This is a genomic window from Janthinobacterium sp. Mn2066 (genome assembly GCF_049319705.1).
Classification (GTDB): Bacteria; Pseudomonadota; Gammaproteobacteria; order Burkholderiales; family Burkholderiaceae_D; genus Janthinobacterium.
Window position 1 is genome coordinate 1 of record NZ_JBMOUF010000013.1, and the last position, 56,274, is coordinate 56,274.

Here is a 56,274-nt window from a genome sequence, read left to right on the forward strand (position 1 = left end):
TCTTCATGCAGAACTTTCAAAAATCTGAATTTGGAAAATTCTACTTTTAAACGCGATCATTTGGCGGGGGGATTACCAGGCTAAGGCTCTCAGTAGTAAATTTCTCGGACAAATAGCGTCACAGAAGATGGTACGCAACGCCGAACGAGAAGTTCTGATGGAGCGGGCATTCATCCAATTAATGCAAAAGGGTGAGTTACCCACTCGTCATCGTGTCGCGGCAGAAATGGAAAAATCAGGCCAGCTGTTCCGGCCCGAGGACAAAGCTTATTATCAAATACTTAGGGCTCAAATCTACAAATGAACGCTTTGTCTTGACAACCGAATTCCCTTAACAAAGGTTGGAAGCATAAGTTGTCGTTCGTGCAGATTCGGAAGCATGAGTTGTCGTTTGCGACAACTCATGCTTCCGAACCACACGCAAAACCCCCGCGCCCGTACCGGACGCGGATTCGAGTCCCGGCTATCGGCAGCGCTGGATAAAAAATAAAGGCCCCGTCGCTTGCGCTCGGGGGCCTTTATTTTTTATCCAGTGGTGGAGACGGCGGGAATCGAACCCGCGTCCGCAAGCACTCTACAGACAGTTCTACATACTTAGCACTATCATTTAATTTAACCGGTATGGCACGGATGTGCACGTTACATACAAGCGAGTCACCTATTATTTAGTCGAATGCTAAGTAACCCAGCATTAGACGAGTCCCTGTAAATGACTCCAGAGCTTTTGACGGCCCACCCCAGGGACGAGGTGTTCTAGAGCTAACAGCGATTAAGCTGCCAGTGCGTACGAGTTATCGTTTGCAGTTAAGTTTTTTCTGGGTGTATTTACGAGGTAACCAGCCCTCGGTATGCCCTGCGCTGCTTTGCAACCCACGTCGAAACCAGGTCGTCCCCACAGAACCTTCATTGTAGCGCAATCTTCACACTCTTGCATGATGCATTCGAGGTAAGCGGCGAAGGCAAGCGCATGCGCCTGCAAAAAAACGGCGATCAAGCCGCCAGCTGCCGCGCCCGCTCCGCCTTGACCACGTTCTGTACCAGTTCCAGCAACGCCAGTGGCGTATCGAGCAAATGATCCGCTTTCCAGTGTAGTGGTTCGACCGGGCCGCAATAGCCCCAGGCGCAGGCGATGGTGCGCATGCCGGCTGCGCGGCCGGCCTGGATGTCGCGCAGGTCGTCGCCCACGTACCAGCAGGCTTCCGGCGCCAGGTCCAGGCGGCGGGCCGCTTCCAGCAGGGGGGCGGGGTGGGGTTTCGGGTGGGGCATGGTGTCGCCGGAGATCACGCAGCCGGCTGCGCCCAGGCCGATCTGGCCGACCAGTTTATCCGTGAAGCGGGCGGCCTTGTTGGTGACGACGCCCCAGGCCAGGCCCAGGGCGCTCAAACCTTCCAAGAGGGCGGGGATGCCGTCGAATAAACGGCTTTCCACGGCCAGGGCCGCTTCGTAGTTGGAAAGAAAAGCGTCTTTCAGGGCTTCGTAGCCGCTTTCGCCGGGTGCTATGCCATACGACGCGCCGATCATGCCGCGCGCGCCGGCCGAGGCGGTGGGGCGCAGGATGTCGTAGGGGGTGGGCGCCAGCCCGTCGCGCGCGCGCAGGCGGTTGATGGCCGCTGCCAGGTCGGGCGCGGTGTCGGCCAGGGTGCCGTCGAGGTCGAACAGGATGGCGCGCGGCGCTGGCAGAAGGTTTGTGGTCATGGCGGTAGCTGGATCAGGATGAAAAATGGCGGCCGTAGCCGCCAGGGTGTGGTCTTGCCGCTCAGGCGGGGCGGGTGCAGGCCACCAGATAATTGACGCTGGTGTCGTTATTAAGTGAGTAAATCTTGGTTAATGGATTGTAGCCCATGCCACGCATGCTGTTGACATCCAGGCCGGCGCTGCGGGCAAATTGCGACAGTTCGGCCGGGGTGATGAATTTGTCGTAGTCGTGCGTGCCTTTCGGCAGCAAACGCAGCACGTATTCGGCGCCCAGGATGGCGAACAGATAGGCCTTGGCGTTGCGGTTCAGGGTCGACAGGAAGATGTGGCCACCTGGTTTCACCAGCGTCGCGCAGGCTTTGACGATGGCGGCCGGGTCAGGCACGTGTTCCAGCATTTCCATGCAGGTGACGACGTCGTACTGGCCTGCTTCGGCGTCGGCCATGGCTTCGGCGGCGATCAGCTTGTAGCGTACCTTGGCGCCCGATTCCAGGCTGTGCAGGTCGGCCACTTTCAAGGCTTTTTCGGACAGGTCGATGCCCGTCACGTCGGCGCCTTTGCGGGCCATCGATTCGGCCAGGATGCCGCCGCCGCAGCCGATGTCGATCACGCGCTTGCCGGCCAGCGGCACTTTTGCGTTGATCCATTCCAGGCGCAGGGGGTTAATTTCGTGCAGGGGACGAAACTCGGAAGTGGGGTCCCACCAGCGGTGGGCCAGCTCACTGAATTTTTGGATTTCAAGAGGGTCGGCGTTCATAGTGGAATGATAGCGGCAATTTCACGATCGGGCAGCCACGGACGAAAAAAAAACCCGCCGGGGCGGGGTTTTATCTGCTGCGCTTGACTTGATGCGGGTGTCAGGCGCTGGCGGTGAGGCGATTACTTGTTGCGGGTACCAACAACTTCGATTTCCACGCGACGGTTTTTCGCACGGCCTTCGGCAGTTTTGTTATCAGCAACAGGTTGTTTCTTGCCTTTGCCTTCGGTGTACACGCGGTTGCTTTCAACGCCTTTGGAGATCAGGTAGGCTTTGACAGCATCAGCACGACGTACCGACAGTTTTTGGTTGTAGGCATCGGTGCCGACGGAGTCGGTGTGACCCACAGCGATGATGACTTCCAGGTTGATGCCGCCCAGTTGAGCCGTCAGCTCGTCCAGTTTGGCCTTGCCTTCTGGTTTCAGCGTGGCTTTGTCGAAATCGAAGAATGCATCAGCAGCGAAGCTGACTTTTTCCGAGGTAGGAGCAACTGGTACTGGCACAACGACTGGCGCTGGTGCTGGAGCAGGAGCTGGTGCTACTGGCGGTGGTGGAGGAGCCACGCACTTGCCGTTTTGCAGGGTTTCTGGTTCTACGCACAGTGGAACGTCGCAGCCTGGCACCGCATCAGCTGGTGTCCAGTAGCCGGTACGCCAGCACAGACCGAATGGATCACGCACGATTACGCCGCGAGCATCTTGCACATAAGCGCTTTTTGGGCTTGGTGCTTTCAGATCGGTGGTCACTGGCGCGAACGGTGGCGAGGTTGGGGTTTGAGCCGAAGCCGAGCCGGCGATCACTGCGGTTGCAGCGAAAAACAGCGTTACAAATTTATTCATTCTTCTTTCCTTTCGGGGGGTAATATCCGCAGCACAACACTGCGCTACTGGTGCTACGTGCCGAGATTTTATCATGTAGACCACATGCGCTCGTTTCAGATTGTGAAACTAGCAATTAACTTCCCAGTTATTTTGCCACACGCACCGGGGGTGCACGACCGTGGTTAAATCAAAGCTTCCCGGATTTTAGACCGCCCGTTGTTTCTGCGCAACGAAAATGCCCAATTATGAAGCGCTTGTAACATTTGATTACTTTTTGTGCCTGTTTTATGGGCAGGGGGCTTGAAACCGTGTTGCTATTGTGCATTAGTGTGTCCTCTTGATAAGCACGGCTTCCCATGCCGGGCAAACAAGGCATGCACGGTCCTGGTGCAAACTGTTAATTTTTGCCGACCTGGCAATTTGTACTGATCGCAGGGCGCGCATGCTAAAATCGTGCGCTTGACTGTCACGGATGGGCACCAAGACCACGCCAGCAGCGCGCGGCACGGGGTCCACGACCACAGCCGCCTAGGATATGCAGTATTGCTCATACATTGCGTAACAGATAAGTTAACCACAGCCTGAGATCAGTCGAACCGCCAATGGATCAATTCGCAAAAGAAACAATTCCTATTTCCCTCGAAGAAGAGATGCGCAAGAGCTACCTCGATTACGCCATGAGCGTGATCGTCGGCCGGGCCTTGCCGGATGCACGTGACGGCTTGAAGCCGGTGCACCGCCGCGTCCTGTTCTCGATGCACGAGTCGAACTACGTGTGGAACCGTCCTTACGTCAAGTGCGCCCGCGTGGTCGGCGATACCATGGGTAAATATCACCCGCACGGCGACGCGTCGATCTACGACACCCTGGTGCGCATGGCACAGGACTTCTCGCTGCGCTACACGCTGGTCGATGGCCAGGGTAACTTCGGCTCCGTCGACGGCGACGCCGCCGCCGCGATGCGTTACACCGAGTGCCGCCTGGACAAGATCGCCAGCGAATTGCTGGCCGATATCGATAAAGACACGGTCGACTTCGCGCCCAACTACGACGGCAAGGAAAAAGAACCGACGGTGCTGCCGACGCGTATTCCCAACCTGCTGATCAACGGTTCCTCCGGTATCGCGGTCGGCATGGCGACGAACATTCCGCCGCACAACATTACCGAAGTCATCAACGGCGCGCTGCACGTGCTGCGCAACCCGGAATGCACGATCGACGAATTGATCGAGATGATCCCGGCGCCGGACTTCCCGACCGGCGGCATCATTTACGGCGTCTCGGGCGTGCGCGATGGCTATCGCACCGGCCGCGGCCGCGTGGTGATGCGCGCCAAGACGCACTTTGAAGAGTACGGCAAGGATGGCGGCCGCATCGCCATCATCGTCGACGAACTGCCGTTCCAGGTCAACAAGAAGTCCCTGCTGGAACGCATCGCCGAAAACGTGCGCGACAAAAAACTGGACGGCATTTCCGACATCCGCGACGAGTCCGACAAGTCGGGCATGCGCGTGGTGATCGAGCTGAAACGCGGCGAAGTGCCGGAAGTGGTGCTGAACAATCTGTACAAGCAGACCCAGTTGCAAGACACCTTCGGCATGAATATGGTGGCCCTGGTCGATGGCCAGCCGCGTTTGCTGAACCTGAAGCAGATGCTGCAATGCTTCCTGTCGCACCGCCGCGAAGTGGTCACGCGCCGCACCGTGTTCGAACTGCGCAAGGCGCGCGAACGCGGCCACGTGCTCGAAGGCCTGGCCGTTGCGCTGGCCAATATCGATGACTTCATCGCCATCATCAAGGCAGCGCCGACGCCGCCGATCGCCAAGGGCGAACTGATGTCGCGCGCCTGGGATTCGTCCGTGGTGCGCGAGATGCTGGCGCGTACCGGCGACGGCAATACGCCAGGCGGCATCGACGCCTACCGTCCGGAAAGCCTGCCGAAGCACTACGGCATGCAGCCTGACGGCCTGTACAAGCTGTCGGACGACCAGGCGCAAGAGATCCTGCAGATGCGCCTGCAACGCCTGACCGGCCTGGAACAGGACAAGATCGTCAACGAGTACAAGGAAGTGATGGAACATATCGCCGACTTGCTCGACATCCTGGCCAAGCCAGAGCGCGTGACCGTCATCATCACCGATGAAATGACCCTGGCGATGAACGAATACGGCGCTGGCAAGAAGGACGTGCGCCGCTCGCAGATCGAACTGAATGCCACCGACCTCGAGACGGAAGATTTGATCACGCCGCAAGACATGGTGGTGACCCTGTCGCACACCGGCTACATGAAGGCGCAGCCGATTTCCGAGTACCGCGCGCAAAAACGCGGCGGCCGCGGCAAGCAGGCGATGGCGACCAAAGAGGAAGACTGGATCGACCAGCTGTTCATCGCCAATACGCACGACTACATCCTGTGCTTCTCGGATCGTGGCCGCATGTACTGGCTGAAGGTGTGGGAAGTGCCGCAAGGCTCGCGCAATTCGCGCGGCAAGCCGATCGTCAACATGTTCCCGCTGCAGGACAATGAAAAGATCACCGTGATCCTGCCGCTGTCGGGCGAGAACCGCAGCTTCCCGGAAGACCATTACGTGTTCATGTCGACCAGCCTCGGCACCGTGAAAAAGACGCCGCTGAAGGACTTCAGCAATCCACGCAAGGCCGGCATCATCGCGGTCGACCTGGACGAAGGCGACTTCCTGATCGGCGCGGCGCTGACCGATGGCAAGCACGACGTGATGCTGTTCTCCGATTCGGGCAAGGCAGTGCGCTTCGATGAAAACGATGTGCGTCCGATGGGCCGCACGGCGCGCGGCGTGCGCGGCATGAACCTGGAAGAAGGCCAGCACGTGATCGCGCTGCTGGTGGCCGAGAACGAGCAGCAGTCGGTGCTGACGGCCACCGAAAACGGTTACGGCAAGCGTACGCCGATCACCGAGTACACGCGCCATGGCCGTGGCACCAAGGGCATGATCGCCATCCAGACCAGCGAGCGCAACGGTAAAGTGGTTGCCGCGACCCTGGTCAATACCAGCGATGAAATCATGCTGATCACCACCGGTGGCGTATTGATCCGCACCCGCGTGTCGGAAATCCGCGAAATGGGCCGTGCCACGCAGGGCGTGACCCTGATCGCGGTGGAAGACGGCACCAAGCTGTCGGGCCTGCAGCGTGTGGTGGAGACCGATATCGACGAAGTCGAACTGACGACGGAGGCGGCCAGTGTCGTGGCGGCCGACCCAGCGCCGGCCGATCCTGTCGATCCTGCCGAACCGGCCCAGCCGGAGTAAGATGATTGGGGCTCTTTCGGGAGCCCCAATTGTTTATGGTTTGCCTTTTTTGAAAAATATGAAGAAGATTCTTTCGGCGCTGCTGGCATCGTTGATGCTTTTCACCGCCAGCGCTAGCCACGCGCAAGACGCCGCGCCCGCGAAGCAGGATCCTGCCGCCGTGCGCGCCGTGCAGGATTTGATGGAAGCGCAGAAAATGCGCGTCACCTTGCAGGCGATGTTTGCGCAAATGGCGCAAAAGATGGATGAGGCCATGTATGCGACGGCAAGGCAGGCGGCCCAGGACAAGTCGCGTTTGACGGATAGTCAGCGCCAGCAATTGCAGGCGGCGATGGCGCCGATGCTGCAGCAGTTTTCCGCGACGATGAAGTCCACCTTCACCGATCCTGCGCTGGTCGACGAATACATCGTCGCCTCGGTGCCCGTGTACCTGAACCATTTCAGCGTGGCCGAGATCGAGCAGATGACGGCCTTCTACCGCTCGCCCGTGGGCGTGAAATTTGTTGCAGCGACACCGAAGCTGATGCAGGAAATGGTGCCGGCCAGCGAGCGCATCATCATGCCCCGCATGCTCGAGATGCAGCAGCAATTCGGGCAGCAGCTTGAACAAATAAAAAAAGACATATTGCAGCAGAAACCACAGCAGAAATAGCCTGAGACCGATTCAATTGCCAAGGACTGTATCGTGACGCATATCTATAATTTTTCCGCCGGCCCGGCCGTGCTGCCCAGGGAAGTACTGGCGCAAGCGGCTGCCGAAATGCAGGACTGGCATGGCAGCGGCATGTCGGTGATGGAGATGAGCCACCGTGGCCCCGAATTCGTGTCCATCTACCGCCAGGCGGTGGCCGACCTGCGCGAGCTGCTGGCCGTGCCCGACAATTACAGGATCCTGTTCCTGCAGGGGGGCGGCCTGGGCGAGAACGCCATCATCCCGATGAACCTGGTGGGGCTGGCTGCTACCCAGCCGGCCACGGTCGATTTCGTCCACACCGGGACCTGGTCGGGCAAGTCGCTCAAGGAAGCGGCCAAGTATGCCAATGTCAACGTGGCCGCTTCGTCGCAGGCCAGCGGCTTTGCCGGCGTGCCGCCAGTGTCCGACTGGAAGCTGACGCCAGGCGCCGCCTACCTGCATCTGTGCACCAATGAAACCATCGATGGCGTGGAATACCAGCATCCGCCGCAGGTGCCTGCCGGGACCACCATCGTGGCCGACATGTCGTCGCACATCCTGTCGCGCGTGATTGATGTGTCGCAATACGGCGTCATTTTCGGCGGCGCGCAAAAAAATATCGGCCCGGCCGGTTTGACCCTGGTCATCGTGCGCGAAGACTTGCTGGGCAAATCCTTGCCGATTTGTCCTTCGGCGTTTGACTGGACCATCGTCGCCGAACATGAGTCGATGTACAACACCCCGCCCACCTATGCCATCTATATCGCCGGCCTGGTTTTCCAGTGGCTGAAACGGCAGGGTGGCGTTGCTGCAATGGAAGAGCGTAATATTGAGAAAGCGGCGCTGCTGTATGCGGCGCTCGATGCGGACGATTTTTACCAGACCCGGGTCGCCCCCGCATACCGCTCGCGCATGACGATCCCGTTCTATCTGCGCGACGAGAGCTTGAACGATGCATTCCTGGCCGGCGCCAAAGCGCGCGGCTTGCTGCAGCTGAAGGGCCACAAGTCCGTCGGCGGCATGCGTGCAGCGATTTATAACGCGATGCCGATAGAAGGCGTGCAAGCATTAGTGAATTATCTGAACGAGTTTGCCGGACGCTGAGTCGCCATAGACGACCACGCCGGCCCACTGCCGGCGCAGGCCGTGCACTTATGATTGAAATACAGCTGAGCCAACAAACCCACCATGACTGACAAATTAAAACCGCTGCGCGAACAGATCGATGCGATCGACGCGCAAATCCTGGAACTGCTCAACCGCCGCGCCCTGGTCGCGCAAGAAGTGGGGCACGTGAAAGCCGAAACCCAGGCGCCCGTGTTCCGCCCCGAACGCGAAGCGCAAGTGCTGCGCGGCGTGGCCGAGCGCAATCCTGGTCCGATGGGCGACCGCGAAGTACAAACCATCTTCCGCGAAATCATGTCCTCCTGCCGCGCGCTGGAAAAGCGCGTCACCGTCGCCTACCTGGGCCCGGCCGGTACCTTCAGCGAACAAGCCGTCTATCAGCAGTTCGGCAGCGCCGTCGATGGCTTGCCCTGCGCCTCGATCGATGAAGTGTTCCGCTCCACCGAGGCGGGTACGGCGGACTTCGGCGTGGTGCCGATCGAGAATTCCTCGGAAGGCGCCGTCAACCGCACGCTGGACATGATGCTGCAGACAAGCCTCATCATCAGCGGCGAAGTGTCGATTGCCGTGCACCACAGCCTGATGACGAAGAGCGGCAAGATGGATGGCGTGAGCGTCATCTGCGCCCATTCGCAGGCGCTGGCCCAGTGCCAGGCCTGGCTGAACCAGCATTACCCGCATATCGAACGGCGCGCCGTGGCCTCGAACGCCGAAGCGGCCCGCATGGCCGGCGGCGATGCGACGGTGGCGGCGATTGCCAGCGAACTGGCCGGTACGCAGTACCAGCTGGGCGTGGTGCAAGGCCATATCCAGGACGACCCGCACAACCGCACGCGCTTTGCCGTGGTAGGCACCCTGCAGACGGCGCCGTCGGGCAAGGACCAGACCTCGCTGGTATTGGCCGTGCCGAACAAGGCGGGCGCCGTGTACCAGTTGCTGGCGCCGCTGGCGAAACATGGCGTGTCGATGACGCGCTTCGAGTCGCGCCCCGCGCGCATGGGCAGCTGGGAGTATTATTTCTATGTCGATGTGGAAGGCCATGGCCAGGACGGCGCCGTGGCGCAAGCCCTGGCCGAGCTGCAAAACAATGCCGCCTTCTTCAAGGTGCTGGGGTCGTACCCGGTCAGCCTTTGATCCCGTCGAAAGCCGGAAATTCTGGGGTCAGACCCGACGGGACTAGGCGTCCCCGTCCGACCCCGATCTCAACTTTTAAAGAGTACACCATGTCTAAAAATATCGGTCCAGAACACGTCCGCGCCATCGCTCCTTACCAGAGCGGCAAACCGATCGCGGAAGTGGCGCGTGAATTCGGCCTCGACGAGGCTGCCATCGTCAAGCTGGCCTCGAATGAAAACCCGTACGGCATGCCGGAATCGGCGAAACAGGCGATGATCGCCGCGATCGATGACCTGGGCCGCTACCCGGACGCCAACGGTTTTGACCTGAAAGCCGTGCTGTCGCAACGTTATGACGTGCCGGCCGACTGGATCACCTTGGGCAATGGCAGCAACGACATCCTGGAAATCGCCGCGCACGCGTTTGTACAGCACGGCCAGTCCGTGGTGTATTCGCAGTATTCGTTCGCCGTGTACGCGCTGGCTACGCAAGGCCTGGGTGCGCGTCACCTGGTGGTGCCGGCGCAAGCCTATGGCCATGACCTGGACGCCATGGCCGCCGCGATTACGGATGACACGCGCCTGGTGTTTATCGCCAATCCGAACAACCCGACCGGCACCTTCCTGACGGCAGCGCAGCTGGAAGCGTTCCTGCACAAAGTGCCGCAGCACGTGGTGGTGGTGCTCGATGAGGCGTACAACGAATTCCTCTCGGCCGAAGAGCAATATGAATCGACCGCCTGGGTGCGTCAATTCCCGAACCTGGTGGTCTCGCGCACGCTGTCGAAGGCCTATGGCCTGGCTGGCCTGCGCATCGGCTTTGCCATCGCCCAGCCGGTGCTGACCGACCTGATGAACCGCATCCGCCAGCCATTCAACGTCAACACCCTGGCGCAGGCTGCCGCCATCGCCGCCTTGAACGACAAGGAATTCCTGGAGAAAAGCGCGCGCAACAACGCGGCCGGCTATCAGCAATTTATAGAGGCATTCACGGCCCTGGGACTGGAATACGTGCCGTCGCACGGCAATTTCGTGCTGGTGAAAGTGGGTGACGATGATGGCGCCGGTGCGCGCGTCAACCTGTCGCTGCTGCAGCAGGGCGTGATCGTGCGCCCCGTGGGCAGCTATGGCTTGCCGCAATGGCTGCGCATCTCCATCGGCCTGCCGCAGGAAAACGCCATCCTGATCGCTGCGCTGACGAAAGCGCTGGCCTGATCGTATGGCTTCCCCTGTCTTCAACAAGATTGTCATTTTCGGCGTCGGCCTGATCGGCGGCTCGTTCGCGCGCGCGCTCAAGCATATGGGCGCCGTTGGCACGGTGGTCGGCATGGGCCGTTCGCCAGCCTCGATGGCGCGCGCGCTGGAGCTGGGCATCATCGACGCCATCGGCAGCGACATGATGGATGCCATCCACGGCGCCGACCTGGTGCTGGTGGCCGCGCCGGTAGCGCAGACGGGCGCCATCCTGGCGTCGATTGCACCGCACCTGCAGCCGGGCACCGTGGTGAGCGACGCGGGCAGCACCAAGTCCGACGTGGTGGCCGCCGCGCGCGCCGCGCTGGGGGACAAGATCGCCCAGTTCGTGCCGGGCCACCCGATCGCCGGGCGCGAGACGAATGGCCCCGATGCGGCCATCATCGACCTGTATCGCGGTAAAAAAGTGGTGCTGACGCCGCTGGCGGAAAATGCCGCCGCCGATGTCGAGCGCGTAGCGGCCGCCTGGCGCACCTGCGGCGCCATCATTCACGTCCTGGCGCCGGCAGAGCACGACAAGGTGTTTGCCGCCGTCAGCCATTTGCCGCATCTGCTGGCGTTTGCGCTGGTCGACGACATCGCCCGGAAACCGCATGCGGACTTGCTGTTCCAGTATGCTGCCAGCGGTTTTCGCGACTTTACGCGCATCGCCGGCTCGTCGCCGGAAATGTGGCGCGACATCAGCCTGGCCAACCAGCCGGCCCTGCTGCAGGAACTGGACGCCTACCTGGCGCAGCTGACGGCCTTGCGTACCCATCTGGCCGCCGGTGACGGTGCCGCCATCGAGCAGGTGTACGCCAACGCCCAGCAGGCGCGGCAGCAATGGATAGGCGCGATCGAAGCGGCTGAAGCGCCTGCGCCAGCCACGTCCGCACAATAATTATCAAGGAATCAGCATGACCCAAACTAAACAATACCCCCACCATGTGGACCTGGCGCCGGTGATGCATGTCGAAGGCACGGTGCGTCTGCCCGGCTCGAAAAGCATTTCCAACCGCGTGCTGCTGCTGGCCGCGCTGGCCAAGGGCACGACCAGGATCGTCGATTTGCTCGCTTCCGACGACACCTTCGTCATGCTGACCGCGTTGACCTCGCTGGGCGTGCACTGGAAGCAGGATGAACTGATCGGCGATCCGGCCACTGCGCACCAGGTACACCATGTGGAAGGCTGCGGCGGCGTATTCCCGCAGCACGCAGCGGACCTGTTCATGGGTAACGCCGGCACGGCCATCCGCCCATTGACGGCGGCGCTGGCCGTGATCGGCGGCGACTACACCTTGCATGGCGTGTCGCGCATGCACGAGCGCCCGATCGGCGACCTGGTCGACGCCTTGAACGCTGTCGGCACGCAGATCGAATACACGGGCGAGCAGGGTTTCCCGCCGCTGCGCATCCGCCGCGGCCACATCCACGCGCAGCGCATCGCCGTGCGCGGCAATGTGTCGAGCCAGTTTTTGACGGCCTTGCTGATGGTGGCGCCGCTGATGGCGCGCGACCATGCCGTCACCATCGACGTGACGGGCGAGCTGATCTCGAAACCGTATATCGAAATCACCCTGAACCTGATGCGCCGCTTTGGCGTGACGGTCGAGCACGACGGCTGGCAGTCGTTTACCGTGCAGCCTGGCCAGCAGTACCAGAGCCCGGGCACCATCCACGTCGAAGGCGATGCGTCGTCGGCGTCGTACTTCCTGGCAGCCGGCGCGATCGGCGGCGGCCCGGTGCGGGTGGAAGGCGTAGGGCGCGACAGCATCCAGGGCGATGTGCGTTTCGTCGAAGCCTTGCAGCAGATGGGGGCGACCATCACCATGGGCGAAAACTGGATCGAGGCCCGTTCGAATGGCGTCTTGAAAGCCATCGACATGGACTTCAACCACATTCCCGACGCCGCCATGACCATCGCCGTGGCCGCCCTGTACGCGGACGGCACCAGCACCCTGCGCAATATCGCCAGCTGGCGGGTGAAGGAAACCGACCGCCTGGCGGCCATGGCGACGGAATTGCGCAAGCTGGGCGCCGAGGTGGAAGAGGGCGCGGACTACCTGCGCGTGACGCCGCCGGCCGAAATTAAGCCTGCCACCATCGATACCTACGACGATCACCGCATGGCGATGTGTTTCTCGCTGGCATCGTTGGATGGCGTGGCCCGCCGTGGCAACGCCATGCGCATCAACGATCCGAAATGCGTGGCCAAGACCTTCCCCGAGTATTTCGCCGCATTTGCGGGGATTGCTAAAGATACTTTGATTTAACTGATTGACAATATTATTATGCCGAACTCCCACATCCCAGTGATCGCCATCGATGGCCCCACCGCGTCCGGCAAGGGCACGGTGGCGCACCGCGTGGCTGACAAGCTCGGCTTTCACTACCTCGATTCGGGCGCGCTGTACCGGTTGACGGCCCTGATGGCGATCCGCCGTGGCACGGACTTGCGCGACGAACACGCACTGGCCAAGCTGGCCGAACACCTGCCGTGCCACTTTGCGGGCGGTGAGATCCTGCTGGCCAATGAAAACGTGACCGAGCAGATCCGTGCCGAAGTGGTCGGCAACACGGCTTCGCAGATTGCTGTATTGCCAACAGTACGCCAGGCCTTATTTGCCTTGCAACTATCTTTTCGCAAGGCGCCGGGCCTGGTGGCCGACGGGCGCGACATGGGCACGGTGATCTTTCCGCATGCGCCGCTGAAGGTGTTCCTGACGGCCAGCGTGGAAGCGCGCGCGGGCCGGCGCTACAAGCAATTGATAGACAAGGGAATTTCTGCTACTATGGAAGACCTTCTGATGGATTTGCAGGCGCGGGACGAACGTGATACTCACCGTGCGATTGCGCCGCTGGTCCCCGCGGAAGGGGCGCATGTCCTCGATACGTCGGCCATGACGGCAGATGTTGCCGTCGAAACCGTGTTGAAATGGTATGCCGCTGTAACGAAATAGCTGCTTTTTGCTATGTGGTGCCCGTGACGGCTCCTGGCCTGTCCGGGTGTGTCAAAAACCTAACCCAGTTTAAGTCGCATCGTGCGATCTCTGCTGGATAACCTGTGTGAACCCTATGTCTACTGTTACAACTAACGAATCTACCGGTATGGAAAGTTTTGCTGCGCTCTTCGAGGAATCGTTGTCGCGTCAAGATATGCGCTCCGGCGAAGTTATTTCCGCTGAAGTCGTGCGCCTCGACCACAATTTCGTGATCGTGAACGCTGGCCTCAAATCCGAAGCATTCATCCCTGTCGAAGAATTCAAAAACGACCACGGCGAACTGGAAGTCAAAGTTGGTGACTTCGTTTCCGTGGCGATCGAATCGCTGGAAAATGGTTTCGGCGATACCATCCTGTCGCGCGATAAAGCCAAGCGTCTGGCTTCGTGGCTGGCTCTGGAAAAAGCGATGGAATCGGGCGAAATCGTCGTCGGTACCGTCAATGGTAAAGTCAAAGGCGGTCTGACCGTATTGACCAACGGCATCCGTGCATTCCTGCCGGGCTCGCTGGTTGACACCCGTCCTGTCAAAGACACCACCCCATTCGAAGGCAAAACCCTCGAATTCAAAGTGATCAAACTGGATCGCAAGCGTAACAACGTGGTTCTGTCCCGCCGCGCCGTCATCGAAGCTTCGATGGGCGAAGAGCGTCAGAAACTGATGGAAACGCTGAAAGAAGGCACGGTCGTGACCGGCGTCGTCAAAAATATCACCGACTACGGCGCGTTCGTGGATCTGGGCGGTATCGATGGCCTGCTGCACATCACCGACCTGGCATGGCGCCGTGTACGTCACCCGTCGGAAGTACTGACGGTTGGCCAGGAAATCACCGCCAAAGTCCTGAAATACGATCAAGAGAAAAACCGTGTTTCGCTGGGCGTGAAACAACTGGGCGACGATCCTTGGACCGGTCTGTCCCGTCGTTACCCACAAAGCACCCGTCTGTTCGGTAAAGTCACCAACCTGACCGACTACGGCGCGTTCGTTGAAGTGGAACAAGGTATCGAAGGTCTGGTACACGTTTCCGAAATGGACTGGACGAACAAAAACGTTGCTCCAAACAAAGTTGTCCAACTGGGCGACGAAGTAGAAGTAATGGTTCTGGAAATCGACGAAGAGCGTCGTCGTATCTCGCTGGGTATGAAACAGTGCAAAGCCAACCCATGGGATGACTTTGGCGTTACCCACAAGAAGGGCGATAAAGTCCGCGGCGCGATCAAGTCGATCACCGACTTCGGCGTGTTCATCGGCCTGGCCGGCAACATCGACGGCCTGGTGCACCTGTCCGACCTGTCCTGGACCGAAACCGGCGAAGAAGCCGTGCGTCGCTTCAAGAAAGGTGACGAACTGGAAGCCATCGTTCTGGCCATCGACGTTGAGCGCGAGCGCGTTTCCCTGGGCGTCAAGCAACTGGAAGGTGACCCATTCAACAACTTCGCAGCCATGAACGACAAAGGTTCGCTGGTTACCGGTACCGTGAAATCGGTAGAGCCTAAAGGCGCCGTGATCCAACTGTCCGAAGAAGTTGAAGGCTACCTGCGCGCTTCCGAAATCTCGCGCGACCGCGTTGAAGATGCTGGTACGCACCTGAAAGTCGGCGACACCGTTGAAGCGCTGGTACTGAACATCGACCGCAAAGCCCGTGGTATCCAACTGTCGATCAAAGCGAAAGACAACGTTGAAACCCAGGAAGCAATGCAAAAAATGGCAGCTACCGACAACAACGCAGCTTCGGGCACCACCAGCCTGGGCGCCTTGTTGAAAGCTAAGTTCGATAACAAGAACTAAGACCACGCGGATACCGGCAGATGACAAAGTCCGAGCTGATCAACCGCCTCGCTGAGCGTTATTCTCAGCTGGTGGCGAAAGATGCGGAGTATGCCGTCAAGACCATTCTCGATGCGATGACCACGGCCCTGTCGACCGGCCAGCGCATCGAGATCCGCGGTTTTGGCAGTTTTGCCCTGAACAGCAGGCCCCCGCGTATCGGCCGCAACCCGAAATCCGGCGACAAGGTGATGGTGCCCGAAAAACGGGTGCCCCATTTCAAGCCGGGCAAACAGTTGCGCGAGCGCGTGGACGCGATGGTCGGACAACCGATCATCGAGGATTAATCGTCTGCTGGAAGGCGACATAAAGAGCGGCGTCCTTGGATGCCGCTTTTTTTTGCTAATATGCTGGGAATACCTGACATAAGCTACTGCGCGTCGCGCTTTGCGGCCTGCGATGCTCACCGTGCTCCAGCACGGCTACGCTTCTCGGCCACAAATCACTGACGCTCGCTACGCTTCTGTCACGCATTCCAAGGTTGTGCCATACGGGCATTTTTTGTACTTTCTGGGCGTATCGATGAAAATTATTACCACCATCGTTGGCTGTGTTCTTTTCGTCCTGTTCTTCAGTTTTGCGCTGAAGAATGCGCAGGTTGTCGACCTGCATGTTTTCCTCAATTATGAAATTCGCGGCCCCCTGGTCTTGATGCTGCTGGGCTTTTTTGTCGCCGGCGCCAGCCTGGGCGTACTGGCCCTGACGCCGACCGTATTCCGTCACCGCCGCGAAGCAAACAAGCAAAAAACCACCATTGCCGCACTGCAAACCGTCGGCGCTCCCAGCCCTGTCCAGCCACAGCCGGACGGCGTGAGCGCACAGGCGTGATCGCAGGCACATTTTTACTCTTACTCGAACAAACGCATGGAATATGAACTCTGGTGGCTCCTGGGCATCCCCGTGTTTTTTGCACTGGGATGGATCGCCGCGCGCGTTGACATCCATCAACTGGTGTCGGAATCGCGCAGCCTGCCCCGCAATTACTTCAAGGGCTTGAGTTTCCTGCTCAATGAACAGCACGACAAGGCGATCGACGCCTTTATCGAAGTGGTCAAGCTCGATCCTGAATCGGTCGATATGCACTTTGCCCTGGGTAATCTGTTCCGCCGCCGCGGCGAGACGGAACGGGCCATCCGCGTCCACCAGAACTTGCTGGCGCGCCCCGACCTTCCCGTGGAGCAGCAGGGCCACGCCGCCTATGAGCTGGGCATGGATTACCTGAAGGCAGGCTTGCTGGACCGTGCCGAAGAAACCTTCAATAGCCTGGTCGAGACGCAATATGCGGTGCAGGCGCGCCGCGCGTTGCTGGAAATTTACCAGCGCGAAAAGGAATGGCCGCGCGCCATCAAGGCGGCGCAGGGCTTGCAGGAATCGGGTGCAGGCGCCCGCCAGAAAGAAATCGCCCAGTTCTATTGCGAACTGGCACATGATGCGCTGGTGCACCTGAAGCCGGACGACGCCATGCCGCTGCTGGAAAAAGCGCTGGAAACGGACCGCAAGAGCGTGCGCGCCACCATCCTCACCGGTGACGTGCTGCTGGCGCGCGGCGACGTGGAAGGCGCCTTGATGACCTGGCGCCGGGTGGAGCAGCAAAGCGTGCCGCACGTGGCCCTGGTGGCGCAGCGCCTGATGGATGGTTACACCAAGCTGGGCCGTCCGCAGGAAGGCGTGAACCTGTTGCGTTCCTACCTGGAAGAAGCGTCCTCGATCGATCTGATCGAAGTGGTGTTCAAGGCGGTGATCGAGCTCGATGGCGTGGATGCGGCCAAGCAGTTGGTCAGCGCCGAACTGCGCCGCACGCCGACTTTGCTGGGCCTCGATAAATTGCTGGAAGCGCGCATGATGGATGCTCCGGCCGCCATCTGGTCGGAGCTGTCGATGGTGAAAAACCTGGTGCACGGCTACACGCAGAAACTGGCCCGCTACCAGTGCAGCCATTGCGGCTTCAAGGCGCGCCAGTTTTACTGGCACTGCCCGGGCTGCAACAAGTGGGAGACCTACCCGCCTCGCCGCACAGAAGAACTCAATGTCATGAACTAAGCCTACCCGCCCCATGCCCCTGGCATCGGGGCGGGTACTTACTTGTATGTAACACAGAATATTATTAACACGGCAATCCAATGAAAATCACCATTATCGGCACCGGCTATGTGGGCCTCGTCACCGGCGCTTGCCTGGCAGAACTGGGCAATGACGTCTTTTGCCTCGACCTCGACGAAAAAAAGGTCGCCTTGCTCAACAGCGGCGGCATCCCCATCCATGAACCTGGCCTGGAAGAAGTCGTGGCGCGCAACCGCGCCGCCGGCCGTCTGCACTTTTCCACCAACGTGGAAGCGGCTGCCGCGCATGGCGTGCTGCAATTTATCGCCGTCGGCACGCCGCCCGACGAAGACGGCTCGGCCGACCTGCAATACGTGGTCGCCGCCGCCCGTGGCATCGGCAAGTACATGACCGACTACAAGGTCATCGTCGATAAATCGACGGTGCCGGTCGGCACGGCAGAAAAAGTGCGCGCCGCCATCCAGGGCGAGCTGGACGCGCGCGGCGTCGTCACCACCTTCTCGGTGGCGTCGAACCCGGAATTCCTCAAGGAAGGCGCGGCCGTCGAAGACTTCATGCGCCCGGACCGCATCGTCATCGGCGTCGACTCCACGCCGGCAGGCGAGCGCGCCCGCGATTTGCTGAAAACCCTGTACGCGCCGTTCAACCGCAACCATGAACGTACCTACTGGATGGATGTGCGCTCGGCCGAATTCACGAAATATGCGGCCAACGCCATGCTGGCCACGCGCATCTCGTTCATGAATGAACTGGCGAATCTGGCCGACAAGGTGGGCGTCGATATCGAAGCGGTGCGCCACGGCATCGGTTCCGACCCGCGCATCGGTCACAGCTTCCTGTACGCCGGCTGCGGCTACGGCGGTTCCTGCTTCCCGAAAGACGTGCAGGCGCTCGAACGCACGGCACGCGGCTACGGCCAGGAATTGCTGATCCTGCGCGCGGTCGAAGCGGTCAATGACAAGCAAAAGCAGGTGCTGGGCGAGAAAGTGGTCAAGCGCTTCGGCGCGGACCTGACGGGCCGGCATTTTGCCGTGTGGGGCCTGGCGTTCAAGCCGAACACGGACGATATGCGCGAAGCGTCGGCCCGCGTCCTGCTGGCAGACTTGCTGGGCCGTGGCGCCACGGTGGCGGTCTACGATCCGGTCGCCATGACGGAAGCCAAGCGCGTGCTGGAGCTGGACCTGACGCCGGAGCAACTGGCCAGGGTGCGTTTCGCCGCCAGCCCGCTCGATGCGTTGACGGACGCCGATGCGCTGACCATCGTGACCGAGTGGAAAGCTTTCCGCAGCCCCGATTTCGAGCAGATCAAGACGCGTTTGAAGCAGGCGGTGATCTTTGACGGCCGCAACCTGTTCGAGCCGGCCGTGATGGTCGAGGCTGGTATCGAATACCACGGGATCGGTCGCTCGATCCTGACACGCGCATGAGCGCCCGCGACATGACCGCGCCAGCGGCGCTGGCCGACGTGCGGCTGCTGGTGGTGGGCGACGTGATGCTGGACCGTTACTGGTTTGGCGATGTCAGCCGCATTTCGCCGGAAGCGCCGGTGCCCATCGTGCGCATCGAAAAGCGCGAAGAGCGCCTGGGCGGCGCCGCCAACGTGGCGCGCAATGCGGCCGCGCTGGGCGCGCAGACCAGTTTGCTGGGCGTGGTGGGCGACGATGAGGCCGGCAGCCAGGTCGAGCGGCTGCTGGTCAGCGATGGCATCCACAGCTACTTGCAGCGCGACGCCGCCATTTCCACCATCATCAAGCTGCGCGTAATCGGCCGCCAGCAGCAAATGCTGCGCATCGATTTCGAGGAAGCGCCCAGCGATACGGTGCTGCGCGACAAGCTGGCGCAATTCAATGCCTTGCTGCCCAACTACGACGTGGTGATTTTGTCCGACTACGCCAAGGGCAGCCTGGTGAACGTGGCCGAGATGATCAAGGTGGCCCGCGCGGCGGGCAAGATTGTCATGGTCGATCCGAAAGGCGACGATTTCTCGCGTTATGCGGGCGCGTCAGTGCTCACTCCGAACAAGTCCGAATTGCGCCGCATTATCGGACACTGGAGCACGGAAGAGCAGCTCACGCAACGCGCGCAGCAGGTGCGCGCCGACCTGGGCCTGGACGCCTTGCTGCTGACCCGTTCGGAAGAAGGCATGAGTTTGTACACGGCCGACGAAGTGGTGCACATGCCCACCGATGCGCGCGAAGTGTTCGACGTCTCCGGCGCCGGCGACACGGTGATCGCCACCATGGCCGCCATGCTGGGCGCCGGCATGGGCCTGGGCGATGCGGTGCGTACGGCCAACCGCGCCGGCGGCATCGTCGTCGGCAAGCTGGGCACGGCTACCGTGACCCGCGACGAGTTGTTCCCGCAGTAAATCTTCCTCACACTCTGCGCCGGATCGTTTGATCTGGCGCAGGGCCCGCTTTTCTGCACCTCCCGAATCTTGTCAACCAACTCACGCTGTGGCCGTTAAAGCCATAAGGCGCTGTCCTCCCTTGCGTTCGAGTGAGCTTGAAATAACGTTGTTAACTATGTTTGTCACCACTTCATGGAGAGATCATATGTTCAAGAAATTATTGCTGGCGGTCGTCACCCTGATCGCGACGATGGGCTTTGCGTTTGCCCAGGTCGACGTCAACAAGGCGGATCAGGCGGCGCTCGACAGCGTCAAGGGCATCGGCCCTGTGACCTCGAAGGCCATCGTCGATGAACGCGCGAAGGGCGGTCCTTTCAAGGATTGGGCCGATTTTGAAAGCCGCGTGAAGGGCGTGGGACCAAAAAGTTCGGTGAAGCTGTCGCAAGCGGGCTTGCAGGTGAATGGCCAGGCCAAGTCCGGTGCGCCGGCTGCCCCGGCCGCCGCGAAGCCGGCCGCAGCGGCCAAGGCGGCGCCGAAAGCGGCCACGGCTGCTCCTGCCGCAGCGGCTCCGGCGGCGGCCGATACCGCTGCCGCACCAGCCAAGACAGCGGCTGAAACCAAGAAAGAAGCGGCGGCTGCCAAGAAAGAGGCCAAGAAAGAAGCCAAGGCTGCCAAGGCCGCCGCTGCTGCAGCCAAGAAAGATGGCAAGGTGGCTGCATCCGATGCAAGCACGCCCGCCACGGATAAAAAGTAAGTTGTTGCTGTAAAGCCTGCTGCGTGGTGGTGCCGCGCAGCAGGCAGGAAACCCGCATGGTACCGGCCGTGCGGGTTTTTTTATGGGCGATCCGCTTGCAAGCCTGGCGGCACATGGCTGCGCAAGGTATCGATCACCAGGCGCAGGCGCGCCGTCATGGCGCGCGATGCGGGCCACGCCGCGTACAGGGGCATGCCAGGTGTCGCATGTTGTTCCAATACGATTTGCAGGCGGCCGCTGGCCAGTTCCGTTTCCACCAGCCATACAGGGAGTTGCGCCAGGCCATGGCCGGCCAGCGCCGCCTGCTTGACGGCTTCCAGGTGGCCCAGCCGCAGCCGCGAGGCAATCGCGACATCGCGCGGCTTGCCCTGCTGGTCCTGGAATTTCCACGCTTCCAGGCGGCCATCGCGCAGCATGCCGATGCAAGCGTGCCGCTCGAGTTCCTCGGGCGTGGCAGGCGCGCCGTGCTGGGCCAGGTAGGCGGGCGCCGCGCACACGGCCAGGCGCTGCACGCCGAGCTGGCGCGCGGCCAGGTTGGCGCTGTCCTGCAACAAGCCGATGCGCACGGCCAGGTCGCAGCCTTCCTCGGCGAAGTCGACGGGGCGGTTGGAAAACTGCGCCTCGATCGCCAGCGCCGGATATTGCGCCGCCAGTTGCAGCAGCAGCGGCATGACCCAGTCGCGCCCCAGCAGCACCGGCACGGTGATGCGCAGCCGCCCCGCCGGCTGGCTGCGCCGCTCGGCCAGGCCCGCTTCCGCCTGTTCCAGCTCGCGCAGGGCGCGCAGGCAGCTGTCGTGAAAAGCCAGTCCTTCATCCGTCAGCGACAGGCTGCGCGTGGTGCGGTGAAACAGGCGCGCGTCCAGCCGTTGCTCCAGGCGGGCCACGGCCTTGCCCACGCTGGACGGAGACATGCCCAGCTGCTGCGCGGCGCGGCTGAAGCTGCCCGCTTCGACTGCCTGCACGAAGGCGCGGATGCCGGCAAAACGTTCATTCGAGATCATGGCTGGCCCTGTTGATAATTGATTCGATCATTCTAGTATCAAATGTTGGGAAGGAGTGGCTTGACTGACGCTTTCCAGTCGCAGATAGAATCAAATGTCTGATCATTGAGAAATTCGGAGTAGCCATGAACGACCATATTGACAGCCGCCGCCGCTGGCTGGCCCTGGCCGGCATTGCCATCGCCAGCTTTCTGGGCTGTATCGACTTTACTATCGTCAACACTGCCATCCCGGCCATCCAGGCGGATCTGGCTGCCAGCGTAGAGCAGGTGCAATGGGTGGTCACCGTCTTCGTGATGGCCTTGTCCGCCTGCATGGTGGCGGCCGGCCGCCTGGCCGATTTGCTGGGGCGGCGCCGTTTGCTGTACCTGGGCATGCTGGTGTTTGGCCTGGCCTCCCTGGGCGCGGGCCTGGCGCCGTCGATTGCCATCCTCGTCGCCTGGCGCCTGGTGCAGGGCGTGGCGTGCGCGGCCTTGTACACCACTTCGGCGGCCATCGTCGCCCATGCGTTCCCGGAAAGTGAACGGGGCCGGGCATTGGGCATGCTGTTTGCCGCCAATGGCCTGGGCCTGGCCATCGGCCCGGTGGCGGGCGGCTTGCTGGTGGCCAGCCTGGGCTGGCGCTCCGTGTTCCTGCTCAACGTGCCCCTGATCGTCATCGCCTTCATGCTGTGCCTGGGCCGGGTGCTGGAGTCGCGCGGCGAAGAGGAGCGGCAGCGCTTCGACGTGGCCGGTTTTATCTTGCTGGCCCTGGCCTTGCCCTGCCTGCTGCTGGCCATCGGCCAGGGCCAGTCATGGGGCTGGACCTCGGCCGCCACCGTGGGTGCGGCCGGCATGGGGCTGGCCCTGCTGCTGGCCTTTGTGCAGGTGGAGCGCACGGTGGCCGCGCCCTTGCTGCAAATGGCATTATTCGTCAATGGCCGCTTTTTGCTGGCCAGCCTGGCAAACTTTTCACTGGCCTTCTTTTATTGCGCCGCCTTCTTCTTGCTGCCCCTGTATCTGGGCGAGGTGCGCGGACAGGGCAGCAGCCAGATCGGCTGGCTGCTGTTGCCGATCACGGCCGTGATGGCGCTGGTGTCGCCGCAGGCGGGCCGCGCCGCCGACCGGTTTGGCGCGGCGCCGCTGCTGGCGACAGGTTTCGTGTTCCTGGCGTTGTCGGCTGCCATGCAAACCGTTTTTGTGCAGGATAGCAGCTGGACCTGGGTGATGGTGGCGCTGGCCTGCCTGGGCATCGGCTGGGGTTGCATCCTGGGGCCGGCCACGGTGGCGGCGCTGGCGTCCGTGCCGCCGCAGCTGGCGGGCGTGGCCATGGGCGCCGCCTGGACCTTGCACAATGTGGGGGCGGCGTTGGGATTGACGATCGCTACCGTCGTATTCCAGGCGGCAGGCGGCAAGACCGCCTTTTTATCGGGTTTTCAAGCCGCCTTCTGGCTGCTGCTGGTGCTCAGTCTGCTGACCCTGGCTTGTTTGCTGCTGGGGCTGTGGCAGGCGCGGGGCGCCAGGGCGCCAGCAACTGGCCAGCCAGGCTGACGGGCATGGGCGCTTCGATACCGCAGGCGCTGGGCCACTCGCGCGGCAAATGGTGGGTGCCGAACACGCGGTCCAGCACCGGCAGGGTCGACGCATAGTTGCGGTTGATATGGTCGTACTTGCTGTGATGCCAGTGATGGAAGGCGGGCGTGGCCACCAGCCATTCCAGCGGGCCGAAACGCCAGCGCAGGTTGGCGTGGATAAAGAAGCCCCACACTGTGCCGACCAGCAACAGCAGCACGGGCGCCGCGCTGCCGGTGGCGCCAGGGCCGGCCAGGCCCAGCAGATATAAAGGCGTCAAACCGAACAGGCGCGTGACCACCATGTCCACCGGATGGGTGCGGGTATTGGCCAGGAAATACATGTGTTCGGTGCTGTGATGCACGGCGTGGTAGCGCCACAGCCACGGGATTTCATGGCTGAGCCTATGGCCCCAGTAAGTGCCGACTTCGCCGATCAGCAAGCCTAGCAGCAGTTTGGCCCACAGCGGCAGGTCGCCCAGGGTGGCGGGGATGGCCTCGGGCAGCAGCCGTTGCCCGGCCACCGCCACCAGCGCCAGGGGCGCGGCCAGCAGGACGGCCGGCAGCAGGCTGCTGAGGAAATAAAAGCCCAGGTCGCTGAGCAGTTCTGTTTTCGAGCGGCCAGCATGGCGCTGGCCGAAAAAGCGTTCCAGCGGCACAAATAACAAGGTCAGCGCCACCAGCCACAGGCCCAGGCGCAGCACTTCCACGGCCAGGCCGGGCAGGTGTTGTTGTATCGATTGCAGCAAGCTCATGGCAGGGGCAGGGACGGTAAATGTAAAAAATCCGGACGGGCTAAGCCGGTCCGGATCCGATGGGTGTCACAGGTTGATCAGGCTGCGTTATGACGGCGACGGCGCGCCATGAAGCCCAGCAAGCCCAGGCCGCCGAGCAGCATGCCCCAGGTCGATGGTTCCGGCACGGCCGATACCAGCGACACGCCGTCGAGCAGCATGAATGGTGGCGCGCCCGTCGGGCCGCCCTTGGCCATGAACGACAGCACTTCGCTGCTGCTGTTGGCCGTGAAGGTCATGCTGGCCTGGTTCCAACCCGTGAAGCCCTTGCTGGCGTTGCTCAGGACGCTGGTTTGCTGCGATTGATTGCCCAGCGAGACATCCCAGTAATTGATCGGGTTTGCGCCTGTGAAGCCTACTTGCTGGGCTGCTGCGTACGAGAAGCTCAGGGTATAGGATTGACCGGCGACCAGGCCATTGATTTGCTGCGTGATAGGCGCAGGAAAGTAATCCCAGTCGGCAGCAACGAAATTGCCGCCCGTCGGGCTATTGGTCAAGCCGTTTTTCGGGCCATTGCCGTTGTAGGAATTCGGACCCCACAAGGTCAGGCCGTTCGAGCCCGTGGTGTCGGCCGTGTTGGGGCCAAACACGAAGTTGTAGCCCTGGGTCGACCAGTCGGTCAGTTGCGTGCGGTCGGTGCGCGTGTCGCCGTTTTGCGACAATTGCTTCGAGGTGCCGTTGGTGGTTTGTTCGAAATCGCCGTTCTTGACGAGGTTGACGCTGTCGGCTTGAGCAGCCGAAGCGCTGAAAAGTGCCGTTGCGGCCAATGCCAGCAGAATAGATTTACGCATGAAAAGCTCCAGTATGGACAGGTTGGGTAACAGACTGTCGGCGAGCTTTTTGGCCAACGGCATGATTCGGCACTGTATGCGGTGAGCGAATCGGATTCTGTTTGTTTGGTGTTTTTATGATAACTGTTATGTCTTCTTGGTCAGATTATAGCAGCGTTTGATAAAAGAATATGTGAAATATCTTGGAAACAACAGAAATTTAATATTGATAAGATTTTCAAGTTTACGCTTTTACTATTCGATTCCCGTTATTCGTTGCTTCATAGCATCAAAAAGGCGTATTCGGACTGCATCGATCACGCGCTGCTTGCTGAAAGTGCGAGAATGTCCCGCTAATAACAATCAGGAGAACATTGCATGTTACGTATGTTGACAGGAATCACGGCGGCCTTGTTGTCGGCCGGTGTGGCGGCGGCGCCAGCGGCGGACACGCTGCAGCCGGAAATCGCGCAGATCGTGGCCGGTATTTCGCCGCAGCGCATCGAAGCGCATGTGCGCAAGCTGGTCGGTTTCCAGACGCGCCACACCATGTCCGATACCGAGTCCGATACGCGCGGCATCGGCGCTGCGCGGCGCTGGATCAAGGCTGAACTCGAGCGCTGCGGCGCGCAGGCAGGCGGCCGCCTGCAGGTCGCCTTCGACATCCATATCGCGCCGGTCTCGAAGCGTATTTCCCGGCCCACGGAAATCGTCAACGTGGTGGCGACCTTGCCGGGCAGCCAGCCGCAATCGGCCGAACGCATCTATGTAGTGAGTGGCCACTATGACTCGCGCGCCACCGACGTGATGGACGCCAGCAGCGATGCGCCGGGCGCCAATGACGACGCCTCGGGCACGGCTGCCGTGATCGAAATGGCCTGCGTGATGGCGCAGCACAAATTCGACGCCACCCTGGTCTTCATGACGGTGGCCGCTGAAGAGCAGGGCTTGCTCGGTTCCGGCCACTGGGCGGAACAGGCGAAGCTGAAAAAACTCAATATCGCCGGCATGCTCAACAATGACATCATCGGCAGTTCGCGCGCCGACGACGGCACGGTCGATGGCGGCCAGGTGCGGCTGTTTGCCGAAGGCATTCCTGCAGTAAAAGAAATGAGCGATGGCGTGCGCGGCCTGGTGGCGACGGGCGGCGAAAACGATTCCATCTCGCGCCAGCTGGCGCGCCACGTGAAGCAGGTGGGCGAGCGTTATGTGCCCGGTTTCCAGGTCAATGTGATCCAGCGCGCCGACCGCTACCTGCGCGGCGGCGACCATATGCCGTTCCTGGCGCAGGGGTATGCGGCGCTGCGTTTCACGGAACCGCACGAGGATTTTTCGCACCAGCACCAGAACGTGCGCGTGGAAAATGGCAAGCAGTATGGCGATTTGCCGCAATTCGTCGATTATGACTACGTCGCCAAGGTGGCGCGCGTGAATGCGGCGGCGCTGGCCTCGCTGGCCCTGGCGCCAGCGGCCCCGAGCGGCGTGCAAGTGCGCACGGCCCAGCTGGAAAACGACACTTCATTGGTCTGGCAGCCGAACACGGAGCCGGACCTGGCCGGCTACCGCGTCGTCTGGCGCGCCACCACGGCCGACCAGTGGCAAGGCGCGCAAGACGTGGGCAATGTCACGCAAGCGAAGATCAAGCTATCGAAAGATAACTATTTCTTTGGCGTCCAGGCGATCGACAAGGATGGCAACGTCAGCGTCGCCACCTATCCCACGCCCTTGCGTTAAGCGCTCAGGCGGTACCGGCAGGGAGCTTGGCCAGGAAGCCGTGGATCTGGGACACCACGGCTGCTCCCTCGCCCACGGCGGCGGCCACGCGCTTGGTCGAACCGGCGCGCACGTCGCCAATCGCGAAGACGCCCGGCACGCTCGTTTCCAGCGCGGCCCGTTCCGGCAAGTTGTCGTCGCGGGTGTCGCCGGCGCGGATGCGGGCGCGGCATTCTTCACGCGTCACGTCAAAGCCCGTGCGGATAAAGCCCTGTTCATCGACGGCCACGGCGCAGCCGTGCAGCCAGTCCGTGTTCGGATCGGCGCCGACGAACAGGAACACGCGGCGCACGGCGTAATCGTCTTCCTGGCCCGTCTGGTTGTTGCGCCAGCGCACGCTCGTCAAGCCGTCGTCATCGCCTTCGAGCGCAATGATTTCCGTGTGTGCGTGCACGCTGATGTTGGCCGTGGCGGCGATGCGCTCGATCAGGTAGCTCGACATGCTCGACGCCAGGCTGGGACCGCGGATCACCACATGCACCTTGCTGGCGTGGCCGGACAGAAATACGGCCGCCTGGCCGGCCGAGTTGCCACCGCCCACCAAGACGATTTCTTCCTGCTTGCACAGCTTGGCCTCGATCGGCGACGCCCAGTAATACACGCCCCGTCCTTCATAGGTTTTCAGGTTGGCCAGCGAAGGGCGGCGGTAGCGCGCGCCGCACGACAGCACTACCGTGCGGGCGCGCACCGTGGTGCCATCGGTCAGGGTCAGGCGCAATGGCCAGCTGTCGCATTGCAGCTTGGCGGCGCTGGCCGGGGTGGCGATCTCGACGCCGAATTTCTGCGCCTGCACAAAGGCGCGGCCCGCCAGGGCGCGGCCGGAAATACCGGTCGGAAAGCCCAGGTAATTTTCGATGCGGGCACTGGCGCCGGCCTGGCCGCCATACGCCCGCTGTTCCAGCGCCAGCACGGACAAGCCTTCCGACGCTGCATACACGGCCGTGGCCAGGCCCGATGGTCCGGCGCCCACCACCAGCACGTCGAAGATGCGGTCGCCCGATAAATCGGGCAGCATGCCCAGGCAGCGCCCCAGTTCCGCGTGCGTGGGATTTTTCATCACATTGCCGTCGGGGCACACCACCAGCGGCCATTCCGGCGGCGTACCCTGGTAGCGTTCGACCAGCGCAGCGGCGGCTGCATCCTGGGCCGGATCGAGTACCGTGTGCGGATGGCCATTGCTCGACAAGAAACTTTGCATGTGGAACAGGTTGCCATTGCCACGCGGCCCCACCAGCACCGGGCCACCCGAATTGACTTCGATCAAGCCGACCCGGCGCAGTATCAGGGCGCGCACGATGCGCTCGCCCAGTTCCGCTTCAGCCACCACCAGCGCGCGCAGTGATTCCGAACTGATGATCAGCACTTCCACGTCGCCCACGGCATGGCCGTTGACGAGCGCCGGCCGGCCCGACAGTTGCGCCACTTCGGCGACGAACTGGCCCGGCGTCAATTCGCTCATCGGCGAGGTCTTGCCCAGGCCCTCATGGCGGCTGATGGCCACCTTGCCCGACAGGATGACGAGCATGCCGAAGTCGCTGCTGCCGGCCTTGAACATGCTGCTGCCATCGGCATAGCAGGCGCGGTGGCCGAAGCGTTCCAGGCGGCGCAGTTCGGCGGCGCTGAAAATCGGCCAGATCTGGTGGCGGCGGTTGGCCAGTTCGGCGGCGCGGGTGGGGACGGCGTCGTCCGGCGTGATCTCGGGAAGGAATTCAGGGGTGGTGCTGGCCATGGCAAGTCCGTTGAGCGAATAAGCAAATAACTAAAATAACTAATCTGGCGAGTCTAGCGCATGCGCGCGCGCCGTGTGTCGATTGTACTCGCCGCTGCCCGTAAAACAGCAAAAAATGGGGGCTCGGGCGGCTTGCAGCGTGGCCGCCTTGCCTGCTGGCGCCGCCGCCGCGCCCCCTGATTAGCCGTACACGGGCTGGCATCTCATATTAGAATGGGCCTTTGTTGCACTTATTTGCACTTACTCAGACAGACTCGACGATACGATGGCTTACAAGACACTTGAAGATACGATAGGCAATACCCCGCTGGTGCAACTGACGCGCCTGCCCGGGGCCGATGCAATTGCGCGCAACAACGTCATTCTCGGCAAGCTGGAAGGCAATAATCCAGCCGGCTCCGTGAAGGACCGCGCCGCCATGTCCATGCTCAAGCGTGCTGAAGAGCGCGGTGTCATCAAGCCAGGCGATACCCTGATCGAAGCGACCAGCGGCAATACCGGCATCGCGCTGGCCATGGCCGCGGCCCTGCGCGGCTATAAAATGCTGCTGCTGATGCCAGATAACCTGAGCGTGGAAAGGCGCCAGAGCATGGCTGCCTATGGCGCCGACATCTTGCTCACGCCCAAGACGGGCGGCATGGAATATGCACGCGACCTGGCCGAACAGATGCAAAAGGACGGCCGCGGCGTGATCCTCGACCAGTTCGCCAATGAAGACAATTCGCGCGCCCACTATGAAACCACGGGGCCGGAAATCTGGCGCGATACGGAAGGTCGGGTGACGCATTTCGTCAGCGCCATGGGCACCACGGGCACCATCATGGGCGTGTCGCGCTACCTGAAAGAACAAAACCCGGCCATCCAGATCATCGGCGCCCAGCCCGAGGAAGGTTCGCAAATTCCCGGCATCCGCAAATGGCCGGAAGCGTATTTGCCGAAAATCTACGACAAGGCGCGCGTGGACCAGATCGAATACGTGAGCCAGGGCGTGGCCGAACGCATGGCGCGCAGCCTGGCGGCGGAAGAGGGCTTGTTTTGCGGTATCTCGGCAGCCGGTGCATGCGAGATCGCGCTGCGCATTTCGCAGACGGTGGAAAACGCGACGATCGTGTTCGTGGTCTGCGACCGCGGAGATCGTTATCTGTCTACCGGCGTGTTTCCAGCCTAAAACTGCTGCGCGTCGCGCTTTACAGAGCGTTTTTAAGTAGAGGGTAAAACGGGGAAGTCTGCTTGGCCAGGACGGCCGGGGAAATACCCCCTCCCCCGGACCGAGGGAGGGAAAACCTGCCAACTGGCAGGATCAGCCTTGCGACGTTTCGCCTTCTTTCGGCTTGAATTGCTTGTCGCTGATGCGGAACTTGTTGCGACGGTCACCCATCAGGTAACGCAGGTCACGAATGCTCAGGTCGCTGACTTCGTGCATGCGGATCAACAGCGATGCGCCGACCGGCAGGCGGTGGTGGCGAATTTTGCTGATGACTGGTGGCGCTACTTCCAGCGCGCGGGACAGGGCTGCGTCATTTTTCAGGCGCAGGTTTTCGATCAGGGTATCGAGCAATCTGTTTGGGTTGTATTGCAGCAGATCATCGGAATCCGAATCGCTGTTCATATCAATGCCGACTTGATTTGTCATGATGTTATTTGTTCCTTCTGTAGTTGCACTGCAAAGTAAAAACACTCGGAGCTCGCTCTTGCTGCGTTCATGTTCATTCTTTACTAAAAGGAACGATTTCACACATGGTAGATCCGGGATACAGTTTTCATAATATATACACAATTGTACAGCACGATTCAGTTTCTTGCAGGAAAGTATTCGTATCGTGCGTCGTACGGCATAAACGTTGTCGATTTGAAACGCCTATTTATTCTTTGCTATCCTCTATGATAGATCAAAAATTGTACTTTGACAAAAGTTAATTATAAAACCACTCTGTATTTTCCCATCGCGCACATGACTGGCGAGCAGAGCAAGAACGATGTTAATGTCACTACCTTAGACCTGAACGGTGGGGGCTTCAACATCGCTTACGCTTTCTTACAAGTAATATTATAACTTTACACCGACTTTTAGTTAGCGCGAGCGCGCTTGGCGAACCGCCTTGCCCAAGTCGATAACGGACATGGCATAAAAGTAACTTCTGTTGTATTGAGTTATAGCAAAGAAGTTATTGGTTGCCAAGCGATACTCTGTTGCTTCGGAGCCATTCTGCAGGTCGATCAGGCCGAAAAGCCTGTTTTGTGGCGGGTTCGCCACGCTGCTGACACCGGCCTCCTGCAGCTCATCGAGGCGGTACTTTGCCTCCAGCCCCTGGCCGATGAATTTTTCCCAGGCGCGGCTCGGCGACACCGTGGCCGGGTAGGTGATGATGGCCGGATCGTCGCGTTTCCAGCCGTGCTGGATGAGGAAATTGGCCACGCTGCCGATCGCGTCGGCTGTCGAATTACGCAGGTCGATGTGACTATCGCCATCGAAGTCCACCGCATATTGCATGATGCTGCTAGGCATGAACTGGGGCAGGCCGATGGCGCCCGCGTACGAGCCGAGCAAGGTCAGCGGATCGATGCCATCCTTGCGCGCAAACAGCAGCGCGTTTTCCAGTTCTCCCTTGAAAAATGCCATGCGGGCGGCGCGGTTCGGGCTTTCCGGATACGAAAACGCCAGGGTAGCCAGCGCGTCGAGCACGCGGAAGCGGCCCGTATTGCGGCCATACACGGTTTCCACGCCGATGATGCCGACGATGATCTCGGCCGGTACGCCATACTCGCGTTCGGCGCGCGCCAGCGCTTCGGCGTTTTCATCCCAGAATTTCACGCCCGCATTGATGCGCACCGGTTCGATGAAGCGGGCGCTGTAGGCTTGCCAGTTTTTCGGCTTGCCTGGCGGCGCCGGTTTCATCAGCTGTACCGCCGTATCGACGTAGCGCACCTTGCCGATCAGCTCGTCGAGCGAGGCCCGGTCGAAACCGTCCCTGGCCGCGATGTCGTCGAGGAAGGCCCGCACTTCTTGCCAGTTGGCGTAATTGACGTCATCGCCTTCGAAGTCGAACTTGGCCGGGGCTTTTTGCGCTACCGTTTTTGCCTGGGACTTTTTGGCCGCTTGGGCCTTGGCTGCGCGCAGTGCCTGGGCGCGGTCCGAGGCCGAAATATTGCTGTTTTCGCCGGCGTAGGCAGTGCTGCATACGCTGGACAGGAGCAGGGGAAGCGAGAGGAACAGGGACAGGGGAGCGTATTTGATCGGTAACAAGGAGCGTCTCATCGGCATTGGGTTAGCAGGCGGCGCAAAGTGTGTTGCGCGCGGGTTTGTTCATCCAGACTGGCGTTACCATACTTCATCGCGGCATAGATTGCCAGGAAGCGCGCCATGGCGGCGTGCGCTTCGGGCCTCGCCGTGACCGTCGCCAGTCGCGCAGCATAACTGTGCGGGCCTTCATGCGGCGCACGGCTGCAGCCGCGGCGCGCCTGCTGGCGGCAAAATTGCGCATACAGGGTCTCGAGTGCATCGCCAGATTCAGCGTGCCTGCGATGGACCAGCCATCCGGCCAGTGCGGCCAGCGCCGCCAGGACACCGCAAGCCAGCGCCACGGTGGTGGGCGAGAGCGACCTGGCTGCAGCGAGGGCATCGCGCTGGCGCTGCGGCGTGTAATCGAGCACCCAGCTTTTCCAGCCCTGTTCGACGCGTTGCCACTGGCTGCGCCAGGCATCGACCGTGCCGCCGCTATCGCCATCGAGGCCGATCAGCGTGCGCCAGCCTGCCACGGCAGGCGGCAACGCTGCAGCGAGATTGCGTTCGGTGCGCAGCGGCGCCACCGCGCTGGTCGGGTCGATCCGTACCCAGCCGCGCCCGGCCAGCCAGACTTCGCTCCAGGCGTGAGCGTCGGACTGGCGCAGGGTCAGGCTGCCATCGGCATGGCGTTCGCCGCCCTGGTAGCCGGTGACCACGCGGGCGGGAATGCCCATGGCGCGCATCAGCACCGTAAAGCTGCCCGCATAGTGTTCGCAAAATCCCGCCTGGGTGCGGAACAGGAAATCGTCGACGTCATCGCGGCCCAGCAAGGGCGGCTGCAAGGTGTAGCGGAAGGGCGCTTGCCGGAAGAACGCCAGCACGGCCGCAATCGCGGCTTCGGGGGGCAACTGGGTGGCGCCGCTGCCCCGTAATTGGCGCGCCCAGGCCAGGCTGCGCGGATTGAAGCCGGCCGGCAGTTGCCGCCAGCGTTGCTGCTGCGCCGCTGGCAGCGTGGCCTGCAGCTGGTAGCCCATGCTGGAACTGGCCCGGTAGCGCACGGGCGCATCGATGGGACGCACGGTCGACACTTCCAGCGCCGCCGACACCAGATAAGGATTGCCGGCCAGGCGCTCGATGGAGCGCGGCAAATCAAGCGCCAGGATGCGGCGCTGGCCGCTCGGCTGCAGGGTGACGGCGTAGTCGGTGCGCGCGCCATCGAGCACGATGCCGGGCGTGGCCCCGGCGGCCGGATCCGTGCCGCGGGTCCAGCTGCTGCCGTCGTAATCGTTGAGCACCAGGCCGCGCCAGTACAGTTGATCCTGCGGCGGCACCGGGGTGCTGAAGCGCGCCTTCAGCACGGCTTCACTGGACAGGGCCAGGCTGGCGATGGCGCCCGGCGACATGCTGTCGCTCAACCCCGTGCGCGCCTGTTCGCCGGCATGGGACGCGCCCCACAGCGGGCTGCTCATGCGCGGCACGGCAAAGAACAGCAGCACGGAAAGCGGGATGACGATGGCCAGCATTTGGCCCAGCAAGCGCAAACGCTGCCACAGCGGCGCCTGCACGGCGCCGTACTGGGACGACAACAAGCCCGCCAGCAGCATGGCGACAGTGGCCAGCATCCAGACGGCGGCAGCGATGCCCTGGGCATGGAAAAAGCCGGCCAGCAGCAGGAAAAAACTCAGGAAGACAAACACGAAGATATCGCGCCGGCCATGCATTTCCAGCGATTTCAACGATAGCAGCAAGGCCAGCATGGCCACGCCGGGATCGCGGCCCAGCAGCGTGCCATAACTGGCGTGGATGCCGGCGATGCCCAGCAGCGCCAGCGGCAGCAAGACCCGCAGCGGCGGCTGGCGCTGGCCGCGCACGGTGATCGCGGCGCGCCACAGCAGGGGTGCGGCAACGGCCGCCGACAGCCAGGCCGGCAAGTGCAGCGCATGCGGCGCCAGCACCATCGCGGCGGCCAGCAACAGCAGCAGGAGGTCGGCCTTTTCACGCGGCAGAGGGCGCATCATGGCGCTTCCGCCAGCGCGCGCAGGCACGCTTCCTGGTGGCGTAGCCCCAGGCCGGGCGCCAGGGTCAAGCCGTCCAGGCGCAGCCCATATGGCAAGCCTGCGCGCTCCGCTGCCAGCACCCAGGCGGCCAGGCGCGACAGCCGCGCTTCCGGCTCCAGGGTGGCGGGCAGGGTGGCCAGGTCGAGCAGCAGCGCGCCGTGCATGGCCGCCGCATCCTGGAAATGCTTGCTGTACAAATGGTCGCCATCGTGGCGGGCGATCTGGCGCCAGGCCAGCCTTTGCTGCGGATCGCCGGGCTGGTAGGCGCGCACGCCGGCCAGTTCTTCCTGCCGTTCCTGTGCTTGCCGCATGCTCGCTGGCAAGGGCGGGCAGGGGCTTTCCGGGCGCGGCAGCACCAGCACGCGCGCCTCGGGCTGCCACCAGCACCAGGCGTAAAACAGGCCCAGCGGAAAACCGCTGGACAGGCGCACGGACGGCGCTTCCAGCCAGCCGCGCCGCGTCGTCGCCAAATGAATGACAGTGGTGCTTTCGCCGTGGGCCGGCACATCGGCTTGCTGCTGCGCGCCTGTGCCAGCAGAGAGGGCGATGGCATGGCGCGAACGGCTGCTGCGGTTGATCAGGCGCAATTCAAATGCAGCGCTGTCGCCGGCAAATACAGCCTGGCCCGGCGTGGCGGCCAGCGCCAGGCCTGCCAGGTTGCGGCTGGCGAACAGCATGTCGACGATGGCGCAGGCGGCCGCAAAACAGGTCAGCGCATATCCCAGGCCCAGCTGGAAATTGACGGCCGCGATCCACAGCGCCAGCAGCAGCGCGCCAAACGCCAGTCCGGCGCGCGAGGGGCGGATATGCACGCGGTGCGCCCCCAGCCAGGGCCGCACCGGCAAGTAACGCCGCCATTGTCCACCGCTGGGCCGCATGGCGCTCAGACGGGCACGGTCAGCAGCAACTGCTGCAGCAGCGCGCGGCTGTGCACTGTGCCTTGCACCCCTTGCGCCGGCTGCAGCCGGTGCGCGCAGACGGGCAGCAGCATCGCCTGCACATCTTCGGGCGTGACGTGGTCGCGGCCCGCCAGCGCTGCCCAGGCGCGCGCCGCCTGCAGCAGGGCCAGCGCGGCACGCGGGCTCAGACCATCGACAAAGACGCCGCCATGGCGCGTGGCGTGCACCAGCGCCAGCACATAGTCGGCCAAGGCAGGCGCGGCGTGGATGTCTTGCAGTGCCGCCTGCGCCTGCAGCAATTCCTCTGCATTCATCACGGCGGGCAGCTGCTGCAGCATGCTGCGGCGGTCGGCGCCCAGCAGCAGGGCGCGCTCGGTGGCGGCGTCGGGATAACCGAGGGTGACGCACATCAGGAAGCGGTCCAGCTGTGATTCAGGCAGCGGGAAGGTGCCCAGCTGGTGTCCGCAGTTTTGCGTGGCAATCACGAAAAACGGCTGCGGCAAGCTGCGCGTGACGCCATCCTGGCTCACTTGTCGCTCTTCCATCGCTTCCAGCAAGCCCGATTGGGTCTTCGGCGTGGCGCGGTTGATTTCATCGGCCAGCAGCACTTGGGTAAACAGGGGGCCGGGATGAAACACGAAACTGCCGCTGCCCCGGTCATACACGGACATGCCGGCCACGTCGGCGGGCAGCAGGTCGCTGGTGAATTGCTGGCGCTTCCATTGCAGTCCCAGCGTGATGGCCAGTGCATGCGCCAGGGTGGTCTTGCCCACGCCGGGCACGTCTTCGATCAGCACATGGCCGCCGGCCAGCACGCAGGCCAGGGTCTGGCGGATCTGCAATTCTTTGCCGACGAGCACTTCGCCGATCTGGCGCGCGGCCTCGTGTATTTTCAAAAACATGCGGTTTCCATCATGGGGCAAGGGCTGATTAAATTACAATGACTGCGCCTGGATCATGTGAATGACGATGCGCCTGCTTGGCGCGCCGCCCGCCAGCGGCGCGCACGTGGTAGATTAGAGCAGATGCAGAGTAAAAGCACGCCAGGATTTTATGCGAGAAGGCGTCCGAGAAGACAGAGACCAAGAGTACAGCAATGAGTACAGCCATGAGTACAGCTATTTATACCCACCCCGATTGCCGCCGTCACGAGATGGGCGAGTGGCATCCCGAATCGCCGGCGCGCCTGCAGGCCATCAGCGATCAATTGATACTGGCGCATATCAGCGACCTGGTCGAGCACCGCGATGGCGCGCGCGCGCAATTGTCCGATATCGAACGCAATCACAGCGCCACGGCGATCGGCCTGGTGCGCGACAATGTGCCGGCCGAGGGCGAGTATTATCCGCTCGATGGCGACACCCTGCTCAATGCACACAGCTACCATGCGGCGCTGGCGGCGGCCGGTTCCGCCGTGGCGGCCACCGACGCCGTCATCGATGGCGAGATCGCCAATGCCTTTTGCGCCATCCGCCCGCCCGGCCACCATGCGCGGCCCGGCGAACCGATGGGTTTTTGCCTGTTCAACAATGTCGCCATCGCCGCCAAGCATGCATTGGATGTACGGGGACTGGAACGGGTGGCCATCGTCGACTTTGACGTGCATCATGGCAATGGCACGGCCGAAGCGGTGGCGCACGATCCGCGCATCCTGATGGTGAGCTTTTTCCAGCATCCGTATTATCCGTACAGCGACGTGGAATCCTATACGGATACGCGCGTCAACGTGCCGGTGCCGGCCCGCTCGAAAGGCGAGGTGGTGCGGCAACTGGTGCAAGACCACTGGCTGCCGGCGCTGCACCGGCACCGCCCGCAGATGCTGTTCATTTCCGCCGGTTTCGACGCCCACCGCGAAGACGACGTGGGCGGCATGGGCCTGGTCGAAGCCGATTACACGTGGATGACGGAACAGATGATGGCGGTGGCCAAACAGTATGCGCAGGGCCGCATCGTCAGCTGCCTCGAAGGCGGCTACAACCTGTCGTCGCTGGGCCGCAGCGTGGCCGCGCACGTCAAGGCGCTGGCCGAATTGTAAGGTGTCCTGCTGCTAGAACAGCGGCAGGCGGCTGCGCGAATTGGTGTGGCGGTGCGTCTGGAAACCGAGTGCATCGCCGGCCATGAAGCGGCGCCAGGCTTGCGTATAGACGGCCGACGACTTCTCGGTGTCGAAGCTGTCCAGGTGCAGCATGTCGCGGTGATGCTTGATTTCATTGACCAGATGGTCGTACAGCGCCTGCAAGCCGTAGGTATCGGCGCTCTGGCGTTTCAATGTATCTTCCAGCGCCGCGATTTTCTGTTGTAACTGGCGATAGTCCTTTTGCAGCCGCGCCAGGCTGTGCGGCGCGCGCTTGGCCGGTGCTGGCTGACGATAGCGCGCGCTGGAGCGCAAGCCCGTCTGTTCTTCCCGCCTGACGATATCGTCTTCCGGCACCGGCATGCCGCCAGCCTTTTCCATCACCATGTGAACCGCTTCCCTTCGTTTGAATCCGATATGCGCAGCGAGCATCGCCGGAAATCATTGCTTTTCATTTAAGAGGCGGTATTAGAGCATACTTTTTTATTGCTGAAAATAAATATAAAGATCTTTCTGGAAATATTTATAATTTTGTATCTTAATGGATATTCGCGGACGGATTCTTGCCGCTGGCGATGGTCTCGCTGGCATAGGTCAGTATCAGCAAGGTGTTGTCGTCCCAGCTGCGGTCATGCAGCGGCGGCACATAGCGGCGCAGGTCTTCCTTCAGGCGCACGCTCATCGACCGCTCGCCCGAGCGCGCCTCGACGGAGGCCAGGGTGTGGCGCGATGGAAACGGCACGTGGATCAGCGCGGAATGGCAGGGGCCGCCCGCCATGCGGAAAAAGTTGCGCATGATGAAGGAGAGCTGGTCCTGCTCCACCGCCCAGCGCACTTCGCATTCGAGCCGCAAGTCGCCCAGGCGGCGCACATTGGGGGGCAGGCCCGGCGTATGGATGTCGGGCTGCCAGCGCAGCGAGGCGCGTTTCTTGTTGCTGACCAGGTCGGCGTTGGCGTCATAAGCCGTCTTGTCGCGCGACAACACGAAGGTGCCGTCGGCAGACAGGGGAATCGGAATCGACAGATTGTCCGCCGACAAGTGCAGGGTCACGTCGTCGAGCGTGCCCTCTGGCGTGGACGGGAACAGCATGAAGCGCAGCGGCGCGGCCGGCGCCAGCTGCCGGTGATCGGCATAGGCGTCCAGCCCCCTGAGCATGGTGCGGTAGGGGCGCAGGTCGGGATCGCGCGCGCTTTGTACGTCGACGATCTGCTGCATTTCCTGCCTTGCCGAGCCGTCGCCAGCGATCACCGGTTCTTGGGCCATCGCTGGCAGCAGGCACGCGGCCATGGCGGCGAGGAAGGAAAGGCGGGAAAGGGGCATGGAAAGCGTGCTCGGTTAATGTGCTATGTGGAAATCAAGGGGCAATGAATCAATAGCTGCTGTCCTGCAGTAGGGGCCGACGAATCTTAGCATTGAGTCAAATGCCAAAATATCACCAATTGTCTCGCCCGCGTCGCACGGCAGGACTGCGCCGTCCATAAAATGGGACGCACGGGCGGCAACCACGTAAAATAGCGGATTGACTGAACGATTTTGAAAGCAAGAGCATGGCGATACATTGGTACCCAGGACACATGAACGCGGCCCGCAAGAAGGCGGCCGAAACCATGGAAAACACCGATCTGGTGATTGAAGTGGTCGATGCGCGTCTGCCGGCCGCCAGCTGCAATCCCATGGTGGAAGAGCTGCGCCTGTTCCGCCAGCGTCCCTGCCTGAAAATCCTCAACAAGATCGACCTGGCCGATCCGGAAGCCACCGCCGCCTGGGTCAACTATTTCAATGCCCAGGAAGGCGTGACCGCGTACGCGATGACGACCAAGAAGCCGGGCGACGTGGCGCGCATCCCGGAACTGGCCAAGTCGCTGGCGCCGCATCGCGGCGTGCCGACCAAGCCGCTGCGCATCATGATCATGGGCATACCCAACGTGGGCAAGTCGACCCTGATGAACGCCCTGCTGAAAAAGCGCGTGGCCAAGGTGGGCGACGAGCCGGCCGTGACCAAGATGCAGCAAAAGCTGTACCTGGACAAGAACACCATCCTGGTCGATACGCCCGGCATGCTGTGGCCGAAGATCGCCGTGCCCAGCGACGGCCTGATGCTGGCGGCCAGCCACGCGATCGGCTCGAATGCGCTGATCGAGGAAGAAGTGGCCGTGTTCCTGGCCGAGGAACTGCTCAAGCGCTATCCGCACTTGCTGCACGCGCGCTATGGCACCAAGGTCGGCGAAGTCGATGCGATCGGCGTCGTCGAAGGCATCGCCGCCAAGCGCGGTTTCCGTATCAAGGGCGGCGACTACGATTTCGAAAAAGCCTCGCACACCCTGCTGCTCGATTACCGCACGGGTACCCTGGGCCGCATTTCGCTAGAAACGCCGGACACCCGTGCCGCCCTGCTGGCGCAGCACGCGGCCGAGATGGCGGAAAAAGCCGCCAAGGCCGCCGCCCTGGCAGCCGAGAAGGCGGCCAATGCGGCGCGCGGCAAGCGCGGCACCTGATTATCCTGGCTCAAAAAAAGCGCCGCGACAGCAATCTCGCGGCGCTTTTTTTTAGGCTGCGCTGCTATCGCCAAACCTGAAACTGGTCACCGCCAGCGCACCGGCGAAAGCATCTTCGTGGTACACGACCTGTGCCGCTTCCTGTTCCGCCGCGCCCAGCGCCACCATCAGCGGCAGCAGATGGTCTTCGTACGGGTGCGACTGGCGCGCGCCGGGCGCCTGGTCCCAGTGCAGCAACTGGTCCAGGCGCCGGGCTGGCGGCTGCGCCATGGCCTGGCGCAGCCAGGCGTCGAACTGGTGCGAGGCGACGGCGCCCGGCTGGCCGAACTGGCGCAGGTTATGGTAGCTCAGGCCACTGCCGGCGATCAGTACGCCCTGCCTGCGCAGGCCGGCCAGCGCGCGGCCCACTTCGATATGCGTGAGCGGATCGTAGCCGTGTTTCAGCGACAGCTGCACCAGCGGCACGTCGGCTTGCGGATAGATCGGGTACAGGGCGCTGAAGGTGCCGTGGTCAAACCCGCGCTCATGGTCCAGGCGCGCCGGATGGCCGGCCGCGTCGAGCAGCTGTTTGACTTGCGCGGCCAGCGCCGGATCGCCGGGCGCCGGATACTGGATTTGATAGGTATGCGGCGGAAAGCCCGAATAGTCATACAGCATGCCGGGACGCGGGCTGGCCGAGACCAGGAATTGCGGTCCTTCCCAGTGCGCCGTGACGACCAGCACGGCTTTGGGCCGCACGCCGATCTGGCGTGGAATGTCTTTCAGCGAGGCTTCCAGCACATCGTAGCGGCTGCCGACATGCTCTTTCATGAAGGGCCAGGGGCCGCCGCCGTGCGACAGGAAATAAGTGGGGAAAATGTGCTCTTGCATGGCGATTCCTCGATGGGATGGCGGATGATGGCATTACTATAGTCATGACTACCCAGTTGATCAATACAGGGATTATTGATATATCATTTCCTTTTTGTTGATGATGGGAAGTGCATGGATACCTTGCGCAGCATGCGCGTGTTTCGCGCCGTGGTGGAACTGGACAGCTTTGTGCGGGCCAGCGAGCGCCTGAACCTGTCGCCGGCCATGGTCAGCAAGCACGTGATGCACCTGGAGCGCCACCTGGGCGCGCGTTTGCTGAACCGCAGCAGCCGTCACCTGAGCCTGACGGAAAGCGGCAAGGTGTATTTTGAGCAATGCCGCGAGATGCTCGACAACCTGGACGAAGTGGAAGCGACCGTGGGCCGCACGACGGTGGTGCCGCGAGGCATGGTGCGCCTGAGCGCGCCCGTCTGGTTCGCCAATCCCATTTTTACGCGGACCCTGGCCGCCTACCGCACGCGTTTTCCGGAAGTGACTTTCGATGTCGACCTGAGCGGACGCGTGGTCAACCTGGTCGAGGAAGGCTTCGACCTGGCGCTGCGCGTATGGCAGCCGGCGGCGCAGACGCCTGCGGCCAACCTGATCGCGCGGCCCATCGGCAGCATCGAATTCCACCTGGTGGCGGCGCCGTCCTACCTGGCGCGCGCGGGGCGGCCGCACGCGCCGCAAGACCTGGCGCGCCACGCGATGATCAGCTATTCGCTGCTGGCCAGCGGCAATGAGCTGCGCCTCGATGGTGCGCAGGGCCGTGAAACGGTCAAGTTCCAGCCTGTCTTGCAAAGTAATAATGAAAGCCTGCTGCATGCGGCCGCGCTGGACGCGATGGGCATCGCGCTGCTGCCGTCCTGGCAGACGGATGCCGACCTGGCAGCCGGGCGGCTCGAGCGCCTGTTTGACAACTATGGCCTGGCCGGCGGCACGGTGTACGCCGTCTACACGAGCCGGCGCTACCTGTCGTCGAAAGTGCGCACCTTTATCGACTTCCTGGCCGAGGAAGGCAGCCTGGGCCAATAGCACAGGAGCGGGGCTTTTATGCCCTTTCTCCGCGCTTGCCTGGCCCGCCGCCGTGCGTATAATGGGCCGCCTCAGCCTATTCAAGGACCGCGACAGCGGCCACCCTGCTTCCGCCCGCATGTTCAAGCCATTCGCCATGACGTCTACCCGCAAGCGCTTCGCCGTGCCCGCCGCACGCGCGGTGCTGCTGGCCGCGCTGCTGGCGCCTGGCCTGGTGCTGGCGCAGCAGGTGCTCGTCACGGGCACGCGCAACGGCATGGCGCAGGGCTATACCGCCATCGGCGCGCGCGTTTTCAGTGGCGATGAAATCCGCCGTTCCGGCGCCAGCGACCTGGTCGAAGCCTTGCGCAAGCTGGCCGGCATCGATCTGCGCCGCGCGCCGCAGTCATCGCAGCGCCCCGATCTGCGCGTTGCCGCCGCAGCCTACGGCGCGGGCGCCAAGGCGAGCGCCGCGCCGGCGGCCTCTGGCGTCAACGTGCCGGCCACTGGCGAGCAGGGCGATGCCCTGCTGTCCCTGATCCCGCTGGAGAATGTCGAGCGCGTCGAAGTGACCGGCAGCGGCGCCGTCACGGTGGTCACGCGCCAGCCAGCGGCCGGCGCCACGCATGGCGAACTGTTCAGCGAGGCGGGCGAATTCGACCAGCGCGACAACCGGCTGTCCCTGGCGCGCAACCGCGACGGCCTGTCGCTCGACGCCGCCCTGGAAGAGCAGCGCAATGGCAATTACCGCGACGGCAGCGACTTTCGCCAGCACAGCTTCAGCGGCGGCGCCGAATGGAAGGTGGCGCATGGCCGTTTTGGCTTCAGCGCCGACAGCGTCGACCAGGATACCCGCTACCCGGCGCCGCCCGGCCTGTTTTCCAGCATCACGGCACTGGACCGGCGCCCCGACGACCTGTATGCGTACAACGTCAAGCGCGCCAGCGCATTCGTACAGCGCTATATCGGCAATGTCGACCTGGGCCTGGAAGTGTCGCAGCGTGAAAAAAACGCGTCGACCAGCTATGTGGGCGACAACGGCAGCTATGTCTCGGCCTATGACAGCCGCCAGTGGCAGGTCTCGCCGCGCGTGCGCCATTATGGCAAGTGGGGCGGCGCCACCACCGATACCGAAGTGGGCATCGACCTGATGCAGTGGCAGCGCCGCACGGGCAGCGTGACGCCCGACGAAGCCGACCAGGTAGTCCGGCGCCAGCATTCGCGCGCCTTGCTGCTGCGCGAAGAGCTGGCGTTTGGCGGGCCGCATGCGCCGCGCCTGCTGTTCGGCCTGCGCCATGAACAGTATTACCTGGACGCGGCCGACCTGCCGCCGGGCGGCAGCGCTTGGGAAAACCAGAATGCCTGGGATATCCAGGCCAGTTATGACTTTACGCCGCTGCTGAGCATCTATGCCAAGGCGGCGCGCAGTTACCGTATCGATGACGATGGCTATACCAGCGCCGGCTACCGCCCGCTGGCCGGCCAGCTGCGCCAGGAGCGCGAGGTGGGGGCGACCTGGGGCAACGCGGCCCGCAGCATCTCGCTGCGCGTGTTCAGCGAACACCTGCGCAACGAGATCATCTTCGATCAAAGCCTGGGCCAGCAGGGCTATGCGGGGAACCTGGAGCCGACCAGGCGCGATGGCGTGGTGCTCGAGGCGGGCATGAACCTGAACCGCGACTGGCGCATCGGCGGCCAGGCGCAGCAGGTCAACGCCAGCTTCGACGACTATCCGTATCATGGCCAGGATATCGCCCTGGTGCCCAAGACGCTGCTGTCGGCCCGCCTGTACTGGGTGCCGCCCGGTGGCGCCAGCAATGCCGACATGGGCGTGCAATGGCTGCGCGCGCTGCGCTACGGCAGCGATTTCGACAATAGCTGCCTGGCGCAAGTGCCGGCCTTCGCCACTCTCGACGGGCACTATACGCGCAAGATGGGTTCCTGGGAGCTGGGCCTGTCCGGCAGCAACCTGACGAATCGCCGCCATTATGGCGATGCCCCCGCCTGCCGCTCCAGCATTTACCAGAATGACGCGCGGCAGTTGCGGATCTCGCTGCGTTATCGTTTTTAAAAAAACGTTTTTAAAAAGCGTTTCTAAAATCGCCACCTCCCCGCCAGCGCTTAAGGCGGCCTTAATCGCGCGCGTGGCAGTCAAAAATGCGATCTTTTTTGCCGCCGGTCCTGAAAGTCTGCTGCAAAAAGTGGTAATCTCGCGCTGTTCACGACCACTTGATGATGAAGGATTATTATGCGTTTCATGCGTTTCCTGGCCCCTATGCTGGCCGCCGTCGCTTTCATGGCAACCACCACCGGCGCGATGGCCGCCGATACCGGCTTTACCACGCTCACCACGCCGGTTCCGGCCGAGACCAGCAAGAAGGTCGAAGTGGTCGAATATTTCATGTATTCCTGCCCGCATTGCAATGCACTCGACCCGCTGATGCATGACTGGGTCAAGAAGCAGGGCGACAAGATCGCCTTCCGCCGCGTGCACCTGGCCTTCTCCGGCCCGAAAGACCCGCAAGCCCACGCCTATGTCACGCTCGAAGCGATGGGCCAGCTCGATCAATTCCACGACAAGATTTTCCGCGCCATCCACGTTGAGCGCAACCGCCTGAACAGCGACAGCGCCATCCTCGACCTGCTGGTGAAAAATGGCATCGACAAGGCCAAGTACCTGGAGATGTTCAATTCCTTCGGCGTGCAGACCAAGCTCAAACGCAATGAACAATTGATCGCCGCCGCCAAGATCGACAGCGCGCCGACCATCATCGTCGACGGCCGTTTCGTCACCTCGCCGGCGCAGCTGTCGCGTCCGGGCCAGTCCGAACGCCAGGCACAGGAAGCTACCCTGGCCGTGATGGATGGCCTGGTCGCACGCGTCATCAAGGAGCGCGGCGCGGCGCCGGCCAAGAAGTAATCAAGAGTCATTCACCCACCGGAGATCGTCATGAAACAGCTGCCCTGGACTTTATGCGTACTGGCCCTGGCCCTCGTGGCCTGGTTGTCGCTGGCTGTCGTCAGCACGGAAAACCAGCGTAACGCGCTGCTCAGCAAGACCTGCGCCGATCCGATGTTCAAGGGCGAGGTGGACGCCAAATGTCTGGCCACCGTGCAGACGCGCGCGCACTGGTGGCAGCACCTCGGTTATGCCATGACGCATATCAGGTCATGATGGCCTGACAGCTTGACGTTTCCCTGGAAGCCCGCCTCGTGCGGGCTTTTTGACGTCTGCAGCATGCGCGTATGATGGCTGCATGACACTACAAGGAGGGGACGATGAAGGAAGTGATACTGATTACGGGCAGCAGCCGTGGCATCGGCGCGGCGACGGCCTTGCTGGCGGCGCGCCAGGGGTATGCCGTGTGCATCAATTATGTGCGCGATGTGCAGGCGGCCGAGGCTTTGTCCTCGCGCATCAATGCAGAAGGCGGCGAGGCGATCGCGGTGCAGGCTGACGTCAGCCAGGAGGCCGACGTGGCACGCCTGTTTGACGAGATCGATGCGCGCCTGGGCAGGCTGACGGCGCTGGTCAACAATGTCGGCGTGCTGGAGCAGAAGTGCCGGCTGGCCGATATCTCGGTGCAGCGCCTGGAGCGCGTGCTGCGCACCAATGTGATCAGTTATTTCCTGTGCTGCCAGCAAGCCGTGCGGCGCATGTCGACCGCCACCGGCGGGCAGGGCGGACGCATCGTGAACGTCTCGTCGGTGGCTGCGCGCATCGGTTCCAGTGGCGAGTATATCGATTACGCGGCCTCGAAAGGCGCGGTCGACACGCTCACCATCGGCCTGGCGAAAGAAGTGGCGGGCGAGGGTATCCGCGTCAATGGCGTGCGGCCCGGCCTGATCTACACGGACATCCACGCCTCGGGCGGCGAGCCGGGCAGGGTAGCGCGCCTGGAGGCCGGCGTGCCGATGCAGCGCGGCGGCCAGCCCGAGGAAGTGGCCGAAGCCATTTTGTATTTGCTGGGAGCGGGCGCCAGCTACGTCACGGGCAGCATCCTGGACGTGGCCGGCGGGCGCTGATCAAGCCTTGGGCGCCGCCGCTGCTGGCGCTGCCGGTACCGGTGGTTTTGCCGGCGCCGCTGTGGCCCGCGCCGAGCGCGGCGCGATCACCACGGTGCAGGTGGTGCCCGCCACCAGCACCTGGTCCTGTGCTTGCTGGTCGATCTGGATGCGCACGGGCACGCGCTGCGCCAGGCGCACCCAGTTGAAGGTCGGGTTGACGTCGGCCAGCAGTTCGTGGCCGGTGGCGGCGTCGCGGTCGGTGATGCCGCGCGCGATGCTTTCGATATGGCCGCGCAGGGTGCCGCCGCTCATCAGCTTCATGTCCGCCAGGTCGCCCTGCGCCAGCAAGGGCAGCTTGGTCTCTTCGAAATATGCAACCACATAATACGAGGCGCTGTCGATGATGGCCAGCTTGGGCGCGCCCACGGCGGCGAAATCGCCCTTGTGCACATTCAGGTTGGTGACATAGCCGCTGACGGGCGCGCGCACCACGGTGCGATCCAGGTTCAGCTGCGCCAGCTCGCGGGCGGCCAGCGCAGCGCGTACCTGTGCGCCGGCCGAAGTGGCGGCGTAGCTGGCCGTTTCGCGGTTTTCGGCCGAGACGATGCTGTCATCGAGGCTGGCGCGGCGCTGGGCTTCCTTGCCGCGGCGGCCTTGCTCGGTCCTTTGTGCGGCCAGCACGGCGTCGGCCTGGGCCAGCGCGCTGGCATAGCGTTCCTTGTCGACGATGAACAGCACGTCGCCTTTTTGCACCACCTGGTTATCGCGCACCATCACGTCCGTGACGGTGCCGGCCACGTCGGCGCTGATGTTGACGATATCGGCCTTGATATGTCCATCGCGCGTCCATGGCGATTCCATGTAGCGGTCCCAGACGGTCTTGCCTATCCAGACGGCGGCGGCCAGGAGCAGCAGGGTGATGGCATAGCGGGTCAGTTTGTTTATCATGACAGCATCTCTTATGTACAGATTGAATGATTATTTATAGATCGACAAGGTCAGCGCGCCAAAGATGGCGACGAAGATGCATAGCCGCACCAGCGATGGATGCCAGACCATGCGGTAAAAGCCCAGCCAGCCCAGAAAAGCGTCGAGCACCGCCTGCAGCGCGATGCTGAGGAAAAATAGCGGCAGCAGGGTGGGAATCAGAATCCCGAAAAAGGCGAATTCACGCGGCATGAGGGTCTCCGGCGTCTTGCGCCATATTGTCGAGTAATGAAGTGTAAATCGAGTGCAGGTCGGCCAGCGCCGTCTGCAGGCGCACGGCCCGTTCCGGCGGACACGTCGCTTGCGCACCGCGCACCGCGCTGCCCGCGTGCAGGATGGCGGCCAGCGCCGTTTGCCGGTCTGTTTCGCTGTGCGTGCGCAGCCAGCCGGTGATGCTGTCCACGCAGTGCTGCAGTGCCTGCACCGCCTGGTCGGTGGCGCCGGCGCTGGAGGTGGCGATCAGGTCGCGCAGTTCGAGCACCGAGTGGCCGATTTCCAGCAGGCTCAAGGCCTGGCGCACCACGGCGCGCGTGTCTTCGCCGGGCGCGGGGCCGGCCGCTGCATTGAGCTGGCTCAAAAGGTCGCGCATGCGGTTGTCGAAACGGTGCTGGCCAAACAGGCGCAGCTGCCGCAACGACGCGGTGCAGGCGCGCAGCGTTTCGCGCCACAGGGCGCGCGCCACATGCTCCTTGTTGCCCATGGTGTGTTCGGGCAGGATCACGGCCGACACCACCAGCGCCAGGATCAGGCCGGCGATCAGCGCGATGCTGGTATTGAGGAAGCCGGCGCCATCGACGTGCAGCACATTGGTCGGCGCCACCTGCGTGATGAAGATGGCTGCGCCCAGGCCGATGCCTGCCTTGGCCGGGTTCGTCAGCAAATACAGGCCGACGGCGAGGAAGGGCGCGAAGCTGAGCATCAGCATGGGGAAACCGTCGGCATGCACCAGCAGGAAGTACAGGCAGACAAACGACAGGGGAAAACCGATCACGAAGCCGATCAGCACGCCGCGCACCATGGCGATCGGGCGCGGCGACGAGGAAGACAGCGCGCAGAAGACGATCGCCATCAGCATGGCGACACCGGCTTGCGGCCAGGCCAGGAAATAGGCGCCCAGCGCCAGCAGGCCGACGTTGAGGGCGGCGCGCACGCCGCTGGCGATCACCAGCACGGGCGGCGTCTTGGGCGCATACGCCTGCGGCGCGGTGATCGCCAGCGCGGTGCCATGGCGCAGGCTGGAGTAGACGGCGTGAAAGCGGCTCATGTCGCGCGCAAAGCGCTCCAGCAATTCGCAGGCGGTGTCGAAATCGATGCGCTGCGCATGCTGGACGTCTGCCGCCCTGATCTGCTGGCGCGCCTGTGCCAGCGCCGCCTGCAGGTGCAGCTGCATGGTGTCGAGCGAGTCTTGCGACGGTGTCGCCTGCAGCGCTTCGGCGACGATGGCGTACAGCGGCGCGCACGCCTGCATCACCGGCGATTCATCCTCGCGCCGCATGCGTTCATACAGGCGGTGGAAGGTATAAAAGGTGGTCAGCGCCGTCATGAACGAGGCATTGAAGGCGTGCAGCTTGCGGTTTTGCCCGCGCGCGTGGCTGACCGCTTCGCTCAATTCGAACAGCGCCGCCGAGCGGCCATGTTCCAGCGCCGCCACGTCGGCGGCAAATTGCAGGTGCGTCACCTCGACCTGGGCCGGCGTCAGCTTTTGCTGCAGCACGTCCTGGCAAAAGGCCAGGAATTTGCCATAGCGCGCGTCGACCGTGCGCATCACCTGCGTGCCCTGGTGGCGCGGCAGCAGCACGCTGGAGACAAAGGCCGAGCAGATGATGCCCAGGCCGACTTCGGCCGCCCGCGTGACGGCCAGCGCAAACACTTGCGTGGGCTGGTCGATGGCGGGCAGCGCGATGATGCACGCCGTGTAGCCGGACAGCACATACACATACGACTGGGCGTTGCGGTACAGGGTGGCGCCGCTGGTGCACAGGCCCACCCACAGGGCCAGGCCTGCATACAGCAGCACCGGCTGCTGCGGAAACAGGCCGATCAGGGTCAGTGCGGCCAGGCAGCCGAGCAGGGTGCCGCCCAGGCGGTACAGGCTTTTTTCCAGCACCATGCCGCTGCTGGGCAGGGCCAGGATGATGGTGGTGGTCATCGCCGTGCTCGGTGAATCGAGGCCCAGGCGGTACGCCAGCCACAGCGCGCAGAAGGCGGCGACCAGGGTCTTGAAGACGAAGATCCAGCGTTCGCCCTCGGTTGCGCGCCAGTCGGTCAGCGCCTGCGCCAGCCAGCGGGCAGCCTGGCGCAAGGGGCCGGGAAACGGGAGTGGTGCGGAGGCTGGCGTCATCGATGCGGGTCTATCAGGTTTGGCTGTTGAGGATATTGAGGTTATGCAACTGGCGCAGAAACAGTTTGTCGAGCACTTGCAGCTCCTCGTCCGTCAGGTCGGCGTACAGCAGGGAGGTTTCCTTGTAGACGTCGGGCAGGGCTTGTTCGATCAGTTCGCGGCCCTTGTCCGTCAGCGAGATCATCACCGAGCGGCGGTCGCCGGGGCGCGTGCCGCGATGGATCAGGCCACGGCTTTCCAGGTCATTGCACACGCGCGTCAGGTTGGCCGGTTTTTCATGCGAGGCCAGGCCCAGGGTGCAGGCGTTCGAGGTTTCCCCTTCCGTACCGTACAGCACGGCCAGCACCATGTAGCTGGCGTCGACCAGGTCATGCTTTTTCAGCGCGGCATTGGTCAGATCCTTCATGCCTTTTTGAATGTTGTAGGTCATGCGCAATAAACGCATCCGCTCCAGTGGAAAGCCAGGCATGCGTGTGCGTATCGTCTGCAGGCGCCGGAAGGTGGCGTCAAAAGCAATCATCTCATTCCTTAACTGTAGATAAAGCGTTAATTGTATCTTGTTGGGAAGCCTGTTGATCAGCTTGTTGACCATCGGCAACATGCGTCTCGACACCGCCACCCAGCGCATTCATCAAGGAAACGTACAAGTCCAGCTCCCGCGCGCCGTTCTGCGCCTGCTGCTGGTCTTCCGCCAGCAGGGCCACTTGCGCGTTGAGCATATTGATGGCGTCGCTCATGCCGGCCTTGTAGGCTTTTTCAGCCAGATCGCGCGTGCGCTGCGCCGTGGCCTGCGCCTGCCGCGTCAGTTCGTTTTGCTTTTGCAGCGACTGCGCGCTGGTGACGGCGTTGGCCACGTCCGACATGGCCTGGATCACGGTGGCGTTGTATTGCTCCACGGCGCCGTCATAGATGGCTGTCTGGTTGCCCAGCTGGGCGCGCAGGCGGGCGCCGGCAAAGATGGGCAGGCTGAGCGCGGGCGTGACGCCGCGGATTTGCGAATTGAGATCCAGGAACTGGCTAAAGCCGAACGATTGCAAGCCGGCAAACGCCACCAGGTTCACGTTCGGATAAAACTCGGCCTTGGCCGCATCGATGCGTTTGGCGGCAGCCTCGACTCGCCAGCGCTGGGCGGCGATGTCGGGGCGGCGGCCGATCAGGTCGGCAGGCAGGGCCTTGGGGATGGCCAGCGGACGGTCCAGGCGCAGCACCGGGCGGCTCAGGGCGGCGCCGGCGGCCGGTCCCTTGCCCGACAGCGCGGCCAGCTGGTTGCGCAGCAGGGCCAGCGATTCGTTGGCCTGTTCCAGCTGGCGGCGTCCGGCCGGCAAGGTGGTTTCGATCTGCGCCACATCGACATCGGTGCCGATGCCCGCTTGCCGGCGGCGCCGGGTGATCTCGAGGATGTGCGCGCGCTGTGCCAGGCTGCGTTCGATCACATCCTGCACCGTGAATTGGTAGGACAGCTGGATGTAAGTACGCACCAGCGCCGTTTCCAGCGTCAAGCGGGCCATCTGCGACTCGGCCGACGCCAGTTGCACGTCGCCCAGCGCGGCGGCCAGTGCCGCGCGGTTGTGGCCCCACAGATCCAGGTCGTACGAGGCGCTGACGGTGGCCTGGTTGCGCCAGGCGTAAGTGCCGGCCAGCGGCGGGGGCGTGGTGCCGTTATTGGAATACAGTTCGCGGTTGAGCGAGACATCGGCCTCGCCTTGCGGACGGGTCTTTTCTTCGGCGGCGCCGGCCAGCGCTTCGGCCTGGCGCACGCGCGCCTGGGCGCCGCGCAGGGTGGGGCTGTCGGCCAGCGCCTGCTGCATCAACTGATTTAATTGGGGGTCTTGCAAGTCTTGCCACCATAGCTCGCGCGGCCAGCTGATGGCGGCGGCGCTGGCGTCGTCGATGGCTTTGCCTGCCTGCAGGCTGTTCGGGTCCAGCATGGCCGATTGCGGCGCGATATGGCCCATGTCGGCGCAAGCGCTCAAGGCAAGGGTCAGGCTGGCGGCAAGGAAACGGCGGTGCAAGGACATAATAACTCCAGAGGAAACTCCAGGACGGGGGCAGGGTCGGTGGCGTGGAATAACAGTAAAAGTGTGGTGCGTCGCGGTGAGCGCCGGGAGTGGCCCGGATGCTGCTGCGCCGCAACTGCGCTATGGGGTCAAGTAGGCCCGCTGACTGGCCGTGTTGACTGCTGTCTTGGCAGCGTTGCTGGCTTACTTGGCGACTTGATGGCGGGTTTGGGCCACATCAAAATCGGCTTCCGTTTGCGGGATCTGGCCAGCCTTGCGGGCGGCGTAGAACTCGGCCATGACTTGCTCGCGCGTCACTTTGCTGGGAGCGGCGGCTGGCGCTTGCGGATAGGCGGCGACGCTGGCGGGGATCTCACCGGCGTTACGGGCCTGGATGTATTGTGCCTGGCTGTCGCTGACGGTTTTGGTGGCCGGCGCGCTTTGGGCGAAGGCCGCGCTGGCGGCCGTGATGGCAAACAATGCGGCTAGAACTGACTTGGCTTGCATGATGAAACTCCTTGGCTAGGTGGCTGGGTGGATGGGCCGGATCGCCACGTACCGGTCGGTTCGGCAAGGCTGGATGATGGCTGCTGCCTGCCGAGGAAGCATGTTTCTTGATGGGAAGCGTGCTTACTTGAGTGAACTATATCAATGAATAGTACATTTGTGAAGTAAATATTTGTAAGCAATTGTGCATTGCCACATTTTTACGCCGTGGAATGCCCTGCAGCCGTGCGCCGTCCTGCGGCGCGGCGGCGTACGATGATTTTCATGTAAGGGCGGGAGCGTCAGCGTAAAATGACGTCCGGGCGGCAGCAGGCCGCCATGGCCAGCAGGGCTCTATTGTTGAAGAGGATGTAAGCGCAGATGACGGATCAAAAAGAAAAAGGCTTGATGTCGATGTACGAAGGGTCGCGGCCACGCGAGTTCTTTGGTGAAAAAAGCACGACCAATCATCTGCCCTGGAGCCTGCTGGTGATCTTGCTGGCGCTGGCGTTCTGGCTGGTGCTGGCCCTGACCGCCGCGGAAAACCAGCGCTATGCCTTGCAAACCAAGGCCTGCCAGGATCGCGTATTCCCCACCGAGCTCGATACAGGCTGCCTGGCGCAGGTCAAGTCGCGCCCGCACTGGTGGCAGCACGTGGGCCATGCGCTGGTGCATATGGGAAGTTGATAGCCGTTTGTCGGTTGGCCGGCTGGAGTGGTGGGAGGCGCCATGCCACGCGATTGCTCAAGAGAACAACCTGAATGGCGGTTTATCCGTCACAGTGCCTTGACGGCGCGCCAGTTGCTGCGCGCCTATGGCTTGCTGTGTTTCTTTTCCATCGGTATCGCTTTGGCTTTCGCCCTGCGCGGCTACTGGTATATTTCCCTGTTTTCCGTGCTGGAATTGAGCGCGGTCGCCGCCGCGCTGCTGTATTACCAGCGCCATGCGCGTGACTATGAACAGATTTCCCTGCGCGATGGCGTCTTGCTCGTCGAGCAAGTCAGTGCACGGCGCTGCCGCCGCAGCAGCTTTGAACCGTGGTCTGCTCGGATCAGCGTGCCGCGCAGCCCGCGCCAGCTGATCCGCATCGCCGCGCCAGGCAGGCACGTGGACGTGGGACGCTACGCCACCCACGAGCGGCGCCGGCAGGTGGCGCAGGAATTGCGCGCCTTGCTGCCGGGCTTGCCGCCCTTGCCGTGAACCTGCGGCGATGCTTACTTTGCGCGCGACGGTTTTTCCCACAGATTGATATGGCCCTCGCGCGCCTGCTCGTCGATGGCGCGCAGCTCGGCCTCGGTGAAGCTCAGGTTTTGCAGCGCCGCCACGTTTTCGCGGATTTGCGCGCTGCTGCTGGCGCCGATCAGGGTCGAGGTCACGCGCGCGTCGCGCAGCACCCACGCCAGCGCCATCTGCGCCAGGGTTTGTCCGCGCTGCCGGGCGATCTCGTTCAGGGCGCGCACGCGGGCCAGGTTTTCCGCACTCAGGTGCTTGCTGGTCAGCGAGCCGCCGCCCGGACGGTTGACCCTGGCGTCTTGCGGCACGCCATCGAGATACTTATCGCTGAGCAAGCCCTGCGCCAGCGCCGTGAAGGTGATGCAACCCATGCCTTCGTCCTGCAAGGTATCGAGCAAGCCATCTTCCTCGATCCAGCGGTTGAGCAGATTGTAGGAAGGCTGGTGGATCAGGCATGGCACTTTCCAGTCGCGCAGCAGCTTGGCCGCTTCGGCCGTCTTTTGCGGCGAATACGACGACAGGCCCACATACAGCGCCTTGCCTTGCTGCACGGCCGTGGCCAGCGCGCCCATGGTTTCTTCCAGCGGCGTGTCGGCGTCGTAGCGGTGCGAATAGAAAATATCGACATAATCGAGGCCCAGGCGCTGCAGGCTTTGATCCAGGCTGGCCAGCACGTACTTGCGCGAACCGCCGCCCTGGCCATACGGGCCCGGCCACATGTCCCAGCCAGCCTTGGTGGAAATGATCAGTTCGTCGCGGTAAGGCAGGAAATCGTCGCGCAGCAGCTTGCCGAAATTGCTTTCCGCACTGCCATACGGTGGGCCATAGTTATTGGCCAGGTCGAAATGCGTGATGCCCAGGTCGAAGGCCGTGCGCAGCATGTCGCGCTGCGAATCGAGGCTGTTGCTGTCGCCAAAGTTGTGCCACAGGCCCAGCGATAGCAGCGGCAGCTTCAGCCCGCTGCGTCCGCAGGTACGGTATTGCATGGTGTCATAACGGTTGTCGGCGGCGTGATAGGTCATGTTGTCTCCATTTGTGACTCGGTGAATCGCTTATTTTGGCGCAAAATCAAAGTCTGCGTGCGGGCGCGCTTGCGTATCCCCTGTGCGCCCCTGCGCGCGCTTTACAATGGCGCTTCAAGAGTCTCACGAGGAGCAATCATGGAAATCGAATTGAAACTGCTGCTGGCGCCCGAAGATGTGCCGCTGTTGCGCGCGCACCCGCTGCTGGCGCAGGCGCCACAGTTACTCTCGATGCACGATATCTATGTCGATACGCCGGACTTGCAACTGTGCCGCCACCAGGCCGGCCTGCGCGTGCGCCAGGTCGACGGGCGCTGGGTGCAAACCTTGAAAGCCGGTGGACAAGTGAGCGGCGGCCTGCACAGCCGCCATGAATGGGAAGGTGAGCTGGCCAGCTCCACGCCCGATCTCGAGGCGCTCGACGCGGCCATCGGCCGCAAGCAGCCCGTGCGCGCGCTGTTGCGCCAGCCGGAAATCCGTGATGCCTTGCAGGAAGTATTTACTACGCGTATGGAAAGGACGGTATGGCAATTGCAGACGCCGCAAGGCGACCATATCGAATGCGTGCTCGACCAGGGCGTGATCGCGAGCGGTGAGCGAGAGGTGCCCGTCAGCGAAATCGAACTGGAATTGAAACAGGGGCAGGCGGCCAGCCTGTTCGACGTGGCGCTGGTCCTGCTGCGCGAGGTGCCGCTGCAGCTGGGCCACATGAGCAAGGCCGAGCGCGGTTATCGACTGGCGGCGCCACAGCCGCTCAAGGCGAGCAAGGCGCAGCCTTTGCTGCTGGACGCGGCGATGACGGTGGAGCAAGTCTTCCAGGTCATCGCCGCCAATTGCCTGGAGCAGGTGGGCGGCAACCAGGATGGCGTGATACAGGGAACGGATGTGGAAAGCCTGCACCAGATGCGCGTGGGCTTGCGCCGCCTGCGCTCGGCGCTGGGGATGTTCAAGGCCTTGCTGGTCTTGCCGGAAATACTACAGGACGAGCTGGACTGGCTCACCGGGGCGCTGGGCGAGGCGCGCGACTGGGACGTGCTGGCCGGCCATACCCTGGCCCAGCTTGACGGCGCTGCCGAAGCAGGCGCTGGTTCCGGTCCCGGTCCCGGTCCCGGTCCCGGTCCCGATCCCGGCGCGCTGGCGCAACTGACGCAGGCGGCCCAGGGGCTGGCGCAGGAAAAGCACGCACTGGCCGCGCAGGCGGTTGCTTCGACCCGCTACACGGCGCTGATGCTGGGCTTGCAGCGCTGGCTGCATGGCAGCGACTGGCGTAGCAGCCGCACGCCACGCCAGTTGCAGCGCCTCGATGCCGGCGTGCAAGGGTTTGCGCGCCGCACCTTGCGCGCAGACCAGCATAGCCTGATGAAACGTGGCAAGCGCTTGCTGCATGCCACGCCGCAGCAGCGGCACCGGGTGCGCATCGCCGCCAAGAAGACGCGTTACGCCACGGAATTCTTTGCCTCGCTCTTCCGCACTGGCAAAGTGCGGCCGTACGTAGGGCGGCTGTCGGTGTTGCAGGATGAGCTGGGCGCCATGAATGACGTGCGCGTGGCCGACCGTTTATTGCAAGAGTTGCCCAATGGTCAGGCTGATCTGCAGGTGCACGCCGCCTTTATCCGTGGCTACCTGGCGGCCCGCGCCCAGGGAGGCGACGGCCAGCGCCGCATGGACAAGGCCTGGCGGCGCCTGGCCAAGACCCCTCTGCCTGTCTGATGCTGCAAAAAAACGGCTACACCAGGCTGCGGCCCAGCTGGTTTTCCAGGATGGCCAGCGGCGATTTGGCGGGGTCGCCCATCGCGGACACGGGCAGCAGCCAGGTTTGCTCCAGTGCATGCTGGCCACGCAGGGCTGCGTGCGACACCAGGTCGGTGTACACCATCCAGGTCTGTCCCGGCGCGAACTCATGCGTAACTTGTTCCACCTGCGCCTGGTAAGCCAGGTCGGCCTTCATGCGGTCGTGCAGTTGCAGCATGTAATGATCGTAAGGCGTGCGCAGGCTCTTGGTCACCTTGATCCACCGCAATAGCGCTGCCGCAGTGGCGCTGGGCTTGGGCGTGGCGGGCAGGAAATGCCGTGCCACCTGGCTGAACGGTGCGCCCAGTTTCCACACGCGCGGCGCGCCATGCGGGTTGATATTGCTAAACACGCGCAAGATGCGTTTGCCATGCGTGGGCGAAGAGGGAAAGCTGTCGACGTGCAAGCGCGTATCGTCCTTGCGCCAGGACATGCTGCGGCCCGCGATTTCCGCCGGGCGATAGCTGGTATTGCCCTGCTGCAGTTGCGATGTATAAATGGGGAGCAGCTTGGACAGCAGGGTGCGCGTTTGCGTCGCGTAGCGCTCCAGCATGCTTGCCAGCAGGCCGGCGTCATAGGTGTCGCCGTGGCCGCGCACGCCGCGCGTGGCGTCCCAGCTGATGCTCTTGGTCTTGCCGGACATGCTGTTCATGTCGTTCAGCAAGCTTGCTTCTTGCTGCATGTCAAAGCTTAACTGGGGAAGCAGTACGACGTGACCGTCTTCCAGTGCTTGTAATGCTGTGTTTTGCTGCTCGGTACTGCAACTGTCGTCCCAGTGTGTGATAGGTAATTCGGTTAGTGTGGCCATGGACACAACTCCTTAATCTGGAATTGGGGGAAAAATAATATAGCGTGATTGGCGCCGGACGCCATTGTCTCAGATCATGTTCGTTCGTGTTTGGCGCTCACAGTTTGCTGTTCAGACAGCCCGAGCTGGCGCATTCGCGGACGCGGTCTTGCAGGAACTGCGAGCGCGTGATGGTGGTCCTGGTGGCGCAATCGAGGTTGACATAAAAACCGTCGGCATCGTGCTTCGAGCAGCTTTGGTTGCGCGCATTGATCCAGGATAATTGACCGGACTTCAGTGCTTGCTTGCCAGCATTATCCAGCTTGGCGCTGAGCTTTTTGTAATTCTCATTGAGCTCTTTATCGGCTTCCTGGTATACCTTGTTCAGGCAATACAGGCCGTCGAAATCGTCCTTGGGCCGGTCGCAGGCAGAATTGGCCAGTGCCGTGCCGGAAGAAAACACGAGCAGGGCGAGGATGAGTTTTTTCATTTCTCTCTCAGGGTGTTGATGTAAGCAGACTTGATGCAAGCAGGCGCTTGACCATCAAATTTTGCGTATCGTATAACAATATCGCTTGCTACCCCTGTTCGATTGCCCCGGGCAAGTCATGGCTGCCCGGGGCCTTGCTGGTGAAACGGGCTGCTTTACCTGGCCTTGAGTCCCTCCCTTGCGGTGTTGCCGGCCGGCAAGTC

53 protein-coding genes and 1 other RNA gene (1 of these 54 only partly in view) are annotated in these 56,274 nt (G+C 62.5%); 28 read left to right on the plus strand and 26 right to left on the minus strand.

Annotated features, from left to right (window positions below):
* Positions 1-533: 533 nt before the first annotated feature.
* From ssrA to ompA, 4 genes are all read right to left on the minus strand, one after another.
* Positions 534-894: a transfer-messenger RNA gene (gene ssrA, locus ACL9RI_RS22810) on the minus strand.
* 96 nt (positions 895-990) lie between these two features.
* Positions 991-1,695 (minus strand): HAD family hydrolase, encoded by a 705-nt coding sequence (locus tag ACL9RI_RS22815; RefSeq protein ID WP_422728774.1) that lies wholly within the window; start codon positions 1,693-1,695, stop codon positions 991-993.
* A gap of 61 nt (positions 1,696-1,756) precedes the next feature.
* Entirely contained in the window at positions 1,757-2,452 is a 696-nt protein-coding gene (gene ubiG, locus ACL9RI_RS22820; protein ID WP_183678430.1) for a bifunctional 2-polyprenyl-6-hydroxyphenol methylase/3-demethylubiquinol 3-O-methyltransferase UbiG, read from the minus strand.
* A 122-nt stretch (positions 2,453-2,574) separates the two neighbouring features.
* Positions 2,575-3,291 carry an outer membrane protein OmpA gene (ompA, locus tag ACL9RI_RS22825; RefSeq protein ID WP_183678428.1) on the minus strand — a complete coding sequence of 239 codons (717 nt, stop codon included), beginning with the start codon at positions 3,289-3,291 and terminating at the stop codon, positions 2,575-2,577.
* Positions 3,292-3,875: 584 nt separating this feature from the next.
* Here ompA and gyrA point away from each other — a divergent pair.
* From gyrA to ACL9RI_RS22900, 15 genes are all read left to right on the plus strand, one after another.
* On the plus strand, positions 3,876-6,560 hold the full coding sequence (gene gyrA, locus ACL9RI_RS22830) for a DNA gyrase subunit A (RefSeq protein WP_422728775.1): 2,685 nt from the start codon (positions 3,876-3,878) through the stop codon (positions 6,558-6,560).
* A gap of 58 nt (positions 6,561-6,618) precedes the next feature.
* Complete coding sequence (locus tag ACL9RI_RS22835; protein WP_422728776.1) at positions 6,619-7,212, plus strand: DUF2059 domain-containing protein; 594 nt, start codon at positions 6,619-6,621, stop codon at positions 7,210-7,212.
* A gap of 33 nt (positions 7,213-7,245) precedes the next feature.
* Positions 7,246-8,337: a 3-phosphoserine/phosphohydroxythreonine transaminase gene (serC, locus tag ACL9RI_RS22840; protein ID WP_422728777.1), complete on the plus strand. Its 1,092-nt coding sequence runs from the start codon at positions 7,246-7,248 to the stop codon at positions 8,335-8,337.
* An 84-nt stretch (positions 8,338-8,421) separates the two neighbouring features.
* A complete protein-coding gene (gene pheA, locus ACL9RI_RS22845; RefSeq protein ID WP_422728778.1) occupies positions 8,422-9,492 on the plus strand; it encodes a prephenate dehydratase in 1,071 nt (356 codons plus the stop codon).
* 89 nt (positions 9,493-9,581) lie between these two features.
* Positions 9,582-10,688, plus strand: a complete 1,107-nt coding sequence (gene hisC, locus ACL9RI_RS22850; RefSeq protein ID WP_422728779.1) for a histidinol-phosphate transaminase — start codon at positions 9,582-9,584, stop codon at positions 10,686-10,688.
* Between the two features lie 4 nt (positions 10,689-10,692).
* Positions 10,693-11,607, plus strand: a complete 915-nt coding sequence (locus ACL9RI_RS22855; protein WP_422728780.1) for a prephenate dehydrogenase — start codon at positions 10,693-10,695, stop codon at positions 11,605-11,607.
* A 16-nt stretch (positions 11,608-11,623) separates the two neighbouring features.
* The gene (gene aroA, locus ACL9RI_RS22860) at positions 11,624-12,979 is read left to right on the plus strand and encodes a 3-phosphoshikimate 1-carboxyvinyltransferase (protein ID WP_422728781.1); all 1,356 of its coding nucleotides are present in this window, start codon (positions 11,624-11,626) and stop codon (positions 12,977-12,979) included.
* 18 nt (positions 12,980-12,997) lie between these two features.
* Positions 12,998-13,666, plus strand: coding sequence for a (d)CMP kinase (gene cmk, locus ACL9RI_RS22865; RefSeq protein WP_422728782.1), 669 nt, complete (start codon positions 12,998-13,000; stop codon positions 13,664-13,666).
* A gap of 115 nt (positions 13,667-13,781) precedes the next feature.
* Entirely contained in the window at positions 13,782-15,494 is a 1,713-nt protein-coding gene (gene rpsA / locus ACL9RI_RS22870) for a 30S ribosomal protein S1 (protein WP_183678411.1), read from the plus strand.
* Positions 15,495-15,514: 20 nt separating this feature from the next.
* A complete protein-coding gene (locus tag ACL9RI_RS22875) occupies positions 15,515-15,820 on the plus strand; it encodes an integration host factor subunit beta (protein ID WP_183678410.1) in 306 nt (101 codons plus the stop codon).
* Between the two features lie 235 nt (positions 15,821-16,055).
* Positions 16,056-16,361 (plus strand): LapA family protein, encoded by a 306-nt coding sequence (locus ACL9RI_RS22880; protein ID WP_422728783.1) that lies wholly within the window; start codon positions 16,056-16,058, stop codon positions 16,359-16,361.
* A gap of 36 nt (positions 16,362-16,397) precedes the next feature.
* Positions 16,398-17,573: a lipopolysaccharide assembly protein LapB gene (lapB, locus tag ACL9RI_RS22885; RefSeq protein ID WP_422728784.1), complete on the plus strand. Its 1,176-nt coding sequence runs from the start codon at positions 16,398-16,400 to the stop codon at positions 17,571-17,573.
* Between the two features lie 80 nt (positions 17,574-17,653).
* Positions 17,654-19,021, plus strand: coding sequence for a UDP-glucose dehydrogenase family protein (locus ACL9RI_RS22890; protein ID WP_422728785.1), 1,368 nt, complete (start codon positions 17,654-17,656; stop codon positions 19,019-19,021).
* Positions 19,018-19,962: a D-glycero-beta-D-manno-heptose-7-phosphate kinase gene (rfaE1, locus tag ACL9RI_RS22895; RefSeq protein WP_422728786.1), complete on the plus strand. Its 945-nt coding sequence runs from the start codon at positions 19,018-19,020 to the stop codon at positions 19,960-19,962. The genes ACL9RI_RS22890 and rfaE1 overlap by 4 nt, the downstream gene beginning before the upstream one ends.
* A gap of 187 nt (positions 19,963-20,149) precedes the next feature.
* A complete protein-coding gene (locus tag ACL9RI_RS22900) occupies positions 20,150-20,698 on the plus strand; it encodes a ComEA family DNA-binding protein (RefSeq protein WP_422728787.1) in 549 nt (182 codons plus the stop codon).
* An 80-nt stretch (positions 20,699-20,778) separates the two neighbouring features.
* Here the strand turns inward: ACL9RI_RS22900 and ACL9RI_RS22905 are convergent, their stop codons facing one another.
* Positions 20,779-21,699: a LysR family transcriptional regulator gene (locus ACL9RI_RS22905; RefSeq protein WP_422728788.1), complete on the minus strand. Its 921-nt coding sequence runs from the start codon at positions 21,697-21,699 to the stop codon at positions 20,779-20,781.
* A 125-nt stretch (positions 21,700-21,824) separates the two neighbouring features.
* Between ACL9RI_RS22905 and ACL9RI_RS22910 the strand changes: the two genes are divergently transcribed.
* On the plus strand, positions 21,825-23,228 hold the full coding sequence (locus ACL9RI_RS22910; RefSeq protein WP_422728789.1) for a DHA2 family efflux MFS transporter permease subunit: 1,404 nt from the start codon (positions 21,825-21,827) through the stop codon (positions 23,226-23,228).
* Here ACL9RI_RS22910 and ACL9RI_RS22915 read toward each other — a convergent pair.
* Positions 23,143-24,003, minus strand: a complete 861-nt coding sequence (locus ACL9RI_RS22915; protein ID WP_422728790.1) for a sterol desaturase family protein — start codon at positions 24,001-24,003, stop codon at positions 23,143-23,145. The genes ACL9RI_RS22910 and ACL9RI_RS22915 overlap by 86 nt on opposite strands.
* Positions 24,004-24,080: 77 nt before the next feature.
* Positions 24,081-24,833, minus strand: coding sequence for an FxDxF family PEP-CTERM protein (locus ACL9RI_RS22920; RefSeq protein WP_422728791.1), 753 nt, complete (start codon positions 24,831-24,833; stop codon positions 24,081-24,083).
* Between the two features lie 357 nt (positions 24,834-25,190).
* Between ACL9RI_RS22920 and ACL9RI_RS22925 the strand changes: the two genes are divergently transcribed.
* Positions 25,191-26,546, plus strand: coding sequence for a M20/M25/M40 family metallo-hydrolase (locus tag ACL9RI_RS22925; RefSeq protein ID WP_422728792.1), 1,356 nt, complete (start codon positions 25,191-25,193; stop codon positions 26,544-26,546).
* Positions 26,547-26,550: 4 nt separating this feature from the next.
* On the opposite strand, the gene ACL9RI_RS22930 is transcribed toward ACL9RI_RS22925, so the two are convergent.
* The gene (locus ACL9RI_RS22930; protein WP_422728793.1) at positions 26,551-28,314 is read right to left on the minus strand and encodes an FAD-dependent oxidoreductase; all 1,764 of its coding nucleotides are present in this window, start codon (positions 28,312-28,314) and stop codon (positions 26,551-26,553) included.
* Between the two features lie 265 nt (positions 28,315-28,579).
* Between ACL9RI_RS22930 and cysM the strand changes: the two genes are divergently transcribed.
* Entirely contained in the window at positions 28,580-29,482 is a 903-nt protein-coding gene (gene cysM, locus ACL9RI_RS22935) for a cysteine synthase CysM (protein ID WP_422728794.1), read from the plus strand.
* A 132-nt stretch (positions 29,483-29,614) separates the two neighbouring features.
* Here cysM and ACL9RI_RS22940 read toward each other — a convergent pair whose 3' ends face one another.
* The 5 genes from ACL9RI_RS22940 to ACL9RI_RS22960 form a co-directional block, all read right to left on the minus strand.
* The gene (locus tag ACL9RI_RS22940; RefSeq protein WP_043461079.1) at positions 29,615-29,923 is read right to left on the minus strand and encodes a hypothetical protein; all 309 of its coding nucleotides are present in this window, start codon (positions 29,921-29,923) and stop codon (positions 29,615-29,617) included.
* A gap of 462 nt (positions 29,924-30,385) precedes the next feature.
* Entirely contained in the window at positions 30,386-31,558 is a 1,173-nt protein-coding gene (mltB, locus tag ACL9RI_RS22945; RefSeq protein WP_422728795.1) for a lytic murein transglycosylase B, read from the minus strand.
* 8 nt (positions 31,559-31,566) lie between these two features.
* On the minus strand, positions 31,567-33,555 hold the full coding sequence (locus ACL9RI_RS22950; protein WP_422728796.1) for a transglutaminase TgpA family protein: 1,989 nt from the start codon (positions 33,553-33,555) through the stop codon (positions 31,567-31,569).
* Positions 33,552-34,472 carry a DUF58 domain-containing protein gene (locus ACL9RI_RS22955; protein ID WP_422728797.1) on the minus strand — a complete coding sequence of 307 codons (921 nt, stop codon included), beginning with the start codon at positions 34,470-34,472 and terminating at the stop codon, positions 33,552-33,554. The genes ACL9RI_RS22950 and ACL9RI_RS22955 overlap by 4 nt, the downstream gene beginning before the upstream one ends.
* A 5-nt stretch (positions 34,473-34,477) precedes the next feature.
* Complete coding sequence (locus ACL9RI_RS22960; protein ID WP_422728798.1) at positions 34,478-35,395, minus strand: AAA family ATPase; 918 nt, start codon at positions 35,393-35,395, stop codon at positions 34,478-34,480.
* Between the two features lie 206 nt (positions 35,396-35,601).
* Between ACL9RI_RS22960 and ACL9RI_RS22965 the strand changes: the two genes are divergently transcribed.
* Positions 35,602-36,528, plus strand: a complete 927-nt coding sequence (locus ACL9RI_RS22965; protein ID WP_422728799.1) for a histone deacetylase family protein — start codon at positions 35,602-35,604, stop codon at positions 36,526-36,528.
* 12 nt (positions 36,529-36,540) lie between these two features.
* Here ACL9RI_RS22965 and ACL9RI_RS22970 read toward each other — a convergent pair whose 3' ends face one another.
* Entirely contained in the window at positions 36,541-36,954 is a 414-nt protein-coding gene (locus ACL9RI_RS22970; RefSeq protein ID WP_422728800.1) for a hypothetical protein, read from the minus strand.
* A 151-nt stretch (positions 36,955-37,105) separates the two neighbouring features.
* The gene (locus ACL9RI_RS22975; protein WP_422728801.1) at positions 37,106-37,888 is read right to left on the minus strand and encodes a hypothetical protein; all 783 of its coding nucleotides are present in this window, start codon (positions 37,886-37,888) and stop codon (positions 37,106-37,108) included.
* A 227-nt stretch (positions 37,889-38,115) separates the two neighbouring features.
* On the opposite strand from ACL9RI_RS22975, the gene ylqF reads away from it, so the two are divergent.
* Positions 38,116-39,063: a ribosome biogenesis GTPase YlqF gene (gene ylqF / locus ACL9RI_RS22980; protein ID WP_422728802.1), complete on the plus strand. Its 948-nt coding sequence runs from the start codon at positions 38,116-38,118 to the stop codon at positions 39,061-39,063.
* A 51-nt stretch (positions 39,064-39,114) separates the two neighbouring features.
* On the opposite strand, the gene ACL9RI_RS22985 is transcribed toward ylqF, so the two are convergent.
* A complete protein-coding gene (locus ACL9RI_RS22985) occupies positions 39,115-39,933 on the minus strand; it encodes a DODA-type extradiol aromatic ring-opening family dioxygenase (RefSeq protein WP_422728803.1) in 819 nt (272 codons plus the stop codon).
* 114 nt (positions 39,934-40,047) lie between these two features.
* Between ACL9RI_RS22985 and ACL9RI_RS22990 the strand changes: the two genes are divergently transcribed.
* The 5 genes from ACL9RI_RS22990 to ACL9RI_RS23010 all read left to right on the plus strand — a co-directional run bounded on the left by ACL9RI_RS22990 (position 40,048) and on the right by ACL9RI_RS23010 (position 44,955).
* Positions 40,048-40,950: a LysR family transcriptional regulator gene (locus ACL9RI_RS22990; protein ID WP_422728804.1), complete on the plus strand. Its 903-nt coding sequence runs from the start codon at positions 40,048-40,050 to the stop codon at positions 40,948-40,950.
* 61 nt (positions 40,951-41,011) lie between these two features.
* Positions 41,012-43,000: a TonB-dependent receptor gene (locus ACL9RI_RS22995; protein WP_422728805.1), complete on the plus strand. Its 1,989-nt coding sequence runs from the start codon at positions 41,012-41,014 to the stop codon at positions 42,998-43,000.
* Between the two features lie 177 nt (positions 43,001-43,177).
* Positions 43,178-43,849, plus strand: coding sequence for a thiol:disulfide interchange protein DsbA/DsbL (locus ACL9RI_RS23000; RefSeq protein WP_422728806.1), 672 nt, complete (start codon positions 43,178-43,180; stop codon positions 43,847-43,849).
* A 30-nt stretch (positions 43,850-43,879) separates the two neighbouring features.
* Complete coding sequence (locus tag ACL9RI_RS23005; RefSeq protein WP_422728807.1) at positions 43,880-44,104, plus strand: hypothetical protein; 225 nt, start codon at positions 43,880-43,882, stop codon at positions 44,102-44,104.
* Positions 44,105-44,208: 104 nt separating this feature from the next.
* A complete protein-coding gene (locus ACL9RI_RS23010) occupies positions 44,209-44,955 on the plus strand; it encodes an SDR family oxidoreductase (protein ID WP_422728808.1) in 747 nt (248 codons plus the stop codon).
* Here ACL9RI_RS23010 and ACL9RI_RS23015 read toward each other — a convergent pair whose 3' ends face one another.
* From ACL9RI_RS23015 to ACL9RI_RS23040, 6 genes are all read right to left on the minus strand, one after another.
* Positions 44,956-45,885: an efflux RND transporter periplasmic adaptor subunit gene (locus ACL9RI_RS23015; protein WP_422728809.1), complete on the minus strand. Its 930-nt coding sequence runs from the start codon at positions 45,883-45,885 to the stop codon at positions 44,956-44,958.
* A 30-nt stretch (positions 45,886-45,915) separates the two neighbouring features.
* Positions 45,916-46,116, minus strand: coding sequence for a DUF1656 domain-containing protein (locus ACL9RI_RS23020; protein ID WP_183745060.1), 201 nt, complete (start codon positions 46,114-46,116; stop codon positions 45,916-45,918).
* A complete protein-coding gene (locus ACL9RI_RS23025) occupies positions 46,106-48,265 on the minus strand; it encodes an FUSC family protein (RefSeq protein ID WP_422728810.1) in 2,160 nt (719 codons plus the stop codon). The genes ACL9RI_RS23020 and ACL9RI_RS23025 overlap by 11 nt, the downstream gene beginning before the upstream one ends.
* Before the next feature lie 13 nt (positions 48,266-48,278).
* A complete protein-coding gene (locus ACL9RI_RS23030; protein WP_422728811.1) occupies positions 48,279-48,785 on the minus strand; it encodes a MarR family winged helix-turn-helix transcriptional regulator in 507 nt (168 codons plus the stop codon).
* Between the two features lies 1 nt (position 48,786).
* Complete coding sequence (locus tag ACL9RI_RS23035; protein WP_422728812.1) at positions 48,787-50,283, minus strand: efflux transporter outer membrane subunit; 1,497 nt, start codon at positions 50,281-50,283, stop codon at positions 48,787-48,789.
* 183 nt (positions 50,284-50,466) lie between these two features.
* On the minus strand, positions 50,467-50,769 hold the full coding sequence (locus ACL9RI_RS23040; protein WP_422728813.1) for a DUF4148 domain-containing protein: 303 nt from the start codon (positions 50,767-50,769) through the stop codon (positions 50,467-50,469).
* Positions 50,770-51,129: 360 nt separating this feature from the next.
* Here ACL9RI_RS23040 and ACL9RI_RS23045 point away from each other — a divergent pair, with 360 nt between their 5' ends.
* Positions 51,130-51,435, plus strand: a complete 306-nt coding sequence (locus ACL9RI_RS23045; protein WP_422728814.1) for a hypothetical protein — start codon at positions 51,130-51,132, stop codon at positions 51,433-51,435.
* A gap of 42 nt (positions 51,436-51,477) precedes the next feature.
* Positions 51,478-51,948 (plus strand): DUF2244 domain-containing protein, encoded by a 471-nt coding sequence (locus ACL9RI_RS23050; protein ID WP_422728815.1) that lies wholly within the window; start codon positions 51,478-51,480, stop codon positions 51,946-51,948.
* 14 nt (positions 51,949-51,962) lie between these two features.
* Here ACL9RI_RS23050 and mgrA read toward each other — a convergent pair whose 3' ends face one another.
* Positions 51,963-53,003 (minus strand): L-glyceraldehyde 3-phosphate reductase, encoded by a 1,041-nt coding sequence (gene mgrA, locus ACL9RI_RS23055; RefSeq protein ID WP_422728816.1) that lies wholly within the window; start codon positions 53,001-53,003, stop codon positions 51,963-51,965.
* Between the two features lie 138 nt (positions 53,004-53,141).
* On the opposite strand from mgrA, the gene ACL9RI_RS23060 reads away from it, so the two are divergent.
* A complete protein-coding gene (locus tag ACL9RI_RS23060; protein ID WP_422728817.1) occupies positions 53,142-54,713 on the plus strand; it encodes a CHAD domain-containing protein in 1,572 nt (523 codons plus the stop codon).
* A 16-nt stretch (positions 54,714-54,729) separates the two neighbouring features.
* On the opposite strand, the gene ACL9RI_RS23065 is transcribed toward ACL9RI_RS23060, so the two are convergent.
* From ACL9RI_RS23065 to ACL9RI_RS23075, 3 genes are all read right to left on the minus strand, one after another.
* A complete protein-coding gene (locus ACL9RI_RS23065) occupies positions 54,730-55,602 on the minus strand; it encodes a Kdo hydroxylase family protein (protein ID WP_422728818.1) in 873 nt (290 codons plus the stop codon).
* Between the two features lie 97 nt (positions 55,603-55,699).
* Positions 55,700-56,071 (minus strand): lysozyme inhibitor LprI family protein, encoded by a 372-nt coding sequence (locus ACL9RI_RS23070; RefSeq protein WP_422728819.1) that lies wholly within the window; start codon positions 56,069-56,071, stop codon positions 55,700-55,702.
* A gap of 155 nt (positions 56,072-56,226) precedes the next feature.
* Positions 56,227-56,274, minus strand: the 3' end of a protein-coding gene (locus tag ACL9RI_RS23075; protein WP_422728820.1) for an MFS transporter. The gene runs 1,389 nt beyond the window's last position; the window shows 48 of its 1,437 coding nt (coding positions 1,390-1,437); its start codon lies off the right edge, out of view; it ends in the stop codon at positions 56,227-56,229.

Bases quoted from the DNA above. Each gene is read 5' to 3' on its own strand.
- ACL9RI_RS22815 (WP_422728774.1), bottom strand. From the start codon at position 1,695: ATGACCACAAACCTTCTGCCAGCGCCGCGCGCCATCCTGTTCGACCTC.
- ubiG (WP_183678430.1), bottom strand. From the start codon at position 2,452: ATGAACGCCGACCCTCTTGAAATCCAAAAATTCAGTGAGCTGGCCCAC.
- ompA (WP_183678428.1), bottom strand. From the start codon at position 3,291: ATGAATAAATTTGTAACGCTGTTTTTCGCTGCAACCGCAGTGATCGCC.
- gyrA (WP_422728775.1), top strand. From the start codon at position 3,876: ATGGATCAATTCGCAAAAGAAACAATTCCTATTTCCCTCGAAGAAGAG.
- ACL9RI_RS22835 (WP_422728776.1), top strand. From the start codon at position 6,619: ATGAAGAAGATTCTTTCGGCGCTGCTGGCATCGTTGATGCTTTTCACC.
- pheA (WP_422728778.1), top strand. From the start codon at position 8,422: ATGACTGACAAATTAAAACCGCTGCGCGAACAGATCGATGCGATCGAC.
- hisC (WP_422728779.1), top strand. From the start codon at position 9,582: ATGTCTAAAAATATCGGTCCAGAACACGTCCGCGCCATCGCTCCTTAC.
- ACL9RI_RS22855 (WP_422728780.1), top strand. From the start codon at position 10,693: ATGGCTTCCCCTGTCTTCAACAAGATTGTCATTTTCGGCGTCGGCCTG.
- aroA (WP_422728781.1), top strand. From the start codon at position 11,624: ATGACCCAAACTAAACAATACCCCCACCATGTGGACCTGGCGCCGGTG.
- cmk (WP_422728782.1), top strand. From the start codon at position 12,998: ATGCCGAACTCCCACATCCCAGTGATCGCCATCGATGGCCCCACCGCG.
- rpsA (WP_183678411.1), top strand. From the start codon at position 13,782: ATGTCTACTGTTACAACTAACGAATCTACCGGTATGGAAAGTTTTGCT.
- ACL9RI_RS22875 (WP_183678410.1), top strand. From the start codon at position 15,515: ATGACAAAGTCCGAGCTGATCAACCGCCTCGCTGAGCGTTATTCTCAG.
- ACL9RI_RS22880 (WP_422728783.1), top strand. From the start codon at position 16,056: ATGAAAATTATTACCACCATCGTTGGCTGTGTTCTTTTCGTCCTGTTC.
- lapB (WP_422728784.1), top strand. From the start codon at position 16,398: ATGGAATATGAACTCTGGTGGCTCCTGGGCATCCCCGTGTTTTTTGCA.
- ACL9RI_RS22890 (WP_422728785.1), top strand. From the start codon at position 17,654: ATGAAAATCACCATTATCGGCACCGGCTATGTGGGCCTCGTCACCGGC.
- rfaE1 (WP_422728786.1), top strand. From the start codon at position 19,018: ATGAGCGCCCGCGACATGACCGCGCCAGCGGCGCTGGCCGACGTGCGG.
- ACL9RI_RS22900 (WP_422728787.1), top strand. From the start codon at position 20,150: ATGTTCAAGAAATTATTGCTGGCGGTCGTCACCCTGATCGCGACGATG.
- ACL9RI_RS22905 (WP_422728788.1), bottom strand. From the start codon at position 21,699: ATGATCTCGAATGAACGTTTTGCCGGCATCCGCGCCTTCGTGCAGGCA.
- ACL9RI_RS22910 (WP_422728789.1), top strand. From the start codon at position 21,825: ATGAACGACCATATTGACAGCCGCCGCCGCTGGCTGGCCCTGGCCGGC.
- ACL9RI_RS22915 (WP_422728790.1), bottom strand. From the start codon at position 24,003: ATGAGCTTGCTGCAATCGATACAACAACACCTGCCCGGCCTGGCCGTG.
- ACL9RI_RS22920 (WP_422728791.1), bottom strand. From the start codon at position 24,833: ATGCGTAAATCTATTCTGCTGGCATTGGCCGCAACGGCACTTTTCAGC.
- ACL9RI_RS22925 (WP_422728792.1), top strand. From the start codon at position 25,191: ATGTTACGTATGTTGACAGGAATCACGGCGGCCTTGTTGTCGGCCGGT.
- ACL9RI_RS22930 (WP_422728793.1), bottom strand. From the start codon at position 28,314: ATGGCCAGCACCACCCCTGAATTCCTTCCCGAGATCACGCCGGACGAC.
- cysM (WP_422728794.1), top strand. From the start codon at position 28,580: ATGGCTTACAAGACACTTGAAGATACGATAGGCAATACCCCGCTGGTG.
- ACL9RI_RS22940 (WP_043461079.1), bottom strand. From the start codon at position 29,923: ATGAACAGCGATTCGGATTCCGATGATCTGCTGCAATACAACCCAAAC.
- ACL9RI_RS22950 (WP_422728796.1), bottom strand. From the start codon at position 33,555: ATGATGCGCCCTCTGCCGCGTGAAAAGGCCGACCTCCTGCTGCTGTTG.
- ACL9RI_RS22955 (WP_422728797.1), bottom strand. From the start codon at position 34,472: ATGCGGCCCAGCGGTGGACAATGGCGGCGTTACTTGCCGGTGCGGCCC.
- ACL9RI_RS22960 (WP_422728798.1), bottom strand. From the start codon at position 35,395: ATGTTTTTGAAAATACACGAGGCCGCGCGCCAGATCGGCGAAGTGCTC.
- ACL9RI_RS22965 (WP_422728799.1), top strand. From the start codon at position 35,602: ATGAGTACAGCTATTTATACCCACCCCGATTGCCGCCGTCACGAGATG.
- ACL9RI_RS22970 (WP_422728800.1), bottom strand. From the start codon at position 36,954: ATGGTGATGGAAAAGGCTGGCGGCATGCCGGTGCCGGAAGACGATATC.
- ACL9RI_RS22975 (WP_422728801.1), bottom strand. From the start codon at position 37,888: ATGCCCCTTTCCCGCCTTTCCTTCCTCGCCGCCATGGCCGCGTGCCTG.
- ylqF (WP_422728802.1), top strand. From the start codon at position 38,116: ATGGCGATACATTGGTACCCAGGACACATGAACGCGGCCCGCAAGAAG.
- ACL9RI_RS22985 (WP_422728803.1), bottom strand. From the start codon at position 39,933: ATGCAAGAGCACATTTTCCCCACTTATTTCCTGTCGCACGGCGGCGGC.
- ACL9RI_RS22990 (WP_422728804.1), top strand. From the start codon at position 40,048: ATGGATACCTTGCGCAGCATGCGCGTGTTTCGCGCCGTGGTGGAACTG.
- ACL9RI_RS22995 (WP_422728805.1), top strand. From the start codon at position 41,012: ATGGGCCGCCTCAGCCTATTCAAGGACCGCGACAGCGGCCACCCTGCT.
- ACL9RI_RS23000 (WP_422728806.1), top strand. From the start codon at position 43,178: ATGCGTTTCATGCGTTTCCTGGCCCCTATGCTGGCCGCCGTCGCTTTC.
- ACL9RI_RS23005 (WP_422728807.1), top strand. From the start codon at position 43,880: ATGAAACAGCTGCCCTGGACTTTATGCGTACTGGCCCTGGCCCTCGTG.
- ACL9RI_RS23010 (WP_422728808.1), top strand. From the start codon at position 44,209: ATGAAGGAAGTGATACTGATTACGGGCAGCAGCCGTGGCATCGGCGCG.
- ACL9RI_RS23015 (WP_422728809.1), bottom strand. From the start codon at position 45,885: ATGATAAACAAACTGACCCGCTATGCCATCACCCTGCTGCTCCTGGCC.
- ACL9RI_RS23020 (WP_183745060.1), bottom strand. From the start codon at position 46,116: ATGCCGCGTGAATTCGCCTTTTTCGGGATTCTGATTCCCACCCTGCTG.
- ACL9RI_RS23025 (WP_422728810.1), bottom strand. From the start codon at position 48,265: ATGACGCCAGCCTCCGCACCACTCCCGTTTCCCGGCCCCTTGCGCCAG.
- ACL9RI_RS23030 (WP_422728811.1), bottom strand. From the start codon at position 48,785: ATGATTGCTTTTGACGCCACCTTCCGGCGCCTGCAGACGATACGCACA.
- ACL9RI_RS23035 (WP_422728812.1), bottom strand. From the start codon at position 50,283: ATGTCCTTGCACCGCCGTTTCCTTGCCGCCAGCCTGACCCTTGCCTTG.
- ACL9RI_RS23040 (WP_422728813.1), bottom strand. From the start codon at position 50,769: ATGCAAGCCAAGTCAGTTCTAGCCGCATTGTTTGCCATCACGGCCGCC.
- ACL9RI_RS23045 (WP_422728814.1), top strand. From the start codon at position 51,130: ATGACGGATCAAAAAGAAAAAGGCTTGATGTCGATGTACGAAGGGTCG.
- ACL9RI_RS23050 (WP_422728815.1), top strand. From the start codon at position 51,478: ATGCCACGCGATTGCTCAAGAGAACAACCTGAATGGCGGTTTATCCGT.
- mgrA (WP_422728816.1), bottom strand. From the start codon at position 53,003: ATGACCTATCACGCCGCCGACAACCGTTATGACACCATGCAATACCGT.
- ACL9RI_RS23060 (WP_422728817.1), top strand. From the start codon at position 53,142: ATGGAAATCGAATTGAAACTGCTGCTGGCGCCCGAAGATGTGCCGCTG.
- ACL9RI_RS23065 (WP_422728818.1), bottom strand. From the start codon at position 55,602: ATGGCCACACTAACCGAATTACCTATCACACACTGGGACGACAGTTGC.
- ACL9RI_RS23070 (WP_422728819.1), bottom strand. From the start codon at position 56,071: ATGAAAAAACTCATCCTCGCCCTGCTCGTGTTTTCTTCCGGCACGGCA.